At 53.6% G+C, this 55,529-nt stretch carries 57 protein-coding genes, 1 tRNA gene and 1 pseudogene (1 of these 59 running past the window's edge); 27 read left to right on the top strand and 32 right to left on the bottom strand.

The window, feature by feature from the left end; all coding sequences use genetic code 11:
* Together ACOQH0_RS18435 and ACOQH0_RS18440 are read right to left on the bottom strand one after the other, a co-directional pair.
* Nucleotides 1-475 carry the start of a glycoside hydrolase family 32 protein gene (locus ACOQH0_RS18435; RefSeq protein ID WP_421510956.1) on the bottom strand. It extends 959 nt beyond the left edge of the window, so 475 of the gene's 1,434 nt are visible here — the first part of the coding sequence; the start codon lies at nucleotides 473-475; its stop codon lies off the left edge, out of view.
* Nucleotides 476-494: 19 nt separating this feature from the next.
* Nucleotides 495-1,736: an MFS transporter gene (locus tag ACOQH0_RS18440; protein WP_214594584.1), complete on the bottom strand. Its 1,242-nt coding sequence runs from the start codon at nucleotides 1,734-1,736 to the stop codon at nucleotides 495-497.
* Nucleotides 1,737-1,957: 221 nt separating this feature from the next.
* Here ACOQH0_RS18440 and ACOQH0_RS18445 point away from each other — a divergent pair, with 221 nt between their 5' ends.
* Nucleotides 1,958-2,953 (top strand): LacI family DNA-binding transcriptional regulator, encoded by a 996-nt coding sequence (locus tag ACOQH0_RS18445; protein WP_010435186.1) that lies wholly within the window; start codon nucleotides 1,958-1,960, stop codon nucleotides 2,951-2,953.
* On the opposite strand, the gene ACOQH0_RS18450 is transcribed toward ACOQH0_RS18445, so the two are convergent.
* The 3 genes from ACOQH0_RS18450 to kduI form a co-directional block, all read right to left on the bottom strand.
* Nucleotides 2,954-4,369, bottom strand: coding sequence for a sugar porter family MFS transporter (locus tag ACOQH0_RS18450; RefSeq protein WP_010435187.1), 1,416 nt, complete (start codon nucleotides 4,367-4,369; stop codon nucleotides 2,954-2,956).
* Between the two features lie 313 nt (nucleotides 4,370-4,682).
* On the bottom strand, nucleotides 4,683-5,444 hold the full coding sequence (kduD, locus tag ACOQH0_RS18455) for a 2-dehydro-3-deoxy-D-gluconate 5-dehydrogenase KduD (protein ID WP_042717044.1): 762 nt from the start codon (nucleotides 5,442-5,444) through the stop codon (nucleotides 4,683-4,685).
* A gap of 63 nt (nucleotides 5,445-5,507) precedes the next feature.
* The gene (gene kduI / locus ACOQH0_RS18460) at nucleotides 5,508-6,344 is read right to left on the bottom strand and encodes a 5-dehydro-4-deoxy-D-glucuronate isomerase (RefSeq protein ID WP_089600936.1); all 837 of its coding nucleotides are present in this window, start codon (nucleotides 6,342-6,344) and stop codon (nucleotides 5,508-5,510) included.
* Between the two features lie 297 nt (nucleotides 6,345-6,641).
* On the opposite strand from kduI, the gene ACOQH0_RS18465 reads away from it, so the two are divergent.
* Nucleotides 6,642-7,817, top strand: coding sequence for an oligogalacturonate lyase family protein (locus ACOQH0_RS18465; RefSeq protein ID WP_126815935.1), 1,176 nt, complete (start codon nucleotides 6,642-6,644; stop codon nucleotides 7,815-7,817).
* A 141-nt stretch (nucleotides 7,818-7,958) separates the two neighbouring features.
* Here the strand turns inward: ACOQH0_RS18465 and ACOQH0_RS18470 are convergent, their stop codons facing one another.
* The 3 genes from ACOQH0_RS18470 to ACOQH0_RS18480 all read right to left on the bottom strand — a co-directional run bounded on the left by ACOQH0_RS18470 (nucleotide 7,959) and on the right by ACOQH0_RS18480 (nucleotide 11,099).
* Nucleotides 7,959-8,642: an oligogalacturonate-specific porin KdgM family protein gene (locus ACOQH0_RS18470; protein WP_010435198.1), complete on the bottom strand. Its 684-nt coding sequence runs from the start codon at nucleotides 8,640-8,642 to the stop codon at nucleotides 7,959-7,961.
* Between the two features lie 318 nt (nucleotides 8,643-8,960).
* A complete protein-coding gene (locus ACOQH0_RS18475; protein WP_089600353.1) occupies nucleotides 8,961-10,139 on the bottom strand; it encodes an acetyl-CoA C-acetyltransferase in 1,179 nt (392 codons plus the stop codon).
* Between the two features lie 93 nt (nucleotides 10,140-10,232).
* Nucleotides 10,233-11,099 (bottom strand): LysR family transcriptional regulator, encoded by an 867-nt coding sequence (locus tag ACOQH0_RS18480; protein WP_089600351.1) that lies wholly within the window; start codon nucleotides 11,097-11,099, stop codon nucleotides 10,233-10,235.
* Nucleotides 11,100-11,200: 101 nt separating this feature from the next.
* On the opposite strand from ACOQH0_RS18480, the gene ACOQH0_RS18485 reads away from it, so the two are divergent.
* Together ACOQH0_RS18485 and ACOQH0_RS18490 are read left to right on the top strand one after the other, a co-directional pair.
* On the top strand, nucleotides 11,201-11,662 hold the full coding sequence (locus ACOQH0_RS18485) for a multidrug/biocide efflux PACE transporter (protein ID WP_042718447.1): 462 nt from the start codon (nucleotides 11,201-11,203) through the stop codon (nucleotides 11,660-11,662).
* Nucleotides 11,663-11,781: 119 nt separating this feature from the next.
* The gene (locus tag ACOQH0_RS18490; protein ID WP_421510957.1) at nucleotides 11,782-13,011 is read left to right on the top strand and encodes an amino acid permease; all 1,230 of its coding nucleotides are present in this window, start codon (nucleotides 11,782-11,784) and stop codon (nucleotides 13,009-13,011) included.
* A 35-nt stretch (nucleotides 13,012-13,046) separates the two neighbouring features.
* On the opposite strand, the gene ACOQH0_RS18495 is transcribed toward ACOQH0_RS18490, so the two are convergent.
* The 6 genes from ACOQH0_RS18495 to ACOQH0_RS18520 form a co-directional block, all read right to left on the bottom strand.
* The gene (locus tag ACOQH0_RS18495; RefSeq protein ID WP_010435212.1) at nucleotides 13,047-13,319 is read right to left on the bottom strand and encodes a GNAT family N-acetyltransferase; all 273 of its coding nucleotides are present in this window, start codon (nucleotides 13,317-13,319) and stop codon (nucleotides 13,047-13,049) included.
* Between the two features lie 10 nt (nucleotides 13,320-13,329).
* Nucleotides 13,330-13,560, bottom strand: a complete 231-nt coding sequence (gene yjdI / locus ACOQH0_RS18500) for a 4Fe-4S mono-cluster protein YjdI (protein WP_010435213.1) — start codon at nucleotides 13,558-13,560, stop codon at nucleotides 13,330-13,332.
* 62 nt (nucleotides 13,561-13,622) lie between these two features.
* A complete protein-coding gene (locus ACOQH0_RS18505) occupies nucleotides 13,623-14,291 on the bottom strand; it encodes a methionine ABC transporter permease (protein WP_089600363.1) in 669 nt (222 codons plus the stop codon).
* Entirely contained in the window at nucleotides 14,279-15,067 is a 789-nt protein-coding gene (locus ACOQH0_RS18510; RefSeq protein ID WP_126544945.1) for a methionine ABC transporter ATP-binding protein, read from the bottom strand. Before ACOQH0_RS18510 ends, ACOQH0_RS18505 begins: the two co-directional genes overlap by 13 nt.
* On the bottom strand, nucleotides 15,060-15,863 hold the full coding sequence (locus ACOQH0_RS18515) for a MetQ/NlpA family ABC transporter substrate-binding protein (RefSeq protein ID WP_407718927.1): 804 nt from the start codon (nucleotides 15,861-15,863) through the stop codon (nucleotides 15,060-15,062). Before ACOQH0_RS18515 ends, ACOQH0_RS18510 begins: the two co-directional genes overlap by 8 nt.
* A 24-nt stretch (nucleotides 15,864-15,887) precedes the next feature.
* Nucleotides 15,888-16,916 carry an isopenicillin N synthase family dioxygenase gene (locus tag ACOQH0_RS18520; RefSeq protein WP_237844777.1) on the bottom strand — a complete coding sequence of 343 codons (1,029 nt, stop codon included), beginning with the start codon at nucleotides 16,914-16,916 and terminating at the stop codon, nucleotides 15,888-15,890.
* 560 nt (nucleotides 16,917-17,476) lie between these two features.
* On the opposite strand from ACOQH0_RS18520, the gene ACOQH0_RS18525 reads away from it, so the two are divergent.
* From ACOQH0_RS18525 to ACOQH0_RS18555, 7 genes and pseudogenes are all read left to right on the top strand, one after another.
* Nucleotides 17,477-17,662 (top strand): general stress protein, encoded by a 186-nt coding sequence (locus ACOQH0_RS18525; RefSeq protein WP_004136767.1) that lies wholly within the window; start codon nucleotides 17,477-17,479, stop codon nucleotides 17,660-17,662.
* An 89-nt stretch (nucleotides 17,663-17,751) separates the two neighbouring features.
* The gene (locus ACOQH0_RS18530; RefSeq protein WP_108416327.1) at nucleotides 17,752-18,249 is read left to right on the top strand and encodes a ferritin-like domain-containing protein; all 498 of its coding nucleotides are present in this window, start codon (nucleotides 17,752-17,754) and stop codon (nucleotides 18,247-18,249) included.
* Nucleotides 18,250-18,308: 59 nt separating this feature from the next.
* Complete coding sequence (locus tag ACOQH0_RS18535) at nucleotides 18,309-18,815, top strand: ferritin-like domain-containing protein (protein ID WP_010435238.1); 507 nt, start codon at nucleotides 18,309-18,311, stop codon at nucleotides 18,813-18,815.
* A gap of 17 nt (nucleotides 18,816-18,832) precedes the next feature.
* Nucleotides 18,833-19,705 carry a manganese catalase family protein gene (locus tag ACOQH0_RS18540; RefSeq protein WP_010435239.1) on the top strand — a complete coding sequence of 291 codons (873 nt, stop codon included), beginning with the start codon at nucleotides 18,833-18,835 and terminating at the stop codon, nucleotides 19,703-19,705.
* Between the two features lie 69 nt (nucleotides 19,706-19,774).
* On the top strand, nucleotides 19,775-21,178 hold the full coding sequence (locus ACOQH0_RS18545) for a cytochrome ubiquinol oxidase subunit I (protein ID WP_042714542.1): 1,404 nt from the start codon (nucleotides 19,775-19,777) through the stop codon (nucleotides 21,176-21,178).
* On the top strand, nucleotides 21,178-22,188 hold the full coding sequence (gene cydB / locus ACOQH0_RS18550) for a cytochrome d ubiquinol oxidase subunit II (RefSeq protein ID WP_256458955.1): 1,011 nt from the start codon (nucleotides 21,178-21,180) through the stop codon (nucleotides 22,186-22,188). The genes ACOQH0_RS18545 and cydB overlap by 1 nt, the downstream gene beginning before the upstream one ends.
* Before the next feature lie 8 nt (nucleotides 22,189-22,196).
* Nucleotides 22,197-23,827: pseudogene (locus tag ACOQH0_RS18555) on the top strand (alpha-amylase family protein).
* On the opposite strand, the gene ACOQH0_RS18560 reads toward ACOQH0_RS18555, so the two are convergent.
* From ACOQH0_RS18560 to ACOQH0_RS18575, 4 genes are read right to left on the bottom strand one after another with little or no spacing between them, the layout of a single operon-like run.
* Nucleotides 23,828-24,814, bottom strand: coding sequence for an SDR family oxidoreductase (locus ACOQH0_RS18560; protein ID WP_421510958.1), 987 nt, complete (start codon nucleotides 24,812-24,814; stop codon nucleotides 23,828-23,830). It lies immediately after the preceding pseudogene.
* Between the two features lie 13 nt (nucleotides 24,815-24,827).
* Nucleotides 24,828-25,340 (bottom strand): 2-oxo-tetronate isomerase, encoded by a 513-nt coding sequence (locus ACOQH0_RS18565; RefSeq protein ID WP_421510959.1) that lies wholly within the window; start codon nucleotides 25,338-25,340, stop codon nucleotides 24,828-24,830.
* Nucleotides 25,341-25,351: 11 nt separating this feature from the next.
* Nucleotides 25,352-25,798, bottom strand: coding sequence for a DUF421 domain-containing protein (locus ACOQH0_RS18570; RefSeq protein WP_010435249.1), 447 nt, complete (start codon nucleotides 25,796-25,798; stop codon nucleotides 25,352-25,354).
* 9 nt (nucleotides 25,799-25,807) lie between these two features.
* Entirely contained in the window at nucleotides 25,808-26,311 is a 504-nt protein-coding gene (locus ACOQH0_RS18575) for a hypothetical protein (protein WP_421512370.1), read from the bottom strand.
* Between the two features lie 139 nt (nucleotides 26,312-26,450).
* Here ACOQH0_RS18575 and ACOQH0_RS18580 point away from each other — a divergent pair, with 139 nt between their 5' ends.
* Both ACOQH0_RS18580 and ACOQH0_RS18585 read left to right on the top strand, forming a co-directional pair.
* The gene (locus tag ACOQH0_RS18580; protein WP_172701766.1) at nucleotides 26,451-26,840 is read left to right on the top strand and encodes a YdeI family stress tolerance OB fold protein; all 390 of its coding nucleotides are present in this window, start codon (nucleotides 26,451-26,453) and stop codon (nucleotides 26,838-26,840) included.
* A 67-nt stretch (nucleotides 26,841-26,907) separates the two neighbouring features.
* The gene (locus ACOQH0_RS18585) at nucleotides 26,908-27,792 is read left to right on the top strand and encodes an SDR family oxidoreductase (RefSeq protein ID WP_120158703.1); all 885 of its coding nucleotides are present in this window, start codon (nucleotides 26,908-26,910) and stop codon (nucleotides 27,790-27,792) included.
* 35 nt (nucleotides 27,793-27,827) lie between these two features.
* On the opposite strand, the gene ACOQH0_RS18590 is transcribed toward ACOQH0_RS18585, so the two are convergent.
* Entirely contained in the window at nucleotides 27,828-29,810 is a 1,983-nt protein-coding gene (locus tag ACOQH0_RS18590) for an alkyl/aryl-sulfatase (RefSeq protein WP_421510960.1), read from the bottom strand.
* Nucleotides 29,811-29,981: 171 nt separating this feature from the next.
* Between ACOQH0_RS18590 and ACOQH0_RS18595 the strand changes: the two genes are divergently transcribed.
* Nucleotides 29,982-30,380, top strand: coding sequence for a hypothetical protein (locus ACOQH0_RS18595; RefSeq protein ID WP_421510961.1), 399 nt, complete (start codon nucleotides 29,982-29,984; stop codon nucleotides 30,378-30,380).
* 61 nt (nucleotides 30,381-30,441) lie between these two features.
* Here ACOQH0_RS18595 and ACOQH0_RS18600 read toward each other — a convergent pair whose 3' ends face one another.
* The 3 genes from ACOQH0_RS18600 to ACOQH0_RS18610 form a co-directional block, all read right to left on the bottom strand.
* A complete protein-coding gene (locus ACOQH0_RS18600; protein ID WP_421510962.1) occupies nucleotides 30,442-31,056 on the bottom strand; it encodes an outer membrane beta-barrel protein in 615 nt (204 codons plus the stop codon).
* A 100-nt stretch (nucleotides 31,057-31,156) separates the two neighbouring features.
* Nucleotides 31,157-31,786 carry a helix-turn-helix domain-containing protein gene (locus ACOQH0_RS18605; protein ID WP_421510963.1) on the bottom strand — a complete coding sequence of 210 codons (630 nt, stop codon included), beginning with the start codon at nucleotides 31,784-31,786 and terminating at the stop codon, nucleotides 31,157-31,159.
* A 63-nt stretch (nucleotides 31,787-31,849) separates the two neighbouring features.
* Nucleotides 31,850-33,025: an OmpP1/FadL family transporter gene (locus ACOQH0_RS18610; RefSeq protein ID WP_421510964.1), complete on the bottom strand. Its 1,176-nt coding sequence runs from the start codon at nucleotides 33,023-33,025 to the stop codon at nucleotides 31,850-31,852.
* A 550-nt stretch (nucleotides 33,026-33,575) separates the two neighbouring features.
* On the opposite strand from ACOQH0_RS18610, the gene ACOQH0_RS18615 reads away from it, so the two are divergent.
* The 8 genes from ACOQH0_RS18615 to ACOQH0_RS18650 all read left to right on the top strand — a co-directional run bounded on the left by ACOQH0_RS18615 (nucleotide 33,576) and on the right by ACOQH0_RS18650 (nucleotide 41,868).
* Entirely contained in the window at nucleotides 33,576-34,136 is a 561-nt protein-coding gene (locus ACOQH0_RS18615) for a fimbrial protein (protein WP_029485186.1), read from the top strand.
* Between the two features lie 119 nt (nucleotides 34,137-34,255).
* Nucleotides 34,256-34,882: a molecular chaperone gene (locus tag ACOQH0_RS18620; protein WP_421510965.1), complete on the top strand. Its 627-nt coding sequence runs from the start codon at nucleotides 34,256-34,258 to the stop codon at nucleotides 34,880-34,882.
* A 32-nt stretch (nucleotides 34,883-34,914) separates the two neighbouring features.
* The gene (locus ACOQH0_RS18625) at nucleotides 34,915-37,419 is read left to right on the top strand and encodes a fimbria/pilus outer membrane usher protein (RefSeq protein WP_421510966.1); all 2,505 of its coding nucleotides are present in this window, start codon (nucleotides 34,915-34,917) and stop codon (nucleotides 37,417-37,419) included.
* Between the two features lie 24 nt (nucleotides 37,420-37,443).
* Nucleotides 37,444-38,616, top strand: a complete 1,173-nt coding sequence (locus ACOQH0_RS18630) for a fimbrial protein (RefSeq protein ID WP_253178999.1) — start codon at nucleotides 37,444-37,446, stop codon at nucleotides 38,614-38,616.
* Nucleotides 38,617-38,670: 54 nt separating this feature from the next.
* A complete protein-coding gene (locus ACOQH0_RS18635) occupies nucleotides 38,671-39,858 on the top strand; it encodes an HD domain-containing phosphohydrolase (RefSeq protein WP_421510967.1) in 1,188 nt (395 codons plus the stop codon).
* Between the two features lie 17 nt (nucleotides 39,859-39,875).
* Nucleotides 39,876-40,655, top strand: a complete 780-nt coding sequence (locus ACOQH0_RS18640) for a winged helix-turn-helix domain-containing protein (protein ID WP_253179000.1) — start codon at nucleotides 39,876-39,878, stop codon at nucleotides 40,653-40,655.
* A complete protein-coding gene (locus ACOQH0_RS18645) occupies nucleotides 40,652-41,131 on the top strand; it encodes a hypothetical protein (protein WP_218308375.1) in 480 nt (159 codons plus the stop codon). Before ACOQH0_RS18640 ends, ACOQH0_RS18645 begins: the two co-directional genes overlap by 4 nt.
* Nucleotides 41,132-41,238: 107 nt before the next feature.
* A complete protein-coding gene (locus ACOQH0_RS18650; protein ID WP_421510968.1) occupies nucleotides 41,239-41,868 on the top strand; it encodes a Crp/Fnr family transcriptional regulator in 630 nt (209 codons plus the stop codon).
* Here ACOQH0_RS18650 and ACOQH0_RS18655 read toward each other — a convergent pair.
* Together ACOQH0_RS18655 and actS are read right to left on the bottom strand one after the other, a co-directional pair.
* Nucleotides 41,835-41,908, bottom strand: a tRNA-Gly gene (locus ACOQH0_RS18655). The two genes, ACOQH0_RS18650 and ACOQH0_RS18655, sit on opposite strands and share 34 nt — an antisense overlap.
* A gap of 80 nt (nucleotides 41,909-41,988) precedes the next feature.
* On the bottom strand, nucleotides 41,989-42,732 hold the full coding sequence (actS, locus tag ACOQH0_RS18660) for an amidase activator ActS (protein ID WP_421510969.1): 744 nt from the start codon (nucleotides 42,730-42,732) through the stop codon (nucleotides 41,989-41,991).
* A gap of 163 nt (nucleotides 42,733-42,895) precedes the next feature.
* Here actS and idi point away from each other — a divergent pair, with 163 nt between their 5' ends.
* The gene (gene idi / locus ACOQH0_RS18665; protein ID WP_421510970.1) at nucleotides 42,896-43,438 is read left to right on the top strand and encodes an isopentenyl-diphosphate Delta-isomerase; all 543 of its coding nucleotides are present in this window, start codon (nucleotides 42,896-42,898) and stop codon (nucleotides 43,436-43,438) included.
* Nucleotides 43,439-43,476: 38 nt separating this feature from the next.
* Here idi and lysS read toward each other — a convergent pair whose 3' ends face one another.
* The 5 genes from lysS to xerD all read right to left on the bottom strand — a co-directional run bounded on the left by lysS (nucleotide 43,477) and on the right by xerD (nucleotide 49,569).
* Entirely contained in the window at nucleotides 43,477-44,994 is a 1,518-nt protein-coding gene (gene lysS / locus ACOQH0_RS18670) for a lysine--tRNA ligase (RefSeq protein ID WP_010435299.1), read from the bottom strand.
* Between the two features lie 9 nt (nucleotides 44,995-45,003).
* A protein-coding gene (prfB, locus tag ACOQH0_RS18675; protein ID WP_108416304.1) for a peptide chain release factor 2 occupies nucleotides 45,004-46,102 on the bottom strand; the annotation gives its coding sequence in 2 pieces (ribosomal slippage) (nucleotides 45,004-46,026 and nucleotides 46,028-46,102; 1,098 coding nt in all).
* A gap of 89 nt (nucleotides 46,103-46,191) precedes the next feature.
* The gene (gene recJ, locus ACOQH0_RS18680; RefSeq protein ID WP_421510971.1) at nucleotides 46,192-47,925 is read right to left on the bottom strand and encodes a single-stranded-DNA-specific exonuclease RecJ; all 1,734 of its coding nucleotides are present in this window, start codon (nucleotides 47,923-47,925) and stop codon (nucleotides 46,192-46,194) included.
* A 5-nt stretch (nucleotides 47,926-47,930) separates the two neighbouring features.
* Complete coding sequence (gene dsbC / locus ACOQH0_RS18685) at nucleotides 47,931-48,644, bottom strand: bifunctional protein-disulfide isomerase/oxidoreductase DsbC (protein WP_421510972.1); 714 nt, start codon at nucleotides 48,642-48,644, stop codon at nucleotides 47,931-47,933.
* Nucleotides 48,645-48,672: 28 nt separating this feature from the next.
* Entirely contained in the window at nucleotides 48,673-49,569 is an 897-nt protein-coding gene (xerD, locus tag ACOQH0_RS18690; RefSeq protein WP_089600303.1) for a site-specific tyrosine recombinase XerD, read from the bottom strand.
* 101 nt (nucleotides 49,570-49,670) lie between these two features.
* Here xerD and fldB point away from each other — a divergent pair, with 101 nt between their 5' ends.
* A complete protein-coding gene (gene fldB / locus ACOQH0_RS18695) occupies nucleotides 49,671-50,192 on the top strand; it encodes a flavodoxin FldB (RefSeq protein WP_010435318.1) in 522 nt (173 codons plus the stop codon).
* 7 nt (nucleotides 50,193-50,199) lie between these two features.
* Here the strand turns inward: fldB and ACOQH0_RS18700 are convergent, their stop codons facing one another.
* The gene (locus ACOQH0_RS18700) at nucleotides 50,200-50,610 is read right to left on the bottom strand and encodes a protein YgfX (RefSeq protein WP_010435320.1); all 411 of its coding nucleotides are present in this window, start codon (nucleotides 50,608-50,610) and stop codon (nucleotides 50,200-50,202) included.
* Nucleotides 50,591-50,857 carry an FAD assembly factor SdhE gene (gene sdhE, locus ACOQH0_RS18705; RefSeq protein ID WP_010435322.1) on the bottom strand — a complete coding sequence of 89 codons (267 nt, stop codon included), beginning with the start codon at nucleotides 50,855-50,857 and terminating at the stop codon, nucleotides 50,591-50,593. The genes ACOQH0_RS18700 and sdhE overlap by 20 nt, the downstream gene beginning before the upstream one ends.
* A 294-nt stretch (nucleotides 50,858-51,151) precedes the next feature.
* Here sdhE and ygfZ point away from each other — a divergent pair, with 294 nt between their 5' ends.
* Nucleotides 51,152-52,132 carry a tRNA-modifying protein YgfZ gene (gene ygfZ, locus ACOQH0_RS18710; RefSeq protein ID WP_333065137.1) on the top strand — a complete coding sequence of 327 codons (981 nt, stop codon included), beginning with the start codon at nucleotides 51,152-51,154 and terminating at the stop codon, nucleotides 52,130-52,132.
* Nucleotides 52,133-52,216: 84 nt separating this feature from the next.
* On the opposite strand, the gene trhA is transcribed toward ygfZ, so the two are convergent.
* On the bottom strand, nucleotides 52,217-52,876 hold the full coding sequence (gene trhA / locus ACOQH0_RS18715) for a PAQR family membrane homeostasis protein TrhA (protein ID WP_003863433.1): 660 nt from the start codon (nucleotides 52,874-52,876) through the stop codon (nucleotides 52,217-52,219).
* 265 nt (nucleotides 52,877-53,141) lie between these two features.
* Between trhA and ACOQH0_RS18720 the strand changes: the two genes are divergently transcribed.
* Both ACOQH0_RS18720 and bglA read left to right on the top strand, forming a co-directional pair.
* Nucleotides 53,142-53,873, top strand: a complete 732-nt coding sequence (locus ACOQH0_RS18720; protein WP_010435329.1) for a MurR/RpiR family transcriptional regulator — start codon at nucleotides 53,142-53,144, stop codon at nucleotides 53,871-53,873.
* Nucleotides 53,874-53,990: 117 nt separating this feature from the next.
* Entirely contained in the window at nucleotides 53,991-55,424 is a 1,434-nt protein-coding gene (bglA, locus tag ACOQH0_RS18725; protein ID WP_421510973.1) for a 6-phospho-beta-glucosidase BglA, read from the top strand.
* Nucleotides 55,425-55,529: the final 105 nt, after the last annotated feature.

The raw sequence follows: 55,529 nt of genomic DNA on the forward strand, positions 1-55,529 counted from the left end.
GGAAATGATGTATCCCTGCCGGTGTGTCCACCACAATACCCTGACGTTCAAAGCGCATACCGTCGCGACTGGTCGCCAGGCACTGGACCTGATAAAGGTTGGCCTCATCACTGGGATCGCCATGAAATTTATGCCCGGTGTAAATCAGCGCCAGCGTATCGCCATCGACCACCGCCGAACCGGAGAAGCAACCGTCTTTGTCCTCTGGGCCTTCCGGGGCCAGCGCCACCGGCAAATGTTCCCAGTGCACCAGATCTTTACTGCGTGCATGCCCCCAGTGCATTGGTCCCCATTCGGTTGAATACGGGTGATGCTGGTAAAACGCGTGGTACCAGCCATCGAACCAAACCAGCCCATTCGGGTCATTCATCCAGCCCGCACGAGCGGCCAGGTGGTAGCGCGGATACCAGCGCAGGTTCAGCGCCTCGCGTTTAGCCTGGAGTTCCTGTTCTGCGTTAGAAATGGTGTACATCATAGTCTTCACTCTTTTTGATTCAGATAGCGGAGGGTTGCGAGACCAGCGGGTCTGAGGACGACCGCGAGGAGCGCAGCAAGAAAATGGAGATAAAGGTGGTACTAAACACCAGCAGCCCCATAATCAGATAGGACTGGGCGAAGCCGTACTTCTCGTAGCTATAGCCTGCCAGCGGCGAAAGTACCGTGGCGATGACCGAACTGGTGCACGCAAAGCCCACCAGATACAGCGTGGATGAAAGTCGTTTATCGAAGTTAAGGCTGTTGTATTTGAAGATGGCCACCAGCAGAACCGGCAACTCTAGCGCGTGCAGCAGCTTGGTGATAGAGATAAGCAGCGGGCCTTCCACCAGCCCGGAGGCGACCATGCGGCTCGCCATCACCATTCCGGCGAAGATGAGGCCGTTTTTCGCGCCGATGCGGTTAACCAGCCATGGCGCGCAAAACATGCCAGCCGCCTCAAGGAAAACCTGGAATGAGTTCAGATAGCCATACATGGCGTTCCCTTCCTGGAGGGTCGGGAACTGAGAAGAGAAGTAAACCGGAAACTGCTGGTCGTAAACGCCGTAAATGCAGGTGCCGATCACGAAGAACACGAGCGCCCAAAAGCGCGGTAGGGTGAGCAGGCGCAGCGCATCTTCCAGCGTCACCTTACCGCCCGCCACCGCTTCTTCCATCGCCTGCGAGGCGGAGAAAACCCGCAGCCGCGCCAGCAAAATGAAAAATACCAGCCCTGAGCAACTGGCCACCGCAAAGTTGAGTTTTGGGTTGATGTTGAAGAGTAAACCGGCAAAGAACGTCGCGACTGCCCAGCCCAGCGAGCCCCACATCCGCGCCTTGCCAAATTCAAACTGGCTCTGTCGTGCCACACGCTCGGTATAGGACTCTAAAACACCGATACCGCCGTTAAAGGTCAAGCCGATGTAAATCCCACCGAAAATGCTGCCAAGCAACACGTTAATCTTCAGCAGATAGCCAAACAGTAAAAAGGCCGGGCCAGAGAGGATCAGCAGTACGGTGATGTACCAGAGTAGATTTTTACGCAGGCCGAGCTTGTCCTGAATAAAACCGTAGCAGACCTGTGCAAACAGCGCGGAGACGGAGAGCACCGCGTAGATAACGCCGGTATCCCCCGGCTTGAGCCCTACCTCCTGGTGCAGCCAGATAGAGAGCAGCGATCCGGAGGAGGACCAGCAGACAAAAAAGAAAAACAGTAACGCACTGAGTAACGGATAGCTGTGAGAGTGATGTTTCTTCATCATGACATTCTCATCGTGGAGGAATGTCGAAAATGGTAACGTTAACAAATGGGTTAACTCATGTCATTTTGCTGAGATTCATGATGTTAATCACAAAAGTTAACGTTAACATTAATGGAGTGCGATCGCGATCAACTATTTCTGACCTGCGCGCGCGCCACGCGTAAGATAGAATATCGAACGATCTTTTACATCAGCAGCTTAGCAAGGGCGGAGTAATCAACATGGCATCGCTTAAGGATGTGGCAAAGCTGGCCAATGTGTCACTGATGACGGTATCCCGCGCGCTAAACAGCCCGGAAAGGCTAAAACCGGAGACGCTGGCCCGGGTTCAGGCCGCTATTGAACAGACCCATTACGTGCCCGACCTGTCAGCGAAAAAAATTCGCGGGGCTCACGCCATGCCGAACACCATCGGGGTGCTGGCGCTGGATACGGTGACCACGCCCTTTTCGGTAGACATCACGCTGTCGATTGAAGAAACCGCGCGGGCGCACGGCTGGAACAGCTTTGTGGTTAACATGTTTACCGACGATAGCCCGGAGACCATGGTAGACCTTCTGCTCTCTCATCGCCCGGACGGGATCATCTACACAACCATGGGGCTGCGCAAGGTGCCGCTCCCGTCCAAGCTGCTAACCCTTCCCTGCGTGCTGGCAAACTGCGAAAGTTTGCACGATCCGGTGGCCAGCTACATACCCGATGACGAGCAGGGCCAGTTCTCTGCGGTTCAGGCTCTGCTGGCTGCGGGCTACCGCCGCCCCCTTTGCCTGCATCTGCCAGCTAACCATCTGGCTACCCTTCGCCGTCGCCAGGGACTGGAGCGCGCCTGTCGGGAAGCGGGAATCGACCCAAATACCCTGGTTCACTGCTATATGGAATATGGCGATGAGCACTATCGCGATATTCCGGCACGCGTTCTGGCGCATATTCAGCAGCAAACGCCGCTGTTCGACTCCGTGATTTGCGGCAACGACCGCATTGCGTTTATGGTTTATCAAACGCTGCTGGGACATGGGTTGCGCATTCCGCAGGATGTGGCCGTGGTGGGGTACGATAACATGGTGGGGATTGGCGATTTGTTCTTACCGCCCCTCTCAACGGTGCAGTTACCTCATTATGAAATCGGGCGCCTGAGCGCCCTGCATATTATCAACGGTGACAGCCATCGTGAGACGGTTCGGGTCGCCAGCCCGTGGCTCCCCCGAGAGTCGCTATAATTAGATGCCGATGTTCCGCAATTTCTCCCCCGCCATCAGCTTGCGTTCAATATGCTCCAGCGTCACGCCTTTGGTTTCAGGGATCAGCCAGAAGGTGACACCGATAAACGCCACGTTCAGCACCGTATAGAGCCAGAAGGTTCCCGCTGCGCCAATCGCATCCAGCAGCGTCAGGAAGGTCGCGCCGATGATCATGTTTGACACCCAGTTGGTGGTGGTGGAACAGGTGATACCAAAGTCACGGCACTTCAGCGGCTGAATTTCAGAGCACAGGATCCACACCACTGGTGCGGCGCTCATCGCATAACCGGCGATGCACATCATGGTCATGCCGACGGAGAGCCAGGACAGCCCGCTTGAGGCCGTGCCGTTATCAAACTGCATCAGGCAGTAGCCGAGGATCAGCGTACCGAGGGCCATAACGCTAAAGCCAATCTTCAGCGCCGGTTTACGTCCGGCTTTATCCACGGTGAATACCGCAATAAAGGTCGCGAACATAAAGGTCAGCCCCACCACCAGCGTGGCAATCATCTGCTGTTCGGTGGTCGTGAACCCGGCCATTTTGAAAATGCGCGGCGCGTAATACATGATGATGTTCATCCCGGTGAACTGCTGCATCGCCTGGAGCAGCATGCCGAGGAACACCGCACGACGCACGTTGCGATTGACCTTAAACAGAGCCCAGCCGCCTTGCTTCAGCTTCAGGCTTTCGCGAATTTCATTCAGCTCTTCACGCGCTTTTTCCGAGGTGTCGCGCAGCATACGCAGCACCTCTTCGGCCTCCACGTGACGCCCTTTTTGCGCCAGCCAGCGCGGGCTGTTCGGCAGGAAAATCACCAGCACGATCAGCAGCAGCGCAGGCAGCGCCAGTACGCCCAGCATCGCGCGCCAGTTGCCGCTGTAGCTGAAGTACGTATCGGACAGGAACGCCAGCACGATGCCGAGCGTCACCATCAGCTGGTACATGCTGATCATCTTCCCGCGCACGTTCTCGCTCGCCATTTCGGAGAGGTACAGCGGCGCGGTATAAGACGCAATCCCCACCGCCACGCCCAGCAGCACGCGGGAGAGCAGCAGCACCTCCACGTTCGTGGCAAACGCCGAGCCAATCGACCCCGCGACGAACAGGATCGCCCCGACCATCAGACTGTATTTGCGCCCGAGGCGGAACGAGAGCCAGCCGTTAAACAGCGCCCCGATAGCCGCGCCGAGCATCATGCTGCTCACCACCCACTCCTGCAGGCGGTTACTCAGCGTAAAGTGATCGGTAATAAACGGTAGGGCCCCGGCAATGACGCCGATATCCAGACCAAACAGCAAACCGGCCACGGCTGCCGCAATAGAGACGAACTGATTCATGCGTCGGGTATCGCGCAACGCGGCGGGCATCAGGGTAGAGTCATTTATAGATGTCATATTTTTCCTGCCTCAACAGCAAAATTCGTTAAGTGAAATTACGAGATAGTGAAGAAAAGTGTCAGGCGGGAATTCGTGAAGATATGGATTATTTCGCTATGGCATAGCGTTCTGTGATGGACATTACAATTTCAACTAATGCTGAAATAGCACCGTTTTTTATTAATCACCTAATATTTAAGCAATAAAACTGTGATGCGCATCATTTATGAATTTTCAGTATGGATTTTTCATCTTATGCCATATGGATAATGGCAATTTTTAGCCAAAAAAAACCTCCACCCGGGGGCAGAGGTTCGTCATGCAGGCGGAATTAACGCGCCAGCCAGCCGCCGTCAACGGCCACGGTGTAGCCGTTGATATAGTCAGAAGCCGGGGATGCCAGGAACACAATCGGCCCCATCAGATCGCTCGGCAGACCCCAACGTCCCGCAGGGATACGCTCCAGGATTGCCGCGCTGCGCTCTTCATCCGCACGCAGCTGCTGGGTGTTATTGGTAGCCATGTAGCCTGGCGCAATCGCGTTAACGTTGATGTTATGCTGCGCCCACTCGTTGGCCAGCAGACGGGTAACGCCCATCACCGCACTTTTCGACGCGGTATAAGACGGCACGCGGATACCGCCCTGGAAGGAGAGCATAGAGGCAATGTTGATGATCTTGCCGCCTTTGCCCTGGGCGATAAAGTGCTTCGCCGCTGCCTGAGACATAAAGAACACGCTCTTAATGTTCAGGTTCATGACGTCGTCCCAGTCGCGCTCGCTGAAGTTGATCGCGTCTTCACGACGGATCAGACCCGCGTTGTTCACCAGGATATCGATATGACCGAATTCCGCCACCGCGCGATCCAGCAGTTCAGGGATCGCGTCGATTTTTCGCAGGTCGGCGGTCAGGCTCAGGAATCGGCGGCCCAGCGCGGTGACGCGCTCGATGGTTTCGGTAGGCTCAACAATGTTGATACCGACAATGTCGCAGCCCGCTTCCGCCAGACCTAGCGCCATACCCTGACCCAGCCCGGTGTCACAACCGGAAACCACAGCCACTTTACCCTGCAGAGAAAATGCATCCAGAATCATGTTTGTTCCTTAATCGTTCAGCGCCTGTCACCAACAGGCAGGTTTATGCTTCACTGCCTGCGACTAGCGCAGATCCTTAACAGCGACATGGTCCATGTCATCAAAGACCTGGTTTTCACCGACCATTCCCCAGATGAAGGTATAGGCTTTCGTCCCCACGCCTGAGTGAATGGACCAGCTTGGCGAAATTACCGCCTGCTCGTTGTGCATCACGATATGGCGGGTTTCCTGAGGCTGTCCCATCATGTGGAATACGCAGGCGTCTTCATCCATGTTGAAGTAGAAATAGACTTCCATGCGGCGCTCGTGGGTATGGCACGGCATGGTGTTCCACAGGTTGCCCGGCGCGAGCTCGGTCAGCCCCATGCTGAGCTGGCAGGTTTCCAGCACGTCCGGAACGAAGTATTTGTTGATGGTGCGGCGGTTGCTGGTGAGGTTATCGCCCAGCGTGACCGGCGCGACGTCCGCTGGCGTCACTTTTTTGGTTGGGTAGGTGGTATGCGCCGGGGCGCAGTTGTAGTAGAACTTCGCTGGCTTACCGCCGTCAATGCTGGCAAAGACCACCTCTTTCGCCCCTTTTCCGACGTACAGCGCGTCGCGATGGCCAATCTCATAGCACTGGCCGTCGACGGTAACGGTGCCCGGCCCGCCGATGTTGATCACGCCCAGTTCACGACGCTCAAGGAAATAGCTCACGCCCAGCTGTTTACCCACTTCTCCACCCACGGAGACGGTTTTCGCCACGGGCATAATCCCGCCCACAATGATGCGGTCGATGTGGCTGTAGACCATGGTGTACTTGTCGGCTTCAAATACCTGTTCCACCAAAAACTCATTACGCAGTCCCTGCGTATCCAGCGCCTTAGCATGCGCACTGTGGATGCTTTGTCTGATGTCCACGTTGACCTCCAGAAATGATCGTGCCCAAGGGCAAAGATGATTAACGAAACGACGTTCCGTTTTCTTGATGAGCACATAGTATCCGCTGAGATTTGGCTTTTCAATTGCATTCAAAACAACGTTTCACTTTTTCTGCATCTTAATACCGAAAATGATGTTTCGATCACGATAATGTCAGAACATCCTTATCTATCCCGATGATTCTTACGAATTGCGCCACCAGTCACACACAATGAAACAACGTTTTGATAATTTAACACCCAGTTTTTAACTCAACCTCATCCAAAGGAGTGCATTATGGCTAAAGGTATGCGGGTCAAGCTGAACTACGAGGTCAGCCGCGATCCGGATACAGGCGTGGAAGTCACCCGCCTGACCCCCCCGGAAGTCACCTGTCATCGCAACTACTTTTACCAGAAGTGCTTCTTCAACGACGGCAGCCATCTGCTGTTTGCAGGGGCGTTCGACGGTCACTGGAACTACTATTTGCTGGATCTGAAAAAGGCTGAAGCGGTGCAGCTGACGGAAGGCGCGGGGGATAACACGTTTGGTGGGTTCCTTTCGCCGGATGACAGCGCCTTCTACTATGTGAAGAACGATCGTACCCTGCTGGAAGTGGATTTGCAGACGCTGGAAGAACGCGAAGTGTATCGCGTCTCTGACGACTGGGTCGGTTACGGCACCTGGGTTGCCAACAGCGACTGCACCAAACTGGTGGGTATTGAGATCGCCAAAAGCGACTGGACGCCGCTGAACGACTGGAAGATTTTCCACGATTTCTTCCACAAGGGGCCGCACTGCCGCCTGCTGCGCGTGGATCTGAAAACGGGCGCAAGCGCCACTATCCATGAAGAGAAGAACTGGCTGGGCCATCCTATTTATCGTCCGTTCGACGACAACACGGTGGCCTTCTGCCACGAAGGCCCGCACGACCTGGTCGACGCGCGTATGTGGCTGGTTAACGAAGACGGCAGCAACGTGCGTAAGGTGAAAACGCATGCAGAAGGCGAAAGCTGCACGCATGAATTCTGGGTGCCGAACGGATCTGCGCTGGTGTACGTCTCGTATCTGAAGGGTCAGCAGGGTCGCACCATCTCCCGTTTTGACCCGGAAACCGGCGTTAACGAGGCAGTGATGCAGATGCCCGCCTGCTCGCATCTGATGAGTAATTTTGACGGCACGCTGCTGGTGGGCGACGGTTCAGGCACGCCGGTCGACGTCAAGGACACCGGGGGCTACACCATCGATAACGACCCGTACCTGTATGCCTTCGACGTCGCGAAAAAAGCTTATTTCCGCATCGCGCGTCACGACACCTCCTGGGCGACGGTGGCAAACAGCCGCCAGGTCACCCACCCGCATCCATCCTTTACTCCGGATGATAAAGCGGTGCTGTACAGTTCCGATAAAGACGGCAAACCAGCGCTCTATATCGCGAAACTCCCCGAGCAACCTGAAATGTTGCATGCCTGATTTGAGTTAGTGTTTCTGTAACTGGCCTTGCCCTCCGTTTCGGAGGGCTTTTTTTTGGTAGGTGGCTGCCTGACTGGAGGGAATGACCAGGCCGGGCAAGCGCTAGCGCCACCCGGCAGTTTTTAGAGAATAAGTTGGACTTTAGAAGGAATACGCCACGCCTAAACGGAAACGGGTCTGGCGCTCGTCGGTGTCTTTTACGCCCACGTTGCCCACCTCAACATACGGCGCCCAGTTTTGATCCCATTTATAGGCTAGCTTGGCGTTATATTCGTTAGAATAATCTTTATTATTATTACGAATCATACCCTCGGTACTTTTCGCATAAACGTAATTCAGCTCGGTACGCCAGTCCCCCATGACCCAACCCACCCAGGCATCGCCACGGTTAACTTTGTCATCGTCTTTATTTGAGCTGGACGGATAACGGGTATATTCGTAACGGTAACGTGCCGCCACGTAAAAACCATTATCGAAGCTGTATTGCAGGTGCAGGTTCGGTTTATAAATGGTACGGCTGTCATTACTCTCAATGGTAAATGCAGGCGTCAGCGCAATATTGTCGGTTGCTTTCCAGCGCCAGCTAATTTGGTCTTCATGACCGTTACCCACAACATCGGCAAACGGCTGGTCGGCCTTGTCGCCACCGGATTTCCATTTCGCTTCAACAGAGAAGCCGAAGCCGTTAGCAAAGCGATGCGAGACCGCAACGCGGTCTGCGTTCGCGCCGTTATCAATATATTCATGGCGCAGATCGACGGTAACCGCCTGAGCCGCAAAAGACGCACCAATAAGAGAGGCAAGGACCAGAGATTTGTTAAACATGAAAAAACCCTCAAATAAAATAGCGTTTCGTTTTTATGGAACTGCAGTTTATTTTTTAATAAACGTTATTTTAGTGATCAGGATCGTAATTATTTGTTTCATTTTTTTTGGCAAAGATGGACGTGATGTCAGTCAACAAAAGAGGATTATTAACCTTAAATTTCAGGGGAGAGATCACAGTAAGACGTTAGCGGGGATAATAATACAGCGAGTAATTATTCCACTCTGCATTGAGATTGAACTGACAATCGTAAAAACATCACGCTATGTGTAAAAAAAAACCTCCCGAGGGGAGGTTTGCTTTTTGAAAGGAAAGGATCACCGCTCAATCGCCAGCGCCACCCCTTGCCCACCGCCAATACAGAGCGTGGCAATGCCTTTACGGGCGTTACGCTTTTTCATTTCATGCACTAAGGAGACCAGTATACGGCAGCCGGACGCGCCGATAGGGTGCCCCAGCGCGATAGCGCCACCGTTGACGTTGACCCGCAGCGGATCCCACTCCAGCATTTTGCCCACCGAGATCGCCTGCGCGGCAAAGGCTTCGTTGACTTCAATCAGATCCACGTCGCTAAGCTGCCAGCCTGCACGCTCCAGACAACGGCGCGTCGCATAGACGGGGGCGATCCCCATCAACGCCGGATCCACACCCACGCTGGCAAAGGCTTTAATACGTGCGAGCACGGGAAGATCCAGCTCCTGCGCTTTGCTTTCGCTCATCATCATCACGGCCGCAGCGCCATCGTTAATGGAAGAGGCATTCCCTGCGGTCACCGACCCCAACGTTTCAAATGCCGGGTTAAGCTTCGCCAGCCCTTCTGCGCTGGCATCGGTGCGCGGCTGCTCGTCGGTATCCACCATCACGGCTTCACCGTTCTGACGCTGGGTGCTGACCGGGACGATCTCATCACGAAACCGTCCGGAATCAATTGCGGCGCGGGCTTTTTGCTGCGAGCTGAGCGCGTAGGCGTCCTGAAGCTCGCGGCTGATGCCATATTCACGCGCCAGGTTTTCCGCCGTGACGCCCATATGATAATCGTTGAACGCATCCCACAGGCCGTCATGCACCAGGCTGTCGAGCAACTGGCTGTTTCCAAGCTGCGCGCCGGTACGGCTGTCGGTCAGAACGTGTGGCGCGCGACTCATGTTCTCCTGCCCACCGGCAATCACCACATCCGCCTCGCCGCACTGAATGGCCTGCGTGGCGAGATGCAGCGCTTTTAAACCGGAACCACAGACATCGTTGATGGTAATGGCGGAAACCGTGTTGGGCAGCCCGCCTTTCAGTGCCGCCTGTCGGGCAGGGTTTTGCCCGGCTCCGGCGGTCAGCACCTGGCCGAGGATCACCTCATCGACTTCATGGGCGGCAATCCCGCTGCGTTCCACCAGCGCTTTCACCACCACGCTACCCAGATCGACAGCCGAGTGGCGCGCTAATGCCCCCTGAAAACAGCCGATAGCTGTACGCAACGCACCCACTATAACGACATCTTTCATCACGACCTCAGTGTTAAATGACCTGACGATAGTAGAGTATTGTTATCAACAATTATCGCGATTGTTTAAAATTAGTGAGTTAAATCACAAGGATCAGCGCGCGTCCTGCAAATACTGTCGCAGCCAGCTTCCGGCGACGCCAGGGGGAGATCGTTTGTTCCAGAGCAGATCGACACCAATCGCGCGTGGCCAGCCGGGGACATTAAGTTGCACCAGCGATTTCGCCGCCGCAAATTCATCGACCAGCGCACAGGGCAGTACACACCAGCCAAATCCCTGAACCGCCATACTCAAGAGTAACAGGTAATTCGGTGCTGACCAGACTGGCCCCCGGGCAAGGGTGGCTTCGCGTTCGAGATAGGTGCTCAGGCGCAGCTCGCGCCAGCCCTGTAGCTCATCAGCCTTGGTTTCGTGTTGCCCGGCAAGGGGGTGTTCCGCGCTGACGTAAATCGCCATCCGGGTCTGCAGGGGAAGCCGGGTCACGCCGATATCGGTAGGATAACTGCCGCGCGCTTCCGTCAGGCCAATTTGCGCCCTCTCCTTCTGCAGCAGATCGATGACATCCTCTTCTTCGCCAATCAGACATTCGAATTCCGTATGTGGAAAACGCTGGTCGAACTGTTTCATCAGGTTTTCAAGCACGTCCGGGTTGAGCGTATCGGAGAGCACAAACGTCAGCCGCGCCTCGGTCTGCGCGGTTAACGACACCGCCAGTTCGTCCAGCCGCGCGCTGGCGGCCAGGATCGACTGCACATAGCCCAGCACCTGCTCGCCCTGGACGGTTAACACCGGCTGGCGCGCCGAGCGGTCAAAGAGATCAAACCCGAGATCGGCTTCCAGGTTGGCTATGGACGTGCTGATTGTGGACTGGCTTTTACGCAGGCGGCGGGCGGCGGCGGAAAAGGAACCTGCGGCAACGGTCTCGACAAACGCGGTGAGGGCTTCAGGGGAATAGCGCATGAACTATCTACTTTATCGATGGATACTATCTTTAATATATCAGATTTAGCGATAAAAATAGGCTACATCGACGCCCATCCTGGCGAATTAATGAGGTCACTATGCAACATCAAGATGCACTCCACCGTAAACTGCCGGAGCGGATCTTCCATGCCGTCTGCTTTGAAGGGATTGCCACGGCGATCCTCGCCCCAACCGCAGCCTGGCTCATGCAGCGCTCCGTGGTGGAAATGGGTGGGTTAACCATTATCCTGGCGACCACGGCGATGCTGTGGAACATTATCTATAACTTTGGCTTCGACCGTTTCTGGCCCGTTCAGCGGGTCAAACGCACGGCGAAAGTGCGCGCCCTGCACGCCCTGGGGTTCGAATGCGGGTTTATTGTGATTGGCGTGTCCATCGTCGCCGCCGTTCTCGGCGTGACGTTGCTTCAGGCATTCACGCTGGAAATAGGTTTCTTCCTGTTCTTCCTGCCGTACACCATGTTCTATAACTGGGCGTACGATACCCTGCGCGAAAAATTCCTTAAGCGTCGCCAGCAACGACGCGCCCTGGCTGGCTAAACGCCCTCTGGCCGGACGCCCGTTCCGGCCAAACTCCTTCGAAGCAACTGCGCTCTCCACGCATAATTATGGTAAATTGCACGCCATTCTGATGGTTTGATAGTTGAAACGTTGCTCTAATGTCGAAAATTTGGTCAAAAGATGAGACTCTCTGGAGTTTCGCTCTCTATGGCACGGCCGTGGGCGCAGGAACGCTGTTCTTGCCCATTCAGCTGGGCTCCGCAGGCGCCATTGTCCTGTTTATTACCGCCCTCGTGGCCTACCCATTAACCTACTGGCCGCACAGAGCGCTGGCGCAGTTTATTCTGTCGTCGAAGACAAAAGGTAATGAGGGGATCACCGGTGCCGTTTCCCACTACTACGGCAGAAAGATTGGGAATCTGATCACCACGCTCTATTTCATCGCCTTTTTTGTGGTGGTGCAGATTTATGCCGTGGCTATCACCAACTCGTTAACCGAGCAGCTGGCAAAACAGATGACCGTGGACACCGCCGTTCGCGTGCTGGTCAGTTTTGGCGTGGTGCTGGTACTGAATCTGATCTTCCTGATGGGACGGCACATCACCATCAAAGTGATGGGATTCCTGGTGTTTCCGCTGATTGCCTATTTTCTGTTTGTCTCGCTGTACCTGACGGGAAGCTGGCAGCCCTCGCTGCTCACCAGCCAGATGGCGTTCGATCGGCATACGTTGCATCAGGTGTGGATCTCGATCCCGGTGATGGTTTTCGCCTTTAGCCATACCCCGATTATCTCGACGTTCGCGGTTGACCGTCGTGAGAAGTTCGGTGATGAGGCTATGGGTAAATGCAAGAAAATCATGAAGGTGGCGTATCTGATTATCTGCCTGAGCGTGCTGTTCTTCGTGTTTAGCTGCCTGCTCTCTATCCCGCCGTCGTACATTGTGTCGGCGAAAGAGCAAGGGGTCACGATCCTGTCAGCGCTGTCGATGATGCCCTCATCGCCTGCATGGTTGGGCATTTCCGGGATTATTGTGGCCATTATCGCGATGTCGAAATCGTTCCTCGGCACCTATTTCGGGGTGATTGAAGGGGCGACGGAAATTGTCAAATCGTCGCTGAATCAGGTGGGGGTCAAAAAGAGCCGCGCCTTTAACCGCGCGATTTCAATTCTTGGCGTGTCGTTGATCACCTTCGCGGTCTGCTGCATCAATCCGAACGCCATTTCGATGATTTATGCCATTAGCGGCCCGCTTATCGCGATGATCCTGTTTATTATGCCGACGCTGTCGACGTACCTGATCCCGTCGTTGAAGACGTATCGTTCCATCGGCAACCTGCTGACGCTGATCGTCGGCGTGCTGTGCGTGTCGGTGATGTTTGTAGGATAAGCCCGCGGTGCCCGGCGCAATGCCGGGCACCTCTCTCACGCCCGAATATCGTCATATTCCCGCGTATTATCAAATTCATGTTTGGCAAACGGGCACAGCGGGATAATTTTACGGTTTTCACCGCGCATCTTCTCCACCACTTTCGCCACCAGCTGCTTACCCACGCCCTGCCCTTTCAGGCTTTCGTCCACGTCGGTATGTTCAATAATGCTCAGGTGTTCACCGGTCGGAACAAAGACAATCTCCGCTACCTGGTTCCCGTCTGCATCATTCACGTAAAATTTGTTATGGCCTTCCAGAATATCCATGGTTCCTCGCTTATTTTTGGCGATACTTCAGCGCGCCGCTCGGGCAGGTATCAATCACGCGTATGACGGTCTCAACGTCCACCTCATCCGGCACGATCCACGGTTTACGTTTCAGGTTGAACAGCTTTGCGCTGCCGCGCACGCAGTTTCCTGAATGTTTGCAGATCCCGGTATTGAAGTAGACGTCGATCTTCTCACCGGTGTAGGCCCGGTATCCCGCTTCCAGTAGCTCTTTATCCACGACATAGCCTCTGTTGTTATTATGTTGGTGAATGGGTTATAGCACAGGAAAGCGGGAGGCGGTTAGCGTCGGTAAGCGAGCGATCGTACCAGTCTGTCGCCGAGTTTCTGGATAGTCTGCACCAGCAGCAGTAACACGATGACCGTGCCAGCAATCAGGGTGTTATCGAAGCGTTGATAGCCATAGCGAATGGCCAGGTCTCCCAGCCCGCCGCCGCCGACAACGCCCGCCATGGCGGAAAAACCGATCAACATCACAATGGTCAGCGTAATTCCCGCCACCAGCGCGGGCAGTGCTTCGGGCAAGAGAACCCGGCTGACAATATGCCAGTGGCTGCCCCCCATCGACTCCACCGCTTCTATGCGTCCCCTATCCACCTCATCCAGCGCGCTTTCAACAATGCGAGCAAAAAAGGGAAAGGCGCCAAGCGTAATGGGTACCACGGCGGCGGTGCTGCCAAGCGTGGTGCCGACAATCCACCGGGTGACCGGGATAAGGGCAATGAGCAAAATAACAAAGGGCAAGGCTCGCCCAATATTGACGAGGCTATTGAGCACGACAGCCACCGCCCGGTTGGGTAACACACCGTCTTTACGCGTGATAAACAGCAGCACGCCAACGGGTAATCCAATGGCTACCGTAAAGAGCGTCGCCAGCGCCACCATGTAGAGGGTTTCCAGGGTGGCGTTAATCATTAAGTCCTGAAAGCGATCCCAGTTCACGCTACGCATCTCGCCCCCGTCTCTGACTCATATTTTGCCAGGAAAGCACGATCGGTTTCGCCATCCTGCAGCAGCATTTGACGCAGCCGCCCTTCCCGACGCGACATAATTTGCGAAAGCGACCCGCTCTCAATGAGCGCCCCCTGCTCCAGCAGGGCCGCTGCATGGCAGATCTGCTTCACGACCGTCATTTCGTGGGTGATTAGCACAATGGTGATATTGAGCTGCTGTTGAATATCAGCCAGCAGATCGAGAATAGCGCGAGTCGTTTCCGGGTCGAGCGCGCTGGTCGCTTCATCGCACAGCAGGTAGCGAGGCTGTACCGCCAGCGCACGGGCAATGCCCACCCGCTGCTTCTGACCACCTGAGAGCTGCGAGGGCCACGCGTGACCAAAATTTCCCAGCCCCACCAGTTCGAGCAGGGCGGCAACCCGCTGCTGACGCAACGGGCGCGGGACACCGGCAATCTCCAGCGGCAGATCGATATTGTCGTTGACGGTACGCGAGTGCAGCAGATTGAAGTGCTGGAAGATCATGCCCATCTGCTGACGCTGCTGGCGAAGCTGCGCCACGCCCAGCGTGGCGATATCCTGGCCATCGATGAGTACGCGACCCGACGTCGGCTGTTCAAGGCGATTCAGACAGCGCAGCAGGGTGCTTTTCCCCGCCCCGCTGCGCCCGAGAATGCCAAAGATCGTTCCTTCTTCTATCGACAGCGAAATGTCCGTCAAGGCCGGCGCGGTTGCGCCGGGATACTGTTTACTGATGTGCTCGAGTTTAATCATGCTGTGGCGCCGTAATGGGGATCACCGAGCCGTTGTATTTCTCGCGGATAAAGGCTGCCACCTTCGGGGAGGTTAAGTCTTTCGCGAGTTCGGCAATACGCGGGTCCTTCAGCAATTCAGGCGTGGTGACCAGCAGGTTGGCATAAGGATTGTTGCTGGCGGATTCCAGCCCTAAAGCGTCTTTCGCCGGAACCAGCCCCGCCTCAAGGGCATAGTTGCCGTTGATCACCGCAGCGTCCACATCGTCTAACGCACGCGGGATTTGCGGCGATTCAATCTCCACAATCTTGATTTTCTTCGGGTTGTCGCTGATGTCAGCAGGCGTTACCAGCGTAGAGGCCGCGTCGCCGCTGGCCTTCAGTTTCAGCACGCCTTTGCTCTGCAACAGCCACAATGAACGGCTGAGGTTAGTGGCGTTATTCGGCACGGCAATGCTTGCCCCTTCCGGTAATTCATCCAGTGATTTCACCTTACGGGAATAGATACCCAGGGGTTCAATATGAACTTCAGCAGCCACGCTGAAGGTTTTTCCCAGCGCCTTCTCCTGATCTTTCAGGTACGGCAGATGCTGGAAATAGTTGGCATCCACCTCTCCGGAAGCCAGTAACTCATTCGGGTTAATCCCGCCGCTGCTCATCTCGATAATTTTCAGATCGAGTTTAGGATCGATTTTTTTCACATACTCCAGGATTTCCGCATGGGGAATAGGATCGGCGGCGATACGTAACGGTGCGGCGTGCAGCGTTTGTGAAACCAGTAAAGCGAGCCCAGCCAGCGTAAAGAATGCAGATTTCATCATCGTCTTATCTCTTATTGTTTATTAAAACTGTGGTTCGCTGTTGAGGTGATCCGCGTAAAAACGGTTTGCCACATCAGGATGAGAACGCAGTCGGCCTTTTAAATAATTCCAGCCCACTTCGCGTAACAGGGGGTTGAGCGGATCGCTGGTTGGTCCGTGTGCCAACCGCGCGAGGGAGTCGGGCAGTTGAAAGACCGGCACGACTGCATTCAGCTGTGCGCCGAGGAAGAAAGCGTATGACAGGCGCTCCCGGCCAGCCTGCGGGGAGACGACGCGGTGTACGGTAGCGCGCAGATAGCCATTGGTTGCCAGTTCGAGCAGTTCGCCGATATTAACCACGAATGCGCCAGGCAGCGGCACCGCGTCCACCCATTCATTCGGCGAGACCTCAACCTGCAAACCGCCCTGCTCGTCCTGCAATAACAACGTCAGGAAACCCGAATCCTTATGCGCGCCAACGCCCTGGCGGGATTCATTTTCACTGCGCCCCGGATAGCGGATCAGCTTGATGTGCTCGTTGGGATATTCGCCGTAAAGGTCATCGAAGGCGTTTCTCGGCAGGGACAGCGCTTCGGCAAAAGCCCGCAGAAGTTCAAGCGCCACGTCGGTCATTTTCTGCTGCCAGAGAGTGATCACATCACGCATTTCCGGCAGCGCTTCGGGCCACTGATTGGGTCCCTGCATGCGTTGCCATACCGGGCCAGTGCTCCTTTCGATGGCAGAGCGTTCAGCGCCAATATCAAATTGCTCGCGGTAGTCCGGCTGGCTGCGGGTAATTTCCGAACCCGCGCGGTTATAGCCGCGAAAATGCGGTGAATTGGCCATCCTGACCTTCAGCTTTTCCTGCTCCGGCAGGGCAAAAAATTCACGCGAGACGCGCTGCACATCGTCCAGCAACGCCTGAGAAATACCGTGCCCGGTCAGGTAAAAGAACCCCACATCGCGGGCTGCTTTCCCCAGGTCTTCAAGAAAGGCTTTACGCTGTTGAGGATCGCCCTGCAACCGGGAGAGTTCAATAACAGGTAAGGAGAGATTTTGCGCTGTGCTCATCGTTTTTTTCCAGCTTATGACAATGCGCTCACCTTGCCATTTCGCCACATCGTGCACTACGAAGTTTTCTGTCTATCGATATCAAAAAGCCAGCAATGGGCCTGCAAGAATAAGGGTGAAAATTTATTTCAGTGGCGCTTTCACTCATGACCACTTTTATTTATAAATAACGCACACACCTACCCCCAAATTATTACCTCCATATATTTATCACCTTGAGACTATTCTCATTGCGCACGTTGCCGTTTCATTCTCTTTCACGCAATTTGTAAACTCATGTAATTCATTTCCGCGGCGGGTTTACGATAAAAAAACCTGCACCTGGCGGCAGGCACCGAAGAATCGAACCTGTAAGCAACGGATATCGTAACCATTTATAGGCACAGACCTGTAAAATAACGAAGCGGTATATTTCGCAGCGGTAACCACCTCACACCAAAATAAAGCGAAACTGTAATTTGACTCTTCCAGCAGAACGACTAATGTTAATTCCTGAACGACAAATGATACGAATTAAAAAATCGTATCTCCTGACATAAACGCAACAAGAGGGTTGATATATGGCAGAACATCGTGGTGGTTCCGGTAATTTCGCTGAAGACCGTGATAAAGCATCTGAAGCTGGACGTAAAGGCGGCCAGCACAGCGGTGGTAATTTCAAAAACGATCCGCAACGCGCGTCTGAAGCAGGTAAGAAAGGGGGACAGAACAGTCACGGCGGAGGCCGTAAATCTGATAATTCCTGATCTTATTTAAGTCTCTTATAAATAACCGAGAGCATGCTGCGGGCCTGGTGGCTCGCAGTACCCTTTACTTATTTAACGGGAACATAAATATGAACATGAAAAGTATCGAAGACGTCTTTATTCACCTCCTGTCGGATACCTACAGCGCTGAGAAGCAGCTGACTCGTGCGCTAAGCAAACTTTCCCGCGCAGCATCAAGCGAACAGCTCAGCGCCGCGTTTACGGCACACCTTGAAGAGACGCAGGGACAAATTGAGCGTATAGACCAAATTATTGAGCAGGAATCCGGCATTAAATTAAAGCGCATGAAATGCGTGGCAATGGAAGGCCTGATTGAAGAAGCAAATGAAGTCATTGAGAGCACAGAGAAAAATGAAGTGCGCGATGCGGCATTAATCGCTGCTGCGCAAAAAGTCGAGCATTATGAAATAGCGAGCTACGGTACCCTGGCGACATTAGCAGAACAGCTTGGCTATAAAAAAGCCGTTAAACTTCTCGCCGAAACACTGGAAGAAGAGAAAGAAACCGATCTTAAATTAACCGACCTGGCCGTTGGTAATATTAATCAAAAAGCCCAAAAAGGTTAACCCCGGAAATAAATGAGCATCAGCATTTAATTAAAACAAATAACTCACAGGAGTTTATTATGAATCATGTAGAACACTACCATGATTGGCTGCGCGATGCCCATGCGATGGAAAAGCAAGCCGAATCGATGCTGGAATCCATGGCCAGCCGTATTGAAAATTACCCCGACTTACGTGCTCGTATCGAACAACATATTAATGAGACAAAACGCCAAATTACATTGCTGGAAGAAATACTCGACCGCAATGATATTTCACGTTCGGTTTTAAAAGATTCAATGAGCAAAATGGCGGCCCTGGGACAGTCCATTGGCGGCATGTTCCCCTCTGATGAGATCGTAAAAGGCTCAATCAGCGGCTACGTTTTCGAGCAGTTTGAAATTGCCTGTTATACCTCCCTGCTGGCAGCCGCCAAAAAAGCGGGTGATACCGCCTCGATACCCGCCATTGAGACCATCCTGGCGGAAGAGCGCGAAATGGCCGACTGGCTGATTCGCCATATTCCGCAAACGACGGAACAGTTCCTGCTGCGCTCAGACGCGGACGGCGTTGAAGCGAAAAAATAACTGGAGAGGGAGAGTCTATGTTCCGACACGTAAAACAGCTGCAGTATACGGTTCGCGTGGCCGAACCCAATCCGGGCCTGGCCAATCTGTTACTGGAACAGTTTGGCGGGCCGCAGGGCGAACTTGCCGCCGCCTGTCGTTACTTCACTCAGGGGCTGAGCGATGACGATCCTGGCCGCAAAGATATGCTGATGGATATCGCGACCGAGGAGCTGAGCCACCTCGAAATTATCGGCACCCTGGTCGGTATGCTTAACAAAGGGGCCAAAGGCGAACTGGCGGAAGGGGTTGAAAGTGAAGCGGAACTGTATCGGTCAATGACCGAAAACGGCAACGACAGTCACATCACGTCGCTGCTATACGGCGGTGGTACGCCGCTGACCAACTCGGCGGGCGTGCCGTGGACTGCAGCCTACATTGACACCATCGGCGAACCCACCGCCGACCTGCGCTCAAACGTGGCGGCGGAAGCCAGAGCTAAGATCATTTATGAACGACTGATCAACGTGACGGACGATCCGGGGGTTAAGGATGCGCTGGCGTTTCTGATGACGCGTGAGGCGGCGCACCAGCTCTCCTTTGAAAAGGCGCTGCAATCCATCCGCAATAATTTTCCGCCCGGAAAATTGCCGCCAATCGAGGAGTACACCAACAAGTACTACAATATGTCTGAAGGTGGAGAAGTTCGCGGAAGCTGGAACAGCGATAAGCATTTCGACTACGTGGAATCTCCCCAGCCAGCGGTTGACGGAGGAGACGGCAGTGCAAGCGTAACGCTTACGACCGAGCAGGCCACGCTGGTCAAAGCTATGTCTGCACGCACGAAGTCCGATCCAAACGCCGACCCGCTAACCGGCGCCGAGCTTGGCGCAGGGAAGAAAAAACCGTAATCGGTTTTGCCAGGTAGCCTGACGCTGCCTGGCAATTCTCGTTAGCCCTCCGTTCCAGAGGTACGGCCCATGTTCGAACTCGATGCGTTTCATCTGGCCAGAATACAATTCGCCTTTACCGTCTCGTTTCACATCCTTTTTCCCGCCATCACCATCGGGCTTGCCAGCTATCTGGTAGTACTTGAAGGCATGTGGCTGCGCACCAAAAACGACGTCTGGCGTTCGCTGTACCATTTTTGGCTAAAGATTTTTGCCGTCAACTTTGGCATGGGCGTGGTGTCCGGGCTGGTGATGGCTTACCAGTTCGGGACTAACTGGAGCGGTTTTTCCCAGTTCGCAGGCAGTATCACCGGCCCGCTACTCACCTATGAGGTGCTCACCGCCTTCTTCCTTGAAGCCGGTTTTTTGGGCGTGATGCTGTTCGGCTGGAACAAGGTCGGCCCTGGCCTGCACTTCTTCGCGACCTGCATGGTGGCGCTGGGTACCCTGATGTCCACCTTCTGGATCCTCGCCTCCAACAGCTGGATGCACACTCCGCAGGGCTTCAGTATTCAGAACGGCCAGGTGATCCCTGAGGACTGGCTGGCAATAATCTTTAACCCCTCCTTCCCGTATCGGCTGATCCACATGTCTATCGCCGCCTTCCTGAGCAGCGCGCTGTTTGTGGGCGCATCGGGGGCGTGGCATCTGCTGCGCGGCAACGACACGCCCGCCGTGCGTAAAATGTTCTCAATGGCGATGTGGATGGCGCTGCTGGTCGCCCCCATCCAGGCGGTGGTCGGCGATATGCACGGCCTGAACACGCTGGAGCACCAGCCCGCCAAGATTGCCGCCATCGAAGGGCACTGGGAGAACCCGCCGGGCGAAGCGACGCCGCTGCTGCTGTTTGGCGTGCCGGACATGGAGGAAGAGCGCACCAAATACGGGCTGGAGATCCCCGCGCTCGGCAGCCTGATCCTGACCCACAGCCTGGATAAACAGGTTCCCGCCCTGAAGGACTTCCCGAAAGAAGATCGCCCTAACTCCCTGATTGTCTTCTGGTCGTTCCGCGTTATGGTCGGGATGGGGCTGCTGATGATTGCGCTCGGCGCGCTCAGCGTCTGGCTGCGCTATCGGCACCGGCTATACCACTCGCGTCCGTTCCACTGGTTTGCCCTCTGCATGGGGCCCGCCGGGCTCCTCGCACTGCTGGCCGGCTGGGTGACCACCGAAGTGGGCCGCCAGCCGTGGGTAGTCTACGGCTACCTGCGCACCATCGACGCCGTATCGCTGCACAGCACGCTGCAGATGAGCATCAGCCTGCTGGCCTTTATCGTGGTCTACTGTTCGGTCTTTGGCGTGGGCTATGTCTATCTCGTTCGGCTAATTAAGAAAGGGCCGCAGCCTGTTGGCACCCTAACCTCTAACACTTCGGGCACCCCTGCCCGTCCGCTGTCTGCCGCTGAATCTGTTCCTGAAGAGGAGAGAAGCTGATGGGCGTTGATATCTCGGTTATCTGGTTTGCAATCATCGTCTTCGCCACGCTGATGTACATCATCATGGACGGCTTCGATCTCGGAATTGGGATGCTCTTCACCTTTGTGGGTGATGCCAAAGAACGCGACGTGATGGTAAACAGCGTGGCCCCGGTCTGGGACGGAAATGAAACCTGGCTGGTGCTGGGCGGTGCTGGGCTGTTTGGTGCGTTTCCCCTGGCCTATGCGGTGATCATTGATGCGCTGACCATTCCGCTTACCGCCATGCTGATTGGCCTGATCTTTCGCGGCGTGGCGTTCGAATTTCGCTTCAAGGCGACGCCGTCGCACCGCAAATTCTGGGACTACTCCTTTGCGGGCGGATCCTTGCTCGCCACGTTCAGTCAGGGGATCGTCGTCGGGGCGATGATCAACGGTTTCGATGTGGAAGGACGACGCTTTGTCGGCTCATCGCTGGACTGGCTGACGCCGTTCAACCTGTTCTGCGGGCTGGGGCTGATCGTCGCTTATACCCTGCTGGCGACGACCTGGCTCATCATGAAAAGCGAGGGCGCGCTGCAAACCCGCATGCGCGAGTTGACCCGCCACGTGCTGCTGGCGCTGGTTGGGGTTATCGCGGTGGTCAGCATCTGGACGCCCCTTGGCTGGCAGTACGTGGCCGACCGCTGGTTCACCCTGCCGAATTTCTTCTGGTTCCTGCCGGTCCCCCTGCTGGTGGCGGTTTTTAGCCTGTGGATCTGGCGACTGACCCGCAATCCGAACAGCCATGCCCGCCCGTTCCTGCTGACGCTCGGGTTGATCTTTCTCGGCTTTAGCGGGCTGGGCATCAGCCTGTGGCCGCATATCATTCCGCCGCGTATTACCCTGTGGGAGGCCGCCGCGCCGCCTGCCAGCCAGCTATTTATGCTGGTCGGGACGCTGCTGATTATTCCGGTGATTCTGGTGTACACCGCCTGGAGCTACTACGTCTTCCGGGGCAAAGTGTCTGATACGGAAGGCTATCACTGAGGTGCGCTATGGCAGGCTGGCATACACGAGCCATTATTTATCTTATCAGATTGATACCGCCCTGTTTTACGACCTGAACGGCGATGGCTGCGGGGACATCGCCGGAATTGGGGCCAAGCTGCGCTATATCCGCCGGATGGGGGCAACGGTTATCTGGATCACCCCGTTTTATCTGACGCCGTTTCTGGATGAAGGCTACGACGTAAGCGACCACCTGCAGGTCGACCCGCGTTTCGGAAAATTGAAGGATATCATCGCGTTTATCGAGCAGGCTCGCGAGCTGGGCATGCAGGTAATTATCGAGCTGCTGATCCAGCACACCTCGGACGCGCATCCCTGGTTTCAACAGGCGCGCCGCAACCCGCAGTCCCCCTTTCGTGATTATTACCTGTGGTCCGATAACGACGATGACGACACGCCGCCCATGTTTCCCGGCGTGGAGAAAAGCATCTGGTCATGGGACGATGAAGCCGGACAATACTACCGGCATATGTTCTATCGCCATGAGCCGGATCTGAATCTGGCCTCGCCTGCGGTGCTCAAAGAGATCGACAACATCATCCTCTTCTGGCTCAAGCTCGGCGTGTCGGGCTTTCGCCTGGATGCGGCATCTCATCTGACAAAGCAGGCCGGGCGTGGGGATGAGAAAAAGGGGCTGTGGATCCTCGAACATATGCGTCAGCTGATTGAGCAACACAACCCGGATGCGATCCTGCTCGGGGAAGTAGACGTCGAGGTCGAGGAATATAAAGACTACTTTGGTGATAACGATCGCCTGAATCTGGTGCTGAACTTCTGGCTCAACAAGTATTTTTACGTCAGCCTGGCCGAGAAAAGCGCCCGCCCGCTGCGCAAGGCGGTGAAGAAAATGATCGTGCCGCCGGATCCCTGCTGTTTCGCCAACTGGCTGCGCAATCATGACGAGCTGGATCTGGAGGGGATCGGCAAAAAAGAGAAGCAGACCGTTCTTGATACCTTTGCCCCGGATGACGACATGAACGTGTATCAGCGCGGCATTCGCCGCCGCCTGGCGCCGATGCTGAATGGCAATCAAAAACGGCTGGCGTTCTGTCACGCGGTGCTGTTCTCTCTGCCGGGCGTACCGGTGATGCGCTACGGGGATGAAATCGGCATGGGTGACGATCTGGAGCTGGAAGAGCGTTACGCCGTCCGCACCCCCATGCAGTGGGCGGGCTCGCAGGGCGGTGGTTTTTCGGATGCCGACCCCGACACCTTTATCGCCCCTGTCATCGGTAGCGGTCCTTTCCGCTATCAAAAAATCAACGTGGCGGATTCCCTTCTGCACCGCAACTCGCTTCTGCATCGCATCATTGATATTGCCAATACGCGTTCAGAGTTCCCGGAAATTGGTATTGCGCCGTTTCGACTCATCAACATCGACAACGATGCAGTCCTGGGGCTCTATTATGAAACCGACGAGCGCAGCATTCTGACCTTCGTGAACTTCAGCGACAAGGCGGTTCAGTTCACCGCGAAAGGGATCCGCCACGCCACCTGGACCGCCTGTCTGGCCGACAAACGGTACGAGGATGCGCTACTGCCCGGTAAAACGGTGGAGCTCAATATCGGCGGATACGGCTACCGCTGGTTCTGGACCAACCGCACCGCGCTGCGCTGACTATTTTTTCCGGGTCGACAGCAGGCGAGCCATGACCAGCCCCGCGACCGCGAGCGAACCGAGCAACACTTTCCCCGGCATGCCGGAGGAGACGGTCGTGGCACGATCCTTCGCTTCGGCAGAAAAGCGTCCATGGATTTTGTGCAGATCGTTGACCGGTTGATCCAGATAGTCCCGGCGATCTTCGGCGTTCAGCTTATCGGTCATCTGCCCTTCCCACGCTTTTTTTACCATCAGCCTGTCAAGAAAACCGGGGAAGAGAAACTGCCCGACAATCGACTGAACGGTACTGCTGCCCACCCAGAGTTCACGTACCGGTTTCTGCGCGACCTTAAAAATGGCGCTGGCCGCCACTTCGGGCTGAAAGACGGGCGGAACGGGGCGCATCGCCCAGGCAAATTTGTTTCTCGCCCAGTCAAACTGCGGCGTATTGAGACCCGGCATTTGCACCATTGAAAGCTGAACCCGGCTGTTTTCGTGCATCAGTTCGGTACGCACGGCGTCGGTGAATCCGCGTATCGCGGCCTTTGCGCCACAGTAGGCAGACTGAAGGGGGATAGAACGGTAGGCCAGCGCAGACCCGACCTGAATAATTACCCCGCGATCGCGAGGGACCATCAGTTCCAGCGCGGCGCGGGTGCCGTTCACGTAGCCCAGATAGGTGACCTCCGTAACGCGGCGAAATTCATCGGGCGTCATCGTGCGAAACGGTGCCAGCACGGCCCCCATCGCGTTATTAACCCACACATCGATTGCACCCAGGCGGTACTCAATATCGTTGGCGGCATCGACGACGGCCTGGCTTTCCGCCACGTCGGCCTGCACGGCATACGCATTGACGCCAAAACGACGTAGCTCCTCTTGCGTGGAGTACAGGCTCTCGTCCTCGCGGGCAATAATACCCACATCGTAACCCGCTTTCGCAAAGTGCAGCGCCGTCGCTTTCCCCACGCCCGCCGTCCCGCCGGTAATGACAATTACAGCCATACAACCTCCGCCTTTATTTCAAGCCTGATAGCTTCTCGATCAGTTCAGATAAGGCATAACGGACCGCTTTTTCCACCACATCCTGACATTCACCGGAAAAGTGCACGGTGCTCGTTTCCGTACGCTCGCCTAAATTCCAGGCGAAGCAGACGGTTCCGGCTGCCGTACCGTCATCCCCACCTTCCGGGCCCGCATATCCGCTGATAGCGATACTGATATCGGCCTGCGCAATGTCGCGAATTTTCGCTGCCATTTCGGTGACCGTTTGTTCACTGACGGCGGTGAAGCGCGTGAGGGTTTCATGACGAACGCCCAGGATCCTCTCTTTTGCCTCATCGCTGAACACCACCATCCCGACATCATAGAATTCTGCCGTGTTCTCCTCGGCGCAGAGCGCAACCGCCAGATTGCCGCCCGTGCAGGATTCCGCCGTGGTCAAACGCAGCTCTAAATCCGTGAGTTTTGTCGCCAGCTTTTTCGTTAACTCTCCGACGGTTTCATTTTTATCATGCTCCAGATTATGCATAGCGGTGCCTCTTAATTTTCAAAAGGAATGATGGAAATATGACCATTCCTTTCCAGAATAGCGTATTTGATTTCCTTCAACTCCGTCACGCCGTTATTTTGACGCGCTGAAACCAGAATATCATCGCAAGAAACATCCACTTTTTTAAGCTTATCCATGAGTGGAATGCCGTTTTCCACTAATATAACCGGCGTGCCATCCAGAATATTTTCAACGGGAGAAAAATACTTTTTCATTAAGCCAAATATAATGTCTACCACCACCAGCGTGGTGATCGTAATCATCGCACCGGTGACCGAAAAATCTTGTCCCAACAGCGCCTGTTGCGTTGCTTCACTGATTATGAGCAACAGGATCAGGTCGAAACTGGTCATTTGCAGCAGCGCGCGCCGTCCAGCCACTTTGAATACCACGACCAGAAAAAGATAAATGGCCAGGGCTCGAAAGACCATATCCATATTCGCCTCCTAAGGGTAAATGAACTGCCAGAAGCGAATTTCTGGCTCGTTGTTTACACGAATTGCATTTGCCCACTTCCCCGCCTTCGACGGCGTCAGAAATAGTCTGACGGTGAATTTTTCATTATATTTTAGGTTGTTATAGACGAAAAACAGCGTATCTCCCCGGCTGTACATGCTGTCAGGCTGCGGCCAGATGCTGCCCGGCTCATAGACATCACCGCTCTCGCTCGCCATGCTGATGACGTATTCCCCCTGGGTTTTTACCGGGAAGGCGATCTGCAGCGGAAACTCTGTTTCCCGGCGTCCAAAACGCTCATAGTTGAGAGTGAGCGTTTTTGCCGAATTCATTTTTTCAGTATCACTGACCGCCCCGCTCGAAAACAGACCGGCAATCGCCGCGATAATAATAGCCAGCAACAGGATAAAACCGATCTGCCGAAATGCATACTCGAACGTCAGTAAACGATAACTTTCATTTATCCCGGGCAGCTTTTCATTTTTACGATTCATCGTCGCTATCACCGCTTCGCTTATTTGTCGAAATTTATGATTTCTATAAGCAAATGCTTTTAGGACTTATCACATTTGCCACATAAAGGAATAGCAACAATACTTAATAAGTCAAGACAGCCAAAATGAAGGATATCGGATGAAATTATCAGTCATTTCAGCCTTATTAATATTACTGGTTCCCGCCGCCTGGGCAGATAATAACGGCGGGTTACAAAAAGGCGAAGCGCCACCCCCGCCTCATGCGCTGGACGACGGTTATCGAGGCACTGATGACGCGCGGATTATGACCATTACTCAGGCAAAAGGAATGCATGACGGCGCAACCATCTCACTGCGCGGAAACCTGATTGACGGAAGCGGCGACAAATATGTTTTCCAGGATAAAACGGGAAAAATAGACGTCATTATCCCTAAAGCGGTGTTTGACGACAGAACCGTCAAACCCGATCAGATGATCAGTATTAACGGCTCACTGGATAAGAAATCATCACCTCCTGTCGTACGCGTCGATCATCTGCAGAAATAAATTCAGCGAAGCGTTAACGCTGTCACTATCCATCAAATCTCACCCCTTGGCCTGTAAGGAGTCAGCAATGAGTGATACCACACAACGTACCAACGCTTTCCCAAAACCGCCGTTCCCTGAGCAGCCGCAAACGCCGCCGGGTCTGGCGTCCGAGATGCAACCCGTGCCCGATCACGGGGAAAAGAGCTATAAAGGGCATGGCCGACTGGCCGGTAAGAAGGCCCTGATCACCGGCGGTGATTCGGGTATTGGTCGCGCCGTGGCGATTGCCTATGCCCGCGAAGGTGCCGACGTCGCCATTAACTATCTGCCCGAAGAGGAGCAGGACGCCGCTGAGGTGATTGCGCTGATCGAAGCCGAGGGACGGAAAGCCGTCGCGCTTCCCGGCGACGTGCGTGACGAGACCTTTTGCCAGAACCTGGTGGAAGAGGCGGTAGCAAAACTTGGCGGGCTGGATATTCTGGTCAATAACGCCGGTCGCCAGCAGTATCGCGAGACGCTGGAAGAACTCACCACCGAAGATTTTGACGCCACCTTCAAAACCAACGTTTACGCGCCCTTCTGGATCACCAAAGCGGCGCTGCGTCACCTGAAAGCGCCTGCGTCGATCATCAATACCTCCTCCGTGCAGGCGGTACAGCCGAGCGCCGTGCTGCTCGATTACGCGCAGACGAAAGCCTGCCTGGCGGTATTTACCAAGGCCTTAGCGAAACAGCTGGGACCTAAAGGGATTCGCGTCAACGCCGTTGCGCCGGGGCCTTACTGGACGGTTCTTCAGTCGAGCGGCGGGCAGCCGATGGAGAAAGTGAAACACTTTGGCGAGAGTTCCCCGCTGGGACGTCCGGGCCAGCCCGTTGAAATCGCGCCGCTGTACGTGACGTTAGCCTCTGACGAATGTTCGTTTACCTCCGGGCAAGTGTGGTGCTCGGACGGGGGCGACGGGACTATCTAAAAATAAAAAGGCTGCGTGAGCAGCCTTTTTTGCGTCTACGGAGTGACGATGTTGAACCAGAAATCAAAGCTATCCATATAGCTCAGCAGCTCATCAAGCTTCGCCTGATTGCCTGTCACCGTCACATCCCCCTTCTCCTGCGCCTGTTTCAGCGTGGTCTCCTTGAGGATGATTTTGTTCAGCGTATCGCGGCTGAGTGTGATTGAGGCATCCGCCGCTTTTGCGACCGTATTCGCGCTGTGATTCAGCACGCCGTTCTCAAGCTCCAGCTTGTACTGACCGCCATCTTTACCCAGGTCAACGTTGAACACCGCTTTTGCATTCGCCGCTCTCATGCCATTGATGTGCACCCCGAGGAAGTCAAAGAACATCTCAGGGGACATGGCGCGAACCGTATCCGGGCTGGCGGTATTCGGCGTCGGCAATTTCTGTACGCCGTTACGAAGTTCCTGCGCGCCGGTCAGATAGAAGTTACGCCACGGGCCCGACTCCGCCTGATACCCCAGCTGTTCGAGCGCATCCGCTTCCAGATTACGCGCCGCTTTGTTTGATGGATCGGCAAACACAACCTTGCTTACCACCTGCGCGACCCAGCGGTAGTTACCCTGCGCATAATCGGCTTGGGCTTTTTCAAGGATGGCGCTGGCACCGCCCATATAGTGAACATATTTTTTCGCGGCATCGACGGGCGGGAGTTCGTCGAGCGTTGCCGGATTACCGTTGAACCAGCCGAGGTAAAACACATAGGTCGCTTTCACGTCATGGCTTACCGAGCCGTAATAGCCGCGGCCCGACCAGGATTTGGCTAACCCGTCCGGCAGCGCAAAATTGGCCGCGATTTCATCACGCGTCAGCCCTTTGTTCGCCAGTCTCAGCGTCTGGTCATTGATATACCGGTACATATCGCGCTGGCTTTTCATCAGCTTCACCACGTTGTCGTTGCCCCACGTCGGCCAGTGGTGCTGCGCCATGATGATTTCAGCCTTATCACCCCAACGCTCAATGGCGCTGTTGATGTATTTCGACCAGGCCAGCGGGTCGCGGATCTTCGCTCCGCGTAATGAGTAGGTGTTATGCAGCGTGTGGGTCACATCTTCCGCCGCCTCAATCATCTTCTTCTCTTCAACGTACCACAGCATTTCAGACGGCGCTTCTGACCCCGGCGCCATCATAAAGTCATACGTCAGACCGTCGATAACCTCTTTCTGACCATCTTCGGTGATGTAATGAGTCGGCTCGATCAGCGTCACCGTCCCGGCAGACGTGGTCGTCCCGAGACCCGCGCCAACCTGGCCTTTTGCGTCCGGCTTCAGCAGGTTGCCGTACATGTAACTGGCGCGGCGGCTCATCGCATTCCCGGCCATGATATTTTCGGAGACCGCTTCTTTCATAAAGCCGGCCGGGGCATAGACTTTCACTTTGCCCGATTTCACATCGGCTTCGTCAACCACGCCGCGCACGCCGCCATAGTGGTCAACGTGGCTATGGGTATAAATCACCGCCACCACCGGACGTTTACCGCGGTTTTTATAATAGAGATCCATCCCCACTTTAGCGGTTTCGGCAGAGACCAGCGGATCGATAACCGTGATCCCCTCTTTGCCTTCCATGATGGTCATGTTTGACAGGTCGAGGTTACGGATCTGGTAAACGCCGTCCGTCACTTCGAACAGGCCGCTGATGTTAATCAGCTGCGCCTGACGCCACAGGCTTGGGTTTACCGTATCCGGTGCTTTTTGCCCTTCTTTGATAAAAGCGTATTGCTGCGGGTTCCAGATAACATTGCCCTTTTCACCCTTAATAACATCCTTTGGCAGCGGAGCAATAAAGCCTTTATGGGCGTTGCTGAAATCGGTTTTATCAAAAAATGGCAGCTGGCCATACAGCGCATCATTATTTGCTTTGGTATGGGTGGTAGCTTCTTTTGCCGTTGACTGCGCCATGGCAGGAGCGGCCACCAGCGAGGTGGATAACAGACCGGCAACGGTCATTGCGTTAACAAGAATTTTCAGTTTCATAAATCCCCTACACGTCATAATTACGTTCGGATATGTGTTTAGGAAATAAGGTTACCAGCCAATTATTTCTTTCCCCACTCAAATAACGTTTAAAAATAAACAAACTTAATCTGTTGTCGTCATTGCCTGGCAGGATAATGTTCACTCCATTTATTCACTCCAGGATAACCAATGAAGATAACGCCATTTTTTATCGTTATATTTAGCCTGAGCACCTTAACCGCCTGTCGCTCTGCTCCACCCGATAAAGTCGAACAGATTAACCACATGCAGGTTCCTTTAATTTTACCTGGCGAGAAACTACCCGCAGTACAAACGTCACATATTGCGTCGCTCTACCAGCAGAATAAAAAGCAAATTGATTCATTAACACGCAGCCTCAAATCACAGTATCTTCAGAATGCCTCGGCAAAAGATATCTTTAAAGAAGACAGTCCCGTCCAATCCGTCTACGCCTCCCTCACCAGGCTGGAACAGTTAGATATGGTGAACCAGCAATACCTGAAAGATAAAAATGAAGCTGGCCTGAGAAATATCAATCTCGTCCTGAAACCCTTAATAACGGGTTAAACGATAAAAAGCCCGGCTACAGGGTAGCCGGGCTTTTTTATCATCGAAAAGAACACAGGGACTAATCGTGTTGACCAAAGCGGTAGGTCAACCCCGCCGTAACGGAGCTAATATCGCTGCTGACGCCAATCTGGTTGGCATTACCCACGTTGCTGACCCACTGGTACTCCACGCGGCCAGCCCAGTTTTTATTGAATGCGTATTCCGTACCGACTGCCGCAAGCGGGCGAACACCGGTCTCAAAACGATTGTGACCACTCACATCAGATTCAGCACGGTAGCCCATCGCACCCGCACGGCCATAGATATCCCAATTGTTCGTCACGGCATAGCTGGCTTTTAAAGACATCTGCAGGCCCTGGGCTTTCATTTGTCCACCCGCGCTATGCTGGCCTTTTATCTGCATATTGCCCAGATAATCATAACCGCCTTCAACCGCAAGCCATGGCATAATTTGGTAACCCGTATAGACACCGCCGCCGACATTATCGTGGTCGATATCAAAATGGTTAGCGCTGTTATTACTCTCGAGTGCTTTAGAGCCTGTATTGGTGTCAAAATAATGTGACCAGCCAAATTTCGCCCCACTATACCAGGTGCCTGCGTCTGCGGCGGCAAAAGCGGTCGTGGCGGTACATGCATTTACCAGAATTAAAGCTACCAATGTCTTTTTCATACGTATCCTGTTTGCTTCGTCAAAATTAATTTCGGTGAGCAAACAGTAAACAAAAACGAGAAGGTCGTTAATTCGTTTTTAGTTTAATTTTAAACTGATATTAAAACGACTCCGGTAAATTTCTGATTTCAAGGAGATACCCACCTCTTTTAAACGAGATATATTCACCTTGCTTCAGGGCCGATAATACGTTGAGAATACTGCTGCGCGACAACAGCGTACGGTCCTGGATATATTCGAGGATCGTCGTGCGCATTCGTGCTTCCTCAGGTAATAAGATCATCTCCTGAAGATGGTTGCGAATAACGGAATAAGTCCGTTGCTGCAGGACCTGGGCATCCCGATAAATTAAATAGGCTGTATGATAGGAGAGAAGTGCGGCCACCTCTTCCCATACCCCCTGCTGGCGGAACAGTTCCGCCGCACGTTCGGCATCCACACGTAAAATTGTCGACTCGGTTTCCACTCGCAACATATGCCCCTGCGTTGGCTGGATCATTTCTGCAATACCGAAGAGATGGGGTTCGTAAACCGTGACCAGCAGCAGGCCGTCGGACGCGCGCAGCAGGGACAATCCGCCCTCTAAAAAGAGATACATTTGCTGCCGACCTTTATGTTTCCACGTCACGCGCTTGCGCGGCACAACTTTCATTTTCTCCGCTATCGGCTCAAGGATCGCGGTCAGTCGTTCAATCGATTGTTCAGGACGAACGGGCGGTAAAATATGCATGGCACAACCTTATAACATCGGGTAACTGCCAGTATAGACCCTATAATTTAAACAGTTACCGAATTAAAACTGATAGCTATAGTTTACGCTGGCAAACCAAAGATGGGGGTTATCATAGCTTCCCGCAAAGACAGACGGTGATTTCACATGCGATGACTGCATGTGAAGATACTCGACGGCAACACCAATATTGCTGGCTGGCGTGATCTGATACTGCGCGCCTGTACCGAACCGCCATTCGTCGCCGGTCGGTAACGTCATCGCCACATCACTCTGGCTGTGGTACGGCGAGCTATCAAAGGCGACACCGGCATTCAACCGCCACTGTTCTGTTGGGCGATACTGCACGCCGAGCGCACCATGCCAGGTATCTTTCATGCGGCTGACGTTGTTAAGCGTCTCCCCGCTCACCGTGATTTGTGGCGCACCGAACTGGCTCCAGTCCTGCCAACCGAGATCGCCCATCACCGACCATTGCTGGTTAACATCGCGCACAACGCTGAGCATAATTTGCTGCGGCGCACTGACCTGTGCCGTCACCGGGAGCTCGTATGCGCCACTCGCTAAGCGTGCTTTGCCGTCGATACTGTAGTGATAGTCCGTCTTGCTGTTCCAGGTAATACCGGCTCGCGTCTGTTCGGTCAGCTGCATCAACAGCCCCAGGCGATAGCTCATCGCCCAGTCATGGTCATGCTGCTGGTGGTCGTCGTCATTCACATTGCGGGTCAATGAAAAATAGCCGTAGTTAACGTTGGCGGAAGCCCCTATTGAGAGGCGATCGTTAAGTTTATACGCCACGGACGGACTGAGCGTCATGGCTACCATGGTGCTCTTTTTGATCAGCCGGTCGCCCGCCCAGTTACCGTAATCGATCCCCAGGCCATAATTGCCGTAAAGCCCAATACCGGCATAAAGATCGTCGGTCATTTTCTGGCTATAAAAGGCGCTGGCATTGGGAACGGTTTTCATCACATCGCCGGGGCTTCTCTGCGCATCGTTATTCAGCTGGTAGTCGATGGAGCCGTCCATCACCTGTAACCCACCGGTGATAATACGATCGGGTAATCGCGTCATGCCTGCCGGGTTGGTCATTATTGTTGAAGCATCCTGCGCGCGCGCTGCCTGCCCTGCGCCAGCAAGTGCGGTATCTTCGGTGCCTGCTTCATAAAAATAGAGGGCACTAGCATGGGCGCAGGATGTTGCCAATAAGCCCGAGCACAGAAGGAGTCGTGTTTTCATCTGTCAGCCTGGTGAATAACGAATTTGCCGACAGGTATATCAACAGAAACAACAAGGGTAAAAAGAAAGGGTGTTTAATTTTAAATATTCCCGCACGCCTGTAGCAGAAAGTGAGCATGTGAATTTGGATGCCATGTCCGCAATTCGCGTTTTTTTCTACCCACTTTACCCACGCGCGCACGGCAATGAATGTATACCCAATGTTAAAAATATTGATATTAAGCACTAAATTATTTAACGACATGTTCAATTATCCCTCCATCGCACGCGTAAATTCCGTCAAATGACGATTTTGACGATAATTTTAAATAGCCATTCCTCTCTCCCTGCCACTGCGCCAACACAACCAAGCAGCATATAAATCTATACATAAACTTAAATCTGGATATTTAGGTTTAAAAAAATCATTTAAACGATATTTACGTTTACCAAAACAACCAAGAATGGTCTTATATTCCAACCAAAGGCAAGGGGTGCGGTACGTTGTTCTGCAACACAGCGCTCAACCGCCTGGGAGACAAAAATGATGATGAAAACGGGAAATAAAAGCATGTTCAATAAAACAGTTATCGCAGTCGCTATGATGTTTTCGGGCGCGGCAATGGCAGCGGAAAGCACCGGCGTTGCGGGTGGCACAATCACCTTCAATGGTTCTGTATCCGATACAACCTGTGACGTGACCACCAACAATGGTTCCGATTTTACGGTGAACCTGGCGCCTATTTCACTGACCGATATGGGTACCAGTACCGGCGTTGTCAGCGCCAATAATAAAGACTTCACCATGAGTCTGAAAAATTGCACTGCCGCCGACACCGCAACCAAAACGCTGAAAATCACTTTCTCAAGCAGCAACCTGTCTGATGACGGTAAATACCTGAAGAACTACAGCGAAAGCGGCGCTGAAGGGGTCGGTATTACCCTGACCAAGGATGGCACCACCGCCGTTCCGTTCGACACCGCGTTCAACACCGGTCTGACTTCTGATGATGTTTCCGGTACCGACGGCGTTACGCTGACCATGCACGCGAATTACTACAACTTCGGCGGTTCTGCCGTGACGACCGGTAAAGTCGTTACCGACGCAACTTACTCCTTTAGCTACGATTAATAGCCCAACCGGGGAGCAATCCCCGGTTTTTAATGACCATGAAAAAACATATTTTCTTTCTCTTCGTTGCGTTCGCTTCACACGCGGCTCAGGCCAGCGTGGTAATAAACCAGACGCGCGTGATTTATTCCAGCGAAGCAAAATTCGTTACCGTGCAATTAGTGAATGAGAGCGATAAAACTCACCTGGTACAGTCCTGGCTTGATCAAGGTGACGCTTCAGCTGCCCCGGAAAAGATTAAAGTTCCCTTTTCCGTCATGCCGCCGGTCGTCAAAATGGATGGCCACAGTGGTCAAACGCTAAAAATCGCCGCGACCAATACCGCCTCTCTGCCCTCAGACAGAGAAAGCGTATTTTGGTTAAACGTGCTGGATGTTCCGCCAACGCCGGAAGGCAGCAACGATAATTATCTCCAGGTGGCGATTCGCAATCGCATTAAGCTGTTTTATCGCCCCGCCTCGTTGCAGGAACTGGACAGTAAAATTGTCGAAAAGGTCACTATTTCCACCTCAGGAAGTCAAACCTGTCTCAAAAACAGTTCCCCTTACTATTTAACCATTCCACAGGTTGTGACCTGGCAGGGCGGAAAATTAAAGCAGAATCGAGACGATAATTTGCTGAGCGATACCGCTTTTATTCCGCCTTACGGTTGCGCGCTGGTTTCCAACAAAATCCAGGCCGGTTCTCAGTATCGTATTACATGGCTTGATGATTACGGCGCCAAAAGATTCAGCACCCTTCACTGATTATTTTTATGGCTATGCCTGGTTCAATTCTGATGAAGAACAGATCCCTGTTTCGTAAAAGCCTGTTGGTTCACTCCGTCAGCCTCGCCTTATGTTCCTTTGGGGCGAGCGGTGAGACATTTAATAGCAGCCTGCTGGTCGGTAATTCAGCCGATATGGACTGGAGCAATTCAAAACTGGTCATGACACCGGGCGCGTACGATCTCGACGTATATGTGAATAACGCCTGGCGCGGGAAATTCGACATGACGATTGCCAATGACGGTAAAGGGACGGTGCTTGTTCCGAAAGATGATGTGCCACTACTGGGTATTCGCGATCTCGACGATCTCGTCGCGAATAAATCAAACGGGCAAATCGACATCAGTACCTTGCTACACGGCGGAAAAAGCACGCTGACGCCAGGAGAATTGCGTCTGGATTTGGAAGTCCCCCAGGCCTTTGTGGTGACCGAAAAACAGAACTGGGTGGCCCCACAAAAATGGGACCAGGGGATTAATGGGGTATTTACCAACTACAACCTCAACTATTACAACTTTTATGGCCTGCGTGAAGGGTATACCAACAGCGATAATATCTATTTATCGCTAAACAGCGGCTTGAATATGTCTGGCTGGCATCTCCTCGATAACTCGACGTGGATGCGCTACAGCAATATGGGTAAAGGGTATTGGATTAACACCACACGCTATCTTGAAAAACCGATTGTCGGTATTGAGGCATTAATGCGCGTGGGGCGTACCTACACCACGTCCGATTATTTTGACACGATTCGTTTTCGCGGCCTGACGCTGAATAAAAGCCGTCAGATGCTGCCGGACAGCGAACGGGTGTATATGCCGGTCATCAGCGGAATTGCCACCAGTTCGGCCGTGGTCAGCGTTTACCAGGATGGACATATCATTCATCAGATTACCGTCCCTGCCGGGCCCTTTGCGATCCGCGATTTAATGCCCACCGGCTCGCGTGGGGATCTCTCTGTTGAGGTAAAGAACAGCGGCGGAACGATAGAGCGCTTTGCGGTTCCCTTTTCGTCTATCCCGGACATGCTGCGTCCCGGTACCAGCGACTACCAGTTTAACGTCGGTGAGGTGGACATGCGCGGCATCAATGACCACAGCCAGTTTGCGCAGTTCAGCTACTCTCGCGGTATTAATAACTATGTGACGGCCACCGCCGGGAGCATCTGGAGCGCGGACTATTTCTCCTTTCTGCTCGGCGGTGCTCTTTCTGTTCCCTATGCGGGATCGCTATCAGCGTCGCTTGAACAAGCGCAGTATCGCTTGCCGGGCGATAATCGACGCCGGGGAGAAAAATACGCGCTCTCATGGAGTAAATCCTTCCCGACGCAAACTAACCTGACGCTGGCATCGTATTACTATCGCACGCAGGATTACGCATCGTTCAACGATTATGTGTTGGCGAAGTCTAATATTCAGGATTATGGCGGCACCGGCACGTCAACCATCAACAGCAAGCAGGCGTTTAGCGCCAACCTCAACCAGCCGCTGGGCGATGGGTTTGGTCGACTTTCCCTGACGGCGTACTGGCGCGATTACTGGCGCGGCCAAAAGACCAGCCGCCAGTATAATCTGACCTGGAGCAACGCGTATAACAGCGTGAATTATGCGGTATCACTGCGCCGCTCTGAAGTCACTCAGTCGTACTACAACTATGAAACAGATTACGAAGGTGATGTTGTTACGTCGCTGCGCACCCGTGGGAAGACGGAAAATAATCTTTATTTCTCCGTCAATGTTCCGATGTCACTCTTCGGCAGTCCGGGAAGCGTTGCTTCGCATGCGACGGTTCAGCAGGGGAAATACGCTTCATCAGATATAAGCATGAGCGGCAGCGCCCAGGATGTCGATTACAGCCTTATGCTGGCGCATGACAGTGAGGGTAATTCCCGCTCCGCCGATCTTTATACCAACTGGAAAAACAGCGTCACCAGCCTGAACAGCGGGATGACGCTTTCGCGCGAGTATCGTCAGGCCAGCCTCGGCGCAAGCGGCAATATTCTCGCGTGGCGCGGTGGGGTCATCACCTCACCAAACAATGGCCGAAACTTTGTCATTCTCGAGGCCCTTGGCGTCGAAAACGCCGTGGTTAATGGGGATACCTCTACGCGCACGAATCGCAACGGTATTGCCCTTATCGCCAGCGCAACGCCTTACCGGCTGAATAACTTCCATCTGGAACAGGATGGTTCAAAAAGCAGCGACGTCGATTTACAGGGGAATTTACTTAATATTGCCCCTTACGAAGGCAGCATAACGTACCTGAAGTACAAGACCGATACGCGCAAGGTTTATACCTTCGACGTGCTGGACAGCGAGGGCAATCAACTCCCCTTCGGCGCATTGGTTTCAGATAGCCATCATCAGGAACTGGGTTACGTCGCCCAGGGGAGCCAAATATTTGTGAAGTCTGACGCACAGCCAGAGGCAATTCGCATTAATACCAGTAAAGGCAAAATCAAAAAATCCTGTGTTATTACGCAGCCGACAGAGCATGCCGTCAATATCTGCCGGTAACCGACCACGAGTATGAAATCGATCATGAGCAAATCTTTATTTTTCATCTTTGCCGTATTCAGCCTGATAACGATCCCTGGCTTTTCAGCCCAGGCGGCACCACAGGCCCGAGGCGTGACGGGGGATACCTGCCGTAATAGCGGCATTATATTTAAAAGCGTGGCGGAAGCGGATAAATCGCTTAATTTATCGTCTGCATTTATCACCTCGACGGTGGTTGAAAAGACATATACCACCAGCTGGTCGGGGAGTATGACCTGTACCTATGGCAACGTGGGTATTGGGGGAGTATTTCAGGATCACCTCTACTATTTCACTGGGTTTAATAACAACCCGGTGTATTTGAATTTTAACAGTGCTGATGGTGAAAACAGTTACTGGATTAAAGTGACCTCTGAAATAACCGGCAGCAGTAAAGTCACTGTGAGCGGTATTGTGGGGATACACTCGCTCTCCTACCAGACGCAATATACCTTGCGAGCAGAGTTACTTTCATCCGCGCCTGTTGGGGTGTCGACCTATACCAAAACCACCACCAGCGGTGCGCTGAGCGTCATTCCTGCCGTGATGAGTGGTACCGGCTCGGGATCCGACTCGCCCCTGCTCTCCTCTAAAACGTATGCGACCAGGGCATGGAATAACATGATGTCAGATACCGCGCGCAAAAGCTGGGATACCGATTATTTCCTCGCGTACGAGAAAATGACCATTCAATTCGAGCCGAAAGAAACCACCTGCAATATGACGCGTGACATGACGGTAAAACTTCCGCCTGCGCCGCTGAAAGAACTTAAAACGTACGGCAGAACGAATGGGGCGGATTTCACCATTCCCATCAAATGCGGAAACCTTGCCGGCGTAAAAACATCTACGCGGAATATTAAGGCCTGGCTTTCCAGTAATGATGTGATCACTACGGACGGCAGTTCGCAAACGATGGTAAATGATGAAACAACCGCGGGCGGGGTCGGTATTGCTATTCGTAGTCGATCTTTTATGGGGGATTTCGAAGAGGTCAAACTCTCCAGCAGCACAAGCATGGGAAATGCCACTCAGATCCTTGATATTGTTAAGGACGATGACATTCAGGATACGCAATACATTCTTCTGCATGCTTACTACAGAGTGTATGACGCCTCGGCCTTATCGACCGGCACGGTGGTCGCAACCGCACAAATCATGTTCGGCTATGACTAATTCACTTACGTAGATAATGACTTTCTTTTTTAAGACCTCTGCCAATTAAACGCCATGAAAATATCTGTTCAAACCGTGCTTAACTTATTACATAACATTATTCATCCGGTCTCTGCCGATCTGGTTAATCATTTACAACGCACGGCCATCATCACCTGGTATTTAAGCCAGCGCATTGGGCTGGATAAAACCGGGATCGGCAACGCTTTTCTGGCTGGCATGCTGCACGACATTGGTACGCTGAGTAAAGACCGTGAACACCTTTCTCCCGGCAGCGAAGGGTTTCTTGATGGGCACGAACAGCTGGCGGGTTCAATGACGGCGGGGATCCGTTTCCTGCAACCCGTCACGCCGATCCTTGAGAACCATCATACCGCATGGTCTTCCTCGGGCTCGGACGATCTTCCTGTGGTACATCATTTGGTTAATATGGCGGATACCTTTGAGCTCTATTTACGCGGGATTGACGGGGATTTTATTACCCGACGCGAAAGGGTCATTTCGGATTTCTTTGCCCACCCCATTCAGTGGCCCGCCCCTCTGGAGCAGGCGCTGCGAGAATCTACCCGTCAGGATGGCTTTTGGTTTCGCCTCGGCAATCCTTCGCTTTCCCAGGTGTTGAACGCCATCAGCCCGCTGCACGACCACATGCTCGACCATCATGATTTTCTCGAAGTGTGCCAGCTCATCTCAAAAATCGTCGATAAGTACAGCAGCTTCACCCGCACCCATAGCGCCAGCGTAGCGCATGTTGCGGCCCGCCTGGCTGAACTCTACGGTTATGATGTCGATATGCAAGAAAAGATCTGTATTGCAGGCTATCTGCATGATATCGGCAAGCTCTTTACGCCGCTCCATATCCTGGAAAAGCATGGCAAACTCGAATCCTTTGAGTACGCCACGATGAAGCAGCACAGCTACAAAACGCTGGTGATGCTGCATCCTATCTCTGAACTGGGGGATATTATCCGTTGGGCCGCCAACCATCACGAGCGGCTGGATGGCAGTGGATATCCGTTCAGGTTAGGCGCCGCCTCACTTGATATTCCGTCTCGCATCCTTGCGGTGGCGGATGTGTTTACTGCCATGACGGAAAACCGTCCCTACAGACAAGGGATGGAGAGCGCTAAGGCGATGGCTATACTCCACGAAGAAGCAAGAAATTACAGACTGGACAGGGACATCGTAACATTGCTGGACCATAATATTGGCAGTGTAAAAGCGCTTGTCGCGATGTGTTAACGCCCAAAGAACAGCTAATGAAATATTTGATTGCCAGCAAAGTTATTTACGATACAGAGAGCGGGGAATTCACTCTTCCCGGGGCAGAGCGCCTTGAGGCTCAAAAACTGACGAATACGGCCAACCGTATTCTGTCGCTGCTTATTGCTTCGCCGGGCACAGTGCTTGAGCGTCAATATCTGCTGGAACACGTTTGGGAATCCGCAGGGCATACCGGGTCTAGCTCTTCGCTCAACCAATATATTAGTATTTTACGCAAGACGTTAACCTCACTGACCGATATTGAAGAGTCGATCATCGTTGTCCCAAAAGTCGGGTTTTACTTTTCCGCCGATATTGACGTACAGCTTCTGGATGAGCCCTGTGCACCAGCGCCCGGGAATGATAACGTTGCGGCAAAGAAGAAAATACCGTCGTTGCCGCTTAAATACAGCATCCCAGCGCTTCTTATTTTGGCGCTGATTGCGGCCAATTTATGGGTCTGGAGTCAGCCAAAAGCCAATGAACGCTATTCCAGAGTCAATGAGATAGGCAAGCTCGAAAAATGTACCCTCACCACCTATGAACATCTTTCTGCCGATGAACGGCAGCGGTTACATGAGGTATTGCTGTCGGCACAGCCGCAGCTTGCAGAAAAATGTGCAAACCATTTAGCACTGTTAACGGTAAACGTTCAGCCCAGCGTGTTCTATGGCAGCAGCGGACGCATTTTTTACTCTTTTTGTCCTTTAGATCCTGAAAACGAAACGCTAGCGTACTGTGAAAATCACTACGCCTTTAACTGGAAAATGAAATGAAGATTGCGCTAACGCTTTCTGCGACTGTCCTGATCCTGACAGGTGCGCTTATCTGGGGAATGGTTAACCGCACCTCGGCGTATATCGACGATCGGTGCTTTGCCAATTTTACCTATACCGATAACACAAATGAAAAGGCATTCAATTTCAAAGGAAACATATTCTTTGAATTTTCAAAGAACAAAACCGGACAATTTAATTTATCCGGTGACGTTTCCTATCAGGGACAAAACTACACGTTCTCGCGCTATGTAAAGTTTAACTATGTCAATATTAAAAATAACGCCTACAGAATAAAAATCATTTCGCACGAACCCATGGCGCATGACAATGTCCCGGCAGCCATCTCGCCTCTTGCCATTAAGATATTATTTCTTACCGGCGAATATTCTATGTACCTGCACAAGCATGATAATAACTTTATTACGATTGGAAATTCACTTTCACCGTTGATGAATTGCGTTATACAGTCCTGACGTTTTAGTAAGAACCCGATGTTATGAAGAAGAATAATTGTGTCAGCTGTGCAAAGTGTGGGTTTGCTGAGGTATGCCAGTCGTATCTTTTCGACCATCAGGAACCCATGTTTATTAAAGATTTCGCGCGTAAAAAACGTATTGCTAAAAATGAATTTGTCTACCAGCACGGAACGACAGTAAAAGCATTGTATGCGCTCAGGAGTGGGGTGGCGAAGATTTATGATGCTCAGCAAACGCTTCAGGGAATTGTCTTCCCCGGTCAGGTTATCGGGGCAGAGGAGCTCTTTAGCGAGCATTATCAGTACAGCGTGCAGGCGGCCACCGAGGCAGAAATTTGTGAGTTACAAAATACCCATTTCTATCACCTGAGCCAGATAACCAGCAGCTTCACCCATTTTATCATTGCTATCCTCTCCCGCTCCGCGAGGGAAAAACAGCAGTTTATCAGCGTGCTGGTGAATCGTGACGGCGTACAAAAAGTGCGTGGATTTATCCAACTTATGGTGGATATCAACAGGGAGTATGGCTTCGAGCATAACATTCTTGAACTGCCGCTCAGCAAAAAAGAGCTGGCGCAGCTGCTCGGCATTTCTGAATCAACCCTGTCTCGCGCATTCGATACGCTGTCGGCGCAGCGTAAGCTGTCGATCAATAAAAAAGAGATTGTCGTGCTTGATGGACCGGATGATGAAGCAGGGACTGGAGCGGGCGAAGGGAATCGAACCCTCGTATAGAGCTTGGGAAGCTCTCGTTCTACCATTGAACTACGCCCGCTTTGAGGTGCGTAAGGCATTATAGACCTTACGCTTTTTCATACAAGTGTCAGCATCACCAAGTGGCGATTAAATAACCACCTAGCACTTCGGTTTGCTGCCCTGCGCCGGGAGGTAACGCTGCGGATCGATAGCCGTCGCCTTATAGCGGATCTGGAAATGCAGCTTCACCGAGTCCGTCCCGGTATTGCCCATGGTGGCTATCTTCTGCCCCGCCTTCACGTTTTGTCCGTTATTGACCAGCATCGTGTCGTTATGCGCATAAGCGGTGATGTAATCTTCGCCGTGCTTAATCATGATCAAATTCCCGTATCCACGCAGCTGGTTGCCGACGTAGACCACCTTCCCGGCGCCGGAGGCATAGACCGGCGTGCCGCGCGCAGCAGCAATATCAATGCCTTTGTTACCGCCCTCAGAAAGTGAATAAGGCATCACAACTTTACCGCTGGCGGGCCAAACCCAGCAGCGCTGCCCGACCGGTGGCCAGGACGACTTCGGCACCTGATAAGACGGCGTCACTTTGGCCGTTTTGCCTTTTGAGGAGGTTTTTTTGGCTGAAGAGGAGCCGCCATTGACCTTCAGTTTCTGCCCCACCTCAATGGTATAGGGGGGAGAGATGTTATTCAGACGCGCGAGATCCTTGACGCTGGTTCCCGTTGCACGTGAAATGCGATACAGGGTATCCCCGCGCTTAACGGTATAGACCGCACCGGAATAGCTGCCCATATCCGACGATTTGCTTCCCGAGCATCCCGCCAGAAGTAGCGTCAGCGTCAGGCAAACAACAGCAGTGATGGGGTTTCTCGTCAGGCTTCCTGCAAACAAAACAGATCCTCGGTCAGCGTAAATGGCGCACTATGATAGCAGCCAAAACGAACAGGGGTCATGCCCTTTTCCGCTCCAGGTGCCAAACCGTTCGTATAAGAATGCCGTATAATGATCCGGCTGATGGTGCTGAACCACTCGGCATTCTGGCACTGGAGCATCAATGAGTATTCAAGAACACGTTATTTTGGTAAATGACCAGGGAAAGGTGATTGGCACTCAGGAAAAATATGCCGCGCACACCTCGCATACCCCGCTGCATCTGGCCTTCTCTTGCTGGCTTTTTAATGCCCGCGGCGAATGTCTGATTACCCGACGCGCCTTAAGCAAAAAAGCCTGGCCTGGCGTCTGGACCAACTCGGTCTGCGGCCATCCTCAGTCAGGTGAAGAGATGGTACAGGCAATAATCCGCCGCTGCCGCTTTGAAGTGGGCGCAGAACTGGCCGATATCACCGCCGTCGCCCCTGAGTTTCGCTATCGGGAAGCCGACCCGTCCGGGATCGTGGAAAATGAAATTTGCCCGGTATTCGCTGCCCGCATCACCAATGACGTGACGATAAACGAAGATGAAGTGATGGACTATCGGTGGGTTGAGCTGGACACATTATTCCGCGCGCTGGACGCGACGCCCTGGGCCTTTAGCCCGTGGATGATCATGGAAGCGGCAACCGCCCGCGATAAACTCAAAGCCTTCGCGGCGCAATAAAAAAGCCCCTTTCGGGGCTTTTTTTACATCTTAACGTCTTATTTCACCGGGCGCATCGCCGGGAACAGGATCACGTCACGGATGGTGTGGCTGTTGGTGAACAGCATCACCATACGGTCGATACCAATCCCCAGACCCGCCGTTGGCGGCAGGCCGTGCTCCAGCGCGGTCACGTAGTCTTCGTCGAAGAACATCGCTTCGTCGTCGCCTGCCGCTTTCGCATCGACCTGGTCCTGGAAACGCTGCGCCTGATCTTCTGCATCGTTCAGCTCGCTGAAGCCGTTGCCGATTTCGCGGCCACCGATGAAGAATTCGAAGCGATCGGTGATTTCCGGGTTCACGTCATTACGACGCGCCAGCGGAGAGACTTCCGCCGGGTATTCGGTGATGAAGGTCGGCTGAATAAGGTGCGCTTCGGCCACTTCTTCGAAGATCTCGGTCACGATACGGCCCAGACCCCAGCTCTTCTCAACCTTGATACCGATGCTTTCCGCGATGGCTTTCGCTGAGTCGAAGTTATCCAGATCGGCCATCTCGGTTTCCGGACGGTATTTCTTGATCGCTTCGCGCATGGTCAGCTTGACGAACGGTTTGCCGAAGTCGAAGACTTCTTCACCGTAAGGCACTTCGGTGGTGCCCAGAATGTCTTGCGCCAGAGTACGGAACAGGGATTCGGTCAGCTCGATCAGATCTTTGTAATCCGCATACGCCATATAGAGTTCCATCATGGTGAACTCTGGGTTATGGCGCACGGAGATGCCTTCGTTACGGAAGTTACGGTTGATTTCAAACACGCGGTCGAAGCCACCGACCACCAGACGCTTCAGGTACAGTTCCGGCGCAATACGCAGGTACATGTCCAGGTCCAGGGCGTTGTGATGGGTGATGAACGGACGCGCAGACGCACCGCCAGGGATCACCTGCATCATTGGGGTTTCTACTTCCATAAAATCGCGGTTGACCATGAACTGGCGGATACCGGCCATGATCTGAGAGCGAATTTTGAAGGTCTTGCGGGATTCATCGTTAGAGATGAGGTCCAGATAACGCTGACGGTAGCGCGCTTCCTGATCCTGCAGGCCATGGAATTTGTCCGGCAGCGGACGCAGGGCTTTGGTCAGCAGACGAAGCTCGGTGCAGTGGATAGAGAGTTCACCGGTCTTGGTTTTGAACAGCTTACCTTTCGCGCCCAGGATATCGCCCAGGTCCCACTTCTTGAACTGCTCGTTGTAGATGCCTTCCGGCAGGTCATCACGGGAAACGTAAAGCTGAATACGGCCGCCAACGTCCTGCAGCGTCACGAAGGACGCTTTACCCATGATACGACGGGTCATCATACGGCCAGCCACAGACACTTCGATGTTCAGCGCTTCCAGCTCTTCGTTCTCTTTACCGTCGAAGTCTGCGTGCAGTTGGTCTGAGGTGTGGTCACGACGAAAATCGTTCGGGAACGGCACGCCCTGCTCACGCAGCGCTGCCAGCTTCTCGCGGCGGGTTTTCAGTTCGTTGTTAAGATCGACTACCGCGTCAGCGCCCTGTGCTTGTTGTTCAGACATGTTGGTTCCTCATAACCCTGCTTTCAAACTTGCTTCGATAAATTGATCCAGGCTGCCGTCCAGCACCGCCTGCGTGTTACGGGTTTCAACCCCGGTACGCAGGTCTTTGATGCGGGAGTCATCAAGGACGTAAGAACGGATCTGGCTGCCCCAGCCGATGTCGGACTTGTTGTCTTCCATCGCCTGTTTCTCAGCATTTTTCTTCTGCATTTCCAGTTCATAAAGCTTCGCTTTCATCTGCTTCATGGCCTGGTCTTTGTTCTTATGCTGGGAACGGTCATTCTGGCACTGCGTAACCGTGTTGGTTGGAATGTGGGTAATACGCACCGCCGATTCCGTACGGTTAACGTGCTGACCACCCGCACCGGATGCGCGGTAAACGTCAATACGCAGATCGGCCGGGTTGATTTCGATATCGATATCGTCTTTCACTTCCGGGTAAACAAACGCGGAGCTGAAGGAGGTATGACGGCGTCCGCCAGAGTCGAACGGGCTCTTACGTACCAGGCGATGAACGCCGGTTTCAGTACGCAGCCAGCCGTAGGCGTAATCACCAATAATCTTAATGGTGATGGATTTCAGACCCGCGACTTCACCTTCAGATTCTTCGATAATTTCGGTTTTGAAACCGCGCGCTTCTGCCCAACGCAAATACATACGCGCCAGCATGCTCGCCCAGTCCTGCGCTTCTGTACCGCCAGAACCGGCCTGAATATCGAGATAGCAGTCGGCGCTGTCGTATTCGCCGGAGAACATACGACGGAATTCGAGTTGTGCCAGCTTCTCTTCCAGAACGTCGAGTTCTGCCACGGCTTCGTTAAAGGTTTCTTCGTCGTCGGCTTCTACAGCCAGTTCCAACAGACCAGAGACATCTTCCAGCCCCTGAGACATTTGGTCCAGGGTATCGACAATCGCTTCGAGAGAGGAACGCTCTTTACCCAGCGCCTGCGCGCGTTCAGGTTCGTTCCAGACGTCCGGCTGTTCCAGCTCGGCGTTTACTTCTTCAAGACGCTCTTTCTTGGCATCGTAGTCAAAGATACCCCCTAAGAACGTCAGAGCGCTCCGTGAGGTCCTGAATGCGGTTTTTTACCGGATTAATTTCAAACATGGTCTGTTTTCTTTTATGGGCTTGTCAAAATGCGGTGATAAGAGCGGGATTGTACCGAATCCACGCCCTTTTTTGTAGCTTTACTGACGCTAAATTGGCCAGATATTGTCGATGATGATCTGAAGGGAGCGGTTGCCACGAAACTCGTTGATATCAAGCTTATAGGCCAGCTCAACCTCCCGCACGCCGTTGTCCGGCCAAATGGAGGTGTCAACGTTGAAGGCGATGCCGTCCAGCAGCGGGCCGCCACCGGCTGGCTCGACCATCACTTTGAGGTGACGTTCGCCAACAATTCGCTGTTGCAGCAGGCGGAAACGGCCATCGAACAGCGGTTCCGGGAACATCTGCCCCCACGGCCCCGCGTCACGCAGCATCTGGGCCACCTCCATGGTCATTTCAGCCGGTGAAAGTTCGCCGTCGGAGACCACTTCGCCCTGTAACAGCGCAGGGTCAATCCAGTCTGTCACCAGCTCGCCAAACAGCCGCTGAAACTCGTCGAACTTGGCCTCTTCCAGCGACAGGCCTGCCGCCATCGCGTGACCGCCAAACTTGATCATCAGACCCGGGTAAAGCGTATCCAGGCGCTCCAGCGCATCGCGCATGTGCAGCCCCTGAATCGAACGACCGGAGCCTTTCAGCGTGCCGTCGCCCGCAGGGGCAAACGCAATCACCGGGCGGTGGAAGCGCTCTTTGATGCGCGACGCCAGGATACCGACCACGCCCTGATGCCACTCGGGATGGTACATCGCCAGGCCGCCCGGCAGCGTATCGCCGCTGCGCTCCAGCTTTTCACACAGGGTCAGCGCTTCGGCCTGCATCCCCTGCTCGATCTCTTTACGGGTCTGGTTCAGGGCGTCCAGCTCGTTCGCCAGCACGCGCGCCTCGCCGATGTTGTCGCACAGCAGCAGCGCGACGCCGACGGACATATCGTCCAGCCTTCCGGCGGCATTAAGACGCGGCCCGAGGGCAAAGCCGAGATCGCTTGCCGCCAGCTTGATCGGATCGCGGTTTGAAATTTCCAGCAGCGCCTTAATCCCCGGACGGCACTTGCCCGCCCGGATGCGGCTTAAGCCCTGCCAGGTCAAAATACGGTTGTTGGTATCAAGAGGCACTACGTCCGCCACGGTACCCAGCGCCACCAGGTCGAGATATTCGGCCAGGTTCGGCACGGCAATCCCGCGCGACTCAAACCAGCCCTTATCGCGCAGCAGCGTTCGCAGCGCCAGCATCAAATAAAACGCCACGCCGACACCGGCCAGGGATTTCGACGGGAAATCGCAGTCGCGCAGGTTGGGGTTAATGATGGCTTCGGCGGCAGGCAGGGTTTCCCCCGGCAGGTGGTGATCGGTAACCAGCACCGGGATCCCCAGCGCATGCGCATGATCGACACCCGCATGGGAGGAGATCCCGTTATCCACGGTCAGGATCATCTGCGCACCGCGCGCGTGAGCCTGATCGACCACTTCCGGGCTAAGACCGTAACCGTCTTCAAAGCGGTTTGGCACCAGATAGGTGACGTTATCGCAGCCCAGCGCGCGCAGGCTGAGCACGCTCAGTGCGGTACTGGTTGCGCCGTCAGCATCGAAATCGCCCACCACCACAATCCGCGTCCCTTCCTGGAACGCGTTGTAGAGCATTTCAGTGGCCTTTTCGACGCCGCTTAGCTGCTGCCAGGGCAGCATACCTTTGACGCTACGCTCAAGATCGTCCGCCGTTCGCACGCCGCGGCTGGCATAGAGCCGCTTCAGCAGCGGCGAAAGATCGTCAGGTAAATCAGCCGTGTCAGCCGCTTCGCGGCGGCGCAGTTTTATCGGAGCTTTCACGCGGATTATTTACCCGCAGTCTGTTTCTGGTGCGCGTCGAGGAACTCTTTCATCTCTTTTGGTCCCTGATAGCCCGGCACCACGTAGCCGTTGCTCAGCACGATGGCTGGGGTACCGGTCACGCCAAACTGTACGCCCAGCGCATAATGATTTGCGATATCAATGTCGCAGGAAGCAGGCTTAACGCCATTGCCGTTCATGGCATCATCAAAGGCCTTGTTGCGGTCTTTTGCACACCAGATAGCCTTCATGTCCTGCTCTGGCTGGCTCTGCACGCCTGCGCGCGGGAAGGCCAGGTAACGCACGGTAATACCCAGCGCGTTGTAGTCTTTCATCTCTTCATGCAGCTTGTGGCAGTAGCCGCAGGTGATATCGGTGAAGACGGTAATCACGTGTTTTTCCTGCGCCGCTTTATAAACGATCATCTCTTTTTCAAGCGCATTCAGGTTTTTCATCAGCAGCTGGTTGGTCACGTTGACCGGTTGCGCACCGCTCACGTCATACATCGGCCCCTGAATGATGTGCTTTCCGTCTTCGGTCACGTACAGCACACCGCTGTTGGTTAAGACGGTTTTCATGCCCGCAACGGGCGCGGGCTGAATGTCGCTGCTGGTGACACCCAGTTTCGTCAGAGACTGTTTGATGGCGGCGTCGTCAGCATGAGCAAAACCGGTAAATGAGGCTGCCAGCAGGGTGAACAGCGCAAAAGACTTTTTCATATTTAATCCTGTAACAATTCGTCGGCACTCACGCGCGTGGGTGGTGCTGTTGATGTAGCTGCCGCAGGCGTTCCGTCGCGACATGGGTATAAATCTGCGTTGTTGAGAGATCGCTGTGTCCCAACAGCATCTGCACCACGCGCAAATCAGCGCCGTGGTTTAGCAGATGCGTCGCAAAGGCATGACGCAAAACGTGCGGCGACAGCTTTTCACTGTCAATGCCTGCCAGTGTGGCGTAATGCTTGATGCGATGCCAGAAGGTTTGTCGCGTCATCTGCTGCGCGCGCTGGCTGGGGAACAGCACATCGATAGAAACGCCATTCAGAAGCCACGGTCTGCCGTGCTCCAGATACGTCTCCAGCCAGTACACCGCCTCTTCACCCAGCGGGACGAGCCGTTCTTTGTTCCCTTTACCTATCACGCGAACCACACCCTGACGCAGGCTGATATCGCTCATCGTCAGGCCAACCAGTTCCGAAACGCGCAAACCGGTAGCATACAATAGTTCAAGCATCGCTTTATCGCGTAACTCCAGCGGCAGGTCAACAGCGGGTGATTGTAATAATCTCTCAACTTGCGCTTCGCTGAGATCTTTCGGCAGCCGCTGCGGAAGTTTAGGCGATGCCAGCAGCGCACTGGGATCGTCCGCCCGGATCTTCTCACGGTAGAGATGCTGGAACAGACGACGCATTGCGCTAAGCAGGCGTGCGGAGCTGGTGGCCTTGTAGCCACCGTCCATCCGCTCACCCAGCAGCGCCTGCAGGTCATCGCGTTGGACACTCTCAAGCGTCAGTTCCCGGTGTGCCAGCCATTCCACCAGCATGGTGAGATCGCGCCGATAGGCACTGAGCGTGTTTTCGGCCAGGTTTTTCTCCAGCCACAGCGCGTCGAGAAACTGTTCGATGAGTGCGAGATCCTTTTCCACATCAACCTCTTTGATTCTGCAATCCGGGCATTATGCCTGATTGCCATCGGTTTCTGGTACACTACGCGCAAAGTCAGAGTAAGAATTGAGAACGTTACGCGATGAATATTGGTCTTTTCTATGGTTCCAGTACCTGCTATACCGAAATGGCAGCGGAAAAAATTCGCGACATCATCGGCCCGGAGCTGGTGACGTTGCATAACCTGAAAGATGACGCCGTCGCGCTGATGGAACAGTACGACGTGCTGATCCTCGGCATCCCGACCTGGGACTTTGGCGAGATACAGGAAGACTGGGAAGCCATCTGGGATCAGCTCGATTCGCTCAACCTCGACGGCAAAATCATTGCGATGTACGGCATGGGCGACCAGCTAGGCTATGGCGAGTGGTTCCTGGATGCGCTCGGCATGCTGCACGATAAACTGGCACCGAAAGGCGCGACGTTTATCGGCTACTGGCCAACAGAAGGCTATGAGTTCACCAGCAAAAAACCGATTATCGCGGAGGGTCAGCTGTTTGTCGGGCTTGCCCTGGATGAAACCAACCAGTACGACCTCAGCGACGAACGCCTGGAAAACTGGTGCGAGCAGATACTGGGTGAAATGGCCGAGAAGTTCAGCTAACGCGAACTTAGTCCTGCGTCGGTTGTTGCAACATCATCCGGCGCAGATCTCGCCACTCCGCAGCATCCATACTGTCGGCAGCCAGCCACAGGTGCTGGCGACGACCACCTTCAGGCTGGCGCAGTCTCAGCATCATGCCAACGCTAAGCATCCACGGTGTACCGACGATCTCCCACTCTTTCCCCTGCCAGCGCAGACGGGAATCCATCAGCAGTTTGATTTCGCCCTGACGGGCGTTGATCCGGCGCTGGCTGCGCACGCTATCAAAAACCACAAACGACAGCAGCAATAACCACAGAGGCGTATAGCTTAGCGGCCACGGCATCAGTAAAACAAAGGCCGCAACCAGGCCGTGGAGCAGTAATGACATCCACTGCGAGCGCCATGAGACGCGAAGATCAGATTGCCACAGGACCACGTTCCCGATTCCGTGTTTGAATTAATTGCACCATCCGTTGCAACTCGGTGTCGGCGGGTTTGCCGTGATTCATCAGCCAGTTGAATAAATCCGGATCGTCTGACTCAAGAAGGCGAACAAACAGACGCTTATCGTCATCGCTTAAGCTGTCATACTCATATTCAAAGAACGGCATGATGGAGATATCAAGTTCGCGCATGCCGCGACGGCACGCCCAGTGAATACGGGCCTTGTTGTTAATATCCATGTTCTGTTTCCTGCATTACGTTTGGCACAGTCGGTATCCCGTTAGGTATTCATTATTTCTTTCCGGGAACAGTTGCTAGTGTAACGTGTTTTTGGCCGTTTCTTTACTGGAATATTGCAATCGCCGAGCCGGATTCCAGAATAACCACTCTAAAGACAGTGAATTACATTATTTTGCGTGACGCTACGCATAACCGCACGATGGCACGAATGGCGTGCTGAAAGCGCTTGCAATGGCTGTAGTCTCTTTTACCATTAGGCATTATCAAAGCGTTAAGCAATTCAGGATATCACTATGGCATTTACTCCATTTACTCCTCGCCAGCCCGCCGCCTCTGCGCGTCTGCCGCTGACGCTGATGACTCTTGATGACTGGGCGCTGGCGACGCTTACCGGTGCCGACGCCGAAAAATACCTGCAGGGGCAGGTGACGGCAGACGTTGCGCAGCTGACTGAACACCAGCACCTGCTGGCAGCGCACTGCGATCCAAAAGGAAAAATGTGGAGCAATCTACGCCTGTTCCGCCGCCAGGATGGGTTTGCCTTAATTGAACGCCGCAGCCTGCGTGATGCCCAGCTGACCGAACTGAAAAAATATGCGGTGTTTTCCAAAGTCACCATCGCGCCGGACGACGAGCATGTTTTGCTGGGTGTGGCAGGTTTCCAGGCGCGTGCAGCGCTCAAAAATCTCTTCAGCGAACTGCCGGATGCGGAAAAACAGGTGGTCAGCGAAGGTGAGACCTCTATTTTGTGGTTTGAGCATCCTGCCGAGCGTTTCCTGCTGGTGACGGATGCTGCTACCGCTGAACGCGTGACCGACGCCCTGCGCGGTGAAGCGCAGTTGAATAACAGCCAACAGTGGCTGGCGCTGAACATTGAAGCGGGTTTGCCCGTCATTGACGCGGTGAACAGCGCACAGTTTATTCCGCAGGCGACAAACATCCAGGCGTTGGGTGGCATCAGCTTTAAGAAAGGCTGTTACACCGGCCAGGAGATGGTGGCACGTGCAAAATTCCGCGGTGCCAACAAACGCGCCCTGTGGACACTGGCGGGCCGCGCCAGCCGCGTTCCGGAAGCAGGTGAAGATCTCGAGTTGAAAATGGGTGAAAACTGGCGCCGTACCGGCACGGTACTCGCCGCCGTTCAGCTGGATGATGGTCGTCTGCTGGTGCAGGTCGTCATGAATAACGATATGGAAGCCGACAGCGTATTCCGCGTGCGCGATGATGCCAATACGTTGAGCATTGAACCGCTGCCGTATTCACTGGATGAGTGATGCTGTATCGCCCGGTGGCGCTGCGCTTACCGGGCCTACTGATCCCGTAGGTCGGGTAAGGCGAAGCCGCCACCCGACAACAAACTACACCTGCCCCACATACAAATAAATCGCCAAAAAGTGACACACGCTGCCGCCCAGCACGAAGCCGTGCCAGATAGCGTGGTTATACGGAATGCGCTTGCAGACGTAGAAAATCACGCCCAGCGAGTAGACCACACCGCCCACTGCCAGAAGCGTTACGCCCCCAACCGCCAGCTTAATCGCCAGTTGATATACCACAATCAGCGACAGCCAGCCCATCGTCAGATAGGTCACCAGCGACAGCACCTTAAAACGGTGTGCGATGGTCAGCTTAAACAAGATCCCCAGCAGCGCCAGGCTCCAGATGACAATCATCAGGCCACGCGACAGCGGCGAGTTCAATCCCACCAGCAAAAACGGCGTGTAGGTGCCTGCGATAAGAAGATAGATAGCGCAGTGGTCAAATTTTTTGAGCCAGATCTTAGCCCGTTGATGGGGAATAGCGTGATACAGCGTCGAGGCCAGGAAGAGCAGGATCATACTCCCGCCATACAAGCTGTAGCTGGTAATAGCCATCGCGCTGGCGTTGGTGTCCACCGCCTGCACCAGCAGTAATACTAAACCGACAATCCCAAAAACCAGGCCTATGCCGTGGCTTATGCTGTTGGCTACTTCCTCAGCCAGCGAATATCCCTGTGCGATTAATGGTCTGCTTACCATACTTAACTCCGGGAAAACAAAAGATGATTATTCATCGCCTGACTATGCTAACTGAGAATGATTCCAGTGAACACCTGTTAGCTAAAATAATTTCAACTATAAAAATATCAATATAAATCATATGTATACAACAATAACTCACCTAACATTTGTTCACATTTAAAATTAATCATTAAGAATCAAGGGTATAAAATTGAGTTATGCCGTCTGCCGGCATGTTATGATGAGAAAATGCTGTCTGAATGAGAGTTTTGCTGCCGTGAGTATGTTCACCCATTCCGCCGTTGCCAGTCTCAACAATCTTGAGATGATGGTCTACAACTACGTCATTAAGAACCGTGACAAAGTGATGTACATGACCATCCGCGAACTGGCGGACGCGGCTGGCGTCTCCACCACCACTATCCTGCGCTTTTGCCGCAAGCTGAACTGCGACGGCTACTCTGAATTTCGCGTGCGCTTTAAGCTCTATTTAGAGCAAAATGAGCCGCAGCAGGCCAATTTTGGTGCCAGTGAAATTATTAGCTTCTTTAAAAGCGTCAACAATGAAGAGTTTGATGCGTTATTAGATGACGCTGTAGATATTATTTTATCTTCAGAACGCATTATATTTGTCGGAGCGGGCACATCCGGTTCACTGGCAAAATATGGCGCGCGCTTTTTTTCAAATATCGGAAAATTCAGCAACCATATCGACGATCCTTATTTTCCCGTCACCAATGATATGGCAAAAAATGCGCTGGCTATCGTGCTCTCCGTCTCGGGTGAAACCGAGGAGATCCTGCGCTTTGCCAGCCAGTTCAGTCTGCACCATTGCAAGGTGCTCTCTATCACCAGTCACGAACACTCACGCCTGGCAAAGCTGGCGGACTTTAACCTCTCCTGGCATGTGCCTCAAACGCGTATTGCAGGCGTGTACGATATTACCACCCAAATTCCCGTCATCTATATTCTGGAATCGCTTGGGCGTAAGCTGGCGAAGAAATTAGCAGAATAAAACACCCTGTTTTTTTGATGTAACAAATCACATTGAGCACAAATTGTTATATCGTGACATTTAATTTCGCTTTGCTAGACTCGATTTCAATAAGTCCTGAATTGAGAAATAGCAAAGATGAAAAAACTGACCTTACCGAAAGATTTTTTATGGGGCGGCGCGGTGGCGGCTCACCAGGTTGAAGGCGGCTGGAATAAAGGCGGCAAAGGGCCAAGCATTTGCGACGTCCTGACCGGCGGCGCCCACGGCGTCCCGCGTGAAATCACTCAGGAGGTGGTGCCGGGTAAATACTACCCAAACCACGATGCGGTAGATTTCCACGGCCACTACAAAGAAGACATCAAGCTGTTTGCCGAAATGGGCTTCAAGTGCTTCCGCACCTCCATCGCCTGGACACGCATCTTCCCGAAAGGTGATGAAACGCAGCCAAACGAAGAAGGGCTAAAGTTCTACGACGACATGTTCGACGAGCTGCTGAAGTACAACATCGAGCCGGTCATCACCCTCTCCCACTTCGAAATGCCGCTGCACCTGGTGCAGGAGTACGGCGGCTGGACCAACCGCAAAGTGGTCGATTTCTTTGTGCGCTTCTCTGAAGTCGTGTTTGAGCGCTACAAAAATAAGGTCAAATACTGGATGACCTTCAACGAAATCAACAACCAGCGTAACTGGCGCGCGCCGCTGTTCGGCTACTGCTGCTCCGGCGTGGTCTATACCGAACACGACAATCCGGAAGAGACCATGTACCAGGTGCTGCACCACCAGTTTGTGGCCAGCGCGCTGGCGGTGAAAGCTGCGCGTCGTATTAACCCGGAGATGAAAGTCGGCTGCATGCTGGCGATGGTGGCCCTCTACCCGTTCTCCTGCAAACCAGAAGACGTGATGTTCGCCCAGGAATCCATGCGCGAGCGCTACGTCTTTACCGACGTCCAGCTGCGCGGTTACTACCCGTCCTACGTGCTGAACGAGTGGGAGCGCCGCGGTTTCTCCATCAACATGGAAGCGGGGGACGAACAGATCCTGCGTGAAGGAACGTGCGACTACCTGGGCTTCAGCTATTACATGACCAACGCGGTCAAAGCGGAAGGCGGCACCGGCGATGCGATTTCCGGCTTCGAAGGCAGCGTGCCGAATCCGCACGTCAAAGCCTCCGACTGGGGCTGGCAGATTGACCCGGTGGGCCTGCGCTATGCGCTGTGCGAACTGTACGAGCGCTATCAGAAGCCGCTGTTTATCGTGGAGAATGGTTTCGGCGCCTACGACAAAGTGGAAGAAGACGGCAGCATCAACGATGACTACCGCATCGACTACCTGCGCGCCCACGTGAAAGAGATGATGAAGGCCGTGACGTACGACGGCGTGGATCTGATGGGCTACACCCCGTGGGGCTGTATCGACTGCGTCTCCTTCACCACCGGTCAGTACAGCAAGCGCTATGGCTTTATCTACGTGAACAAGCACGACGACGGCACCGGCGACATGTCCCGTTCCCGTAAGAAGAGCTTTGACTGGTACAAAACTGTTATCGCCAGCAACGGCGAAACGCTGTAATACATCGCCCTCTCCTCGCAGAGGAGAGGGCAAACCTCTTATCTCCCAGACACTTCTTTACAGCTTAAGCGTTGCCAAAAAACCTGCGCCCTATAAGATAAGCCT

The sequence above is a fragment of the Enterobacter sp. JS8-1 genome (assembly GCF_049187015.1).
Lineage (GTDB): Bacteria > Pseudomonadota > Gammaproteobacteria > Enterobacterales > Enterobacteriaceae > Enterobacter > Enterobacter mori.

What these genes read in the sequence shown, in the direction of transcription:
- ACOQH0_RS18520 (WP_237844777.1), bottom strand. Translation starts at nt 16,916, where the DNA reads ATGAGCACAGCGCAAAATCTCTCCTTACCTGTTATTGAACTCTCCCGG.
- ACOQH0_RS18605 (WP_421510963.1), bottom strand. Translation starts at nt 31,786, where the DNA reads ATGCATATTTTACCGCCCGTTCGTCCTGAACAATCGATTGAACGACTG.
- kduD (WP_042717044.1), bottom strand. Translation starts at nt 5,444, where the DNA reads ATGATTCTGGATGCATTTTCTCTGCAGGGTAAAGTGGCTGTGGTTTCC.
- bglA (WP_421510973.1), top strand. Translation starts at nt 53,991, where the DNA reads ATGAAAAAACTGACCTTACCGAAAGATTTTTTATGGGGCGGCGCGGTG.
- lysS (WP_010435299.1), bottom strand. Translation starts at nt 44,994, where the DNA reads ATGTCTGAACAACAAGCACAGGGCGCTGACGCGGTAGTCGATCTTAAC.
- ACOQH0_RS18580 (WP_172701766.1), top strand. Translation starts at nt 26,451, where the DNA reads ATGAAATTATCAGTCATTTCAGCCTTATTAATATTACTGGTTCCCGCC.
- ACOQH0_RS18485 (WP_042718447.1), top strand. Translation starts at nt 11,201, where the DNA reads ATGCAACATCAAGATGCACTCCACCGTAAACTGCCGGAGCGGATCTTC.
- ACOQH0_RS18560 (WP_421510958.1), bottom strand. Translation starts at nt 24,814, where the DNA reads ATGGCTGTAATTGTCATTACCGGCGGGACGGCGGGCGTGGGGAAAGCG.
- idi (WP_421510970.1), top strand. Translation starts at nt 42,896, where the DNA reads ATGAGTATTCAAGAACACGTTATTTTGGTAAATGACCAGGGAAAGGTG.
- sdhE (WP_010435322.1), bottom strand. Translation starts at nt 50,857, where the DNA reads ATGGATATTAACAACAAGGCCCGTATTCACTGGGCGTGCCGTCGCGGC.
- ACOQH0_RS18585 (WP_120158703.1), top strand. Translation starts at nt 26,908, where the DNA reads ATGAGTGATACCACACAACGTACCAACGCTTTCCCAAAACCGCCGTTC.
- ACOQH0_RS18470 (WP_010435198.1), bottom strand. Translation starts at nt 8,642, where the DNA reads ATGTTTAACAAATCTCTGGTCCTTGCCTCTCTTATTGGTGCGTCTTTT.
- ACOQH0_RS18540 (WP_010435239.1), top strand. Translation starts at nt 18,833, where the DNA reads ATGTTCCGACACGTAAAACAGCTGCAGTATACGGTTCGCGTGGCCGAA.
- ACOQH0_RS18630 (WP_253178999.1), top strand. Translation starts at nt 37,444, where the DNA reads ATGAGCAAATCTTTATTTTTCATCTTTGCCGTATTCAGCCTGATAACG.
- dsbC (WP_421510972.1), bottom strand. Translation starts at nt 48,644, where the DNA reads ATGAAAAAGTCTTTTGCGCTGTTCACCCTGCTGGCAGCCTCATTTACC.
- ACOQH0_RS18475 (WP_089600353.1), bottom strand. Translation starts at nt 10,139, where the DNA reads ATGAAAGATGTCGTTATAGTGGGTGCGTTGCGTACAGCTATCGGCTGT.
- ACOQH0_RS18590 (WP_421510960.1), bottom strand. Translation starts at nt 29,810, where the DNA reads ATGAAACTGAAAATTCTTGTTAACGCAATGACCGTTGCCGGTCTGTTA.
- ACOQH0_RS18565 (WP_421510959.1), bottom strand. Translation starts at nt 25,340, where the DNA reads ATGCATAATCTGGAGCATGATAAAAATGAAACCGTCGGAGAGTTAACG.
- ACOQH0_RS18510 (WP_126544945.1), bottom strand. Translation starts at nt 15,067, where the DNA reads ATGATTAAACTCGAGCACATCAGTAAACAGTATCCCGGCGCAACCGCG.
- cydB (WP_256458955.1), top strand. Translation starts at nt 21,178, where the DNA reads ATGGGCGTTGATATCTCGGTTATCTGGTTTGCAATCATCGTCTTCGCC.
- ACOQH0_RS18650 (WP_421510968.1), top strand. Translation starts at nt 41,239, where the DNA reads ATGTTTATTAAAGATTTCGCGCGTAAAAAACGTATTGCTAAAAATGAA.
- ACOQH0_RS18465 (WP_126815935.1), top strand. Translation starts at nt 6,642, where the DNA reads ATGGCTAAAGGTATGCGGGTCAAGCTGAACTACGAGGTCAGCCGCGAT.
- ACOQH0_RS18610 (WP_421510964.1), bottom strand. Translation starts at nt 33,025, where the DNA reads ATGAAAACACGACTCCTTCTGTGCTCGGGCTTATTGGCAACATCCTGC.
- ACOQH0_RS18720 (WP_010435329.1), top strand. Translation starts at nt 53,142, where the DNA reads ATGTTCACCCATTCCGCCGTTGCCAGTCTCAACAATCTTGAGATGATG.
- ACOQH0_RS18545 (WP_042714542.1), top strand. Translation starts at nt 19,775, where the DNA reads ATGTTCGAACTCGATGCGTTTCATCTGGCCAGAATACAATTCGCCTTT.
- ACOQH0_RS18640 (WP_253179000.1), top strand. Translation starts at nt 39,876, where the DNA reads ATGAAATATTTGATTGCCAGCAAAGTTATTTACGATACAGAGAGCGGG.
- ACOQH0_RS18525 (WP_004136767.1), top strand. Translation starts at nt 17,477, where the DNA reads ATGGCAGAACATCGTGGTGGTTCCGGTAATTTCGCTGAAGACCGTGAT.
- ACOQH0_RS18600 (WP_421510962.1), bottom strand. Translation starts at nt 31,056, where the DNA reads ATGAAAAAGACATTGGTAGCTTTAATTCTGGTAAATGCATGTACCGCC.
- ACOQH0_RS18450 (WP_010435187.1), bottom strand. Translation starts at nt 4,369, where the DNA reads ATGACATCTATAAATGACTCTACCCTGATGCCCGCCGCGTTGCGCGAT.
- trhA (WP_003863433.1), bottom strand. Translation starts at nt 52,876, where the DNA reads ATGGTAAGCAGACCATTAATCGCACAGGGATATTCGCTGGCTGAGGAA.
- ACOQH0_RS18615 (WP_029485186.1), top strand. Translation starts at nt 33,576, where the DNA reads ATGTTCAATAAAACAGTTATCGCAGTCGCTATGATGTTTTCGGGCGCG.
- ACOQH0_RS18480 (WP_089600351.1), bottom strand. Translation starts at nt 11,099, where the DNA reads ATGCGCTATTCCCCTGAAGCCCTCACCGCGTTTGTCGAGACCGTTGCC.
- ACOQH0_RS18645 (WP_218308375.1), top strand. Translation starts at nt 40,652, where the DNA reads ATGAAGATTGCGCTAACGCTTTCTGCGACTGTCCTGATCCTGACAGGT.
- ACOQH0_RS18490 (WP_421510957.1), top strand. Translation starts at nt 11,782, where the DNA reads ATGTCGAAAATTTGGTCAAAAGATGAGACTCTCTGGAGTTTCGCTCTC.
- ACOQH0_RS18575 (WP_421512370.1), bottom strand. Translation starts at nt 26,311, where the DNA reads ATGAATCGTAAAAATGAAAAGCTGCCCGGGATAAATGAAAGTTATCGT.
- ACOQH0_RS18495 (WP_010435212.1), bottom strand. Translation starts at nt 13,319, where the DNA reads ATGGATATTCTGGAAGGCCATAACAAATTTTACGTGAATGATGCAGAC.
- ACOQH0_RS18515 (WP_407718927.1), bottom strand. Translation starts at nt 15,863, where the DNA reads ATGAAATCTGCATTCTTTACGCTGGCTGGGCTCGCTTTACTGGTTTCA.
- ACOQH0_RS18505 (WP_089600363.1), bottom strand. Translation starts at nt 14,291, where the DNA reads ATGCGTAGCGTGAACTGGGATCGCTTTCAGGACTTAATGATTAACGCC.
- ACOQH0_RS18595 (WP_421510961.1), top strand. Translation starts at nt 29,982, where the DNA reads ATGAAGATAACGCCATTTTTTATCGTTATATTTAGCCTGAGCACCTTA.
- ygfZ (WP_333065137.1), top strand. Translation starts at nt 51,152, where the DNA reads ATGGCATTTACTCCATTTACTCCTCGCCAGCCCGCCGCCTCTGCGCGT.
- ACOQH0_RS18635 (WP_421510967.1), top strand. Translation starts at nt 38,671, where the DNA reads ATGAAAATATCTGTTCAAACCGTGCTTAACTTATTACATAACATTATT.
- ACOQH0_RS18445 (WP_010435186.1), top strand. Translation starts at nt 1,958, where the DNA reads ATGGCATCGCTTAAGGATGTGGCAAAGCTGGCCAATGTGTCACTGATG.
- ACOQH0_RS18625 (WP_421510966.1), top strand. Translation starts at nt 34,915, where the DNA reads ATGAAGAACAGATCCCTGTTTCGTAAAAGCCTGTTGGTTCACTCCGTC.
- ACOQH0_RS18530 (WP_108416327.1), top strand. Translation starts at nt 17,752, where the DNA reads ATGAACATGAAAAGTATCGAAGACGTCTTTATTCACCTCCTGTCGGAT.
- fldB (WP_010435318.1), top strand. Translation starts at nt 49,671, where the DNA reads ATGAATATTGGTCTTTTCTATGGTTCCAGTACCTGCTATACCGAAATG.
- ACOQH0_RS18440 (WP_214594584.1), bottom strand. Translation starts at nt 1,736, where the DNA reads ATGATGAAGAAACATCACTCTCACAGCTATCCGTTACTCAGTGCGTTA.
- ACOQH0_RS18570 (WP_010435249.1), bottom strand. Translation starts at nt 25,798, where the DNA reads ATGGATATGGTCTTTCGAGCCCTGGCCATTTATCTTTTTCTGGTCGTG.
- ACOQH0_RS18535 (WP_010435238.1), top strand. Translation starts at nt 18,309, where the DNA reads ATGAATCATGTAGAACACTACCATGATTGGCTGCGCGATGCCCATGCG.